Raw genomic sequence first — 42,463 nt, forward strand, 5'->3', positions numbered from 1 at the left:
AAACATAAACTCCCACATAAAGGCGGCACTTTTTGCCTGCAGCTCGGTCAGCGGAAGCGGCTCCTCTGTTTCCACAATGGAACAAATGGTTCCCTGCGGACGAATGCACTCTGCCATCCCTGACCAGTGCTGGGCCGTATCGGTGAAGCAGAGAATATAGTCGACTCCGTCATATCCTGCCTCCTGGAGCTGCTTGAACAGAGGCTGGTGATGGTTAATCACTTTGTCTGCCCCCATCTGTTCGCACCAGGCCGTTGTTTCTTCACGTGAAGCAGTAGCGACTACATTAAGACCGGCCCATTTGGCGAGCTGAATCGCAATGGAGCCGACGCCGCCCGCGCCGTTTAACACGAGTACAGAAGCTCCGCGGTCCCGTTCCGGTACAATTCCAATCCGGTCGAACAGCGCTTCGTACGCAGTAATAGCAGTTAAAGGCATGGCAGCACTTTCGGCCACCGAAAGCTGCGCAGGCCGTCTGCCCACTACCCGCTCATCTACCAGGTGATACTCCTGGTTCGAGCCGGACCGCTGATTACTTCCAGCGTAATACACTTCATCGCCGGGCTGAAACAGCGACGCCTCTTCGCCCGCCGATTCTACGACACCGGCTGCGTCAAAGCCGAGAATCTGCGGCTCTGCTTCTTCCGCTCCTTCATTTCCTCCGCGGATTTTTGTATCCACCGGATTTACGGAAACCGCCTGGACACGCACAAGCAGATCCCGGCCCTTCGGTTCTGATTTTGCCACGTCAAACATTTCAAAGCTTGCTTGTTCTTCAATGGGAAGGTGTTTTTTAAAACCTATTGCTTTCATTAATGGACCCTTCTTTCCTCACTTGGTTAAAGCCATTCTGATTTCTCATACCCGCCCCCTTCCATCCGGCAAACAAATCCGCAGCTATTTATACCTGTTCGAAACTCTGCAGAAAATGAGTTATAATGATGAAACTATTCTTAATGAAAGAAGGCGGCGTATGCAGGATCAAACCCACACGTTTACTAAAAGGGAAGAATTCGCTAACGCAGTCACGCACGGCATCGGTGCTCTGCTGAGCGCTGCTGCGCTTATTATTATGATCGTTTTCGCTTCCATGAACGCTTCAGCCCTCCATGTGGTAAGCGTTTCTATTTTCGGCACATCCATGCTTATCTCCTACATATGCTCCACCCTGCTTCACAGCTTTCCGCCGGGCAGACTCAAGGATTTGTTTGAAGTGTTTGACCACTCTGCCATCTACCTGTTTATCGCAGGCACGTACACACCTTTTTTGTTTCACGCAATCGACGGTACCTTAAGCTGGGTCTTATTCAGCATCGTTTGGGGCATTGCCGCCATCGGGATTATTTTTAAAGCCTTCTTCACTAAACGGTTCCGTATTCTGTCGACCGTTTTTTACATCGGCATGGGGTGGATCATTATTATCGCCTGGCCGGCGCTTGTGAGCGCTCTGCCCTACGGCGGCCTCGTGCTGCTTGTTATTGGAGGCGTATTGTACACCGCCGGCACTATTTTTTACATGTGGCGAAGCTTTCCCTACCATCACGCCGTCTGGCATTTTTTTGTTCTCGCCGGCTCTGCCGCCCATTTCTCTGCCGTGTTTTTCTACGTTATCCCTTTATAGCAGACGAAAGCCCGTACTTTTCAGAGAGCACGGCTTTTTTTACATTGCCCGTTAACAAAGACCTCGGTTTGTGATAAGAATAAAAGTAAATATATACAAAGGATGTTTTTGCTTGCCGACACGTGCGCACACCTATATCAATTACGCTCTCGCTGTTCTGGCTGTCTATGCTGTGCTGCTGACGACCAGGCTGTTTTTTACCTCCAGCGAGCTTCTTACCTATATCACCCATCCGCTCGTTTTAATCATCCCGGTTGGCCTCACGGTCGCAGGCTTGCGGTATTTCATCGTTTATACCGAAGAGAAAAATAAAAAACGCTTCCTCTATTCTTTGATTGCCGGAAGCATCGCCCTGTTTCTTTTGTTTTTACTGTTTTTATATATTATTTCAAGGCTTGTTTCCCTCTGAAGCAATTTACTTCTATTCAAAATTTTGATAAGCTTCAAGATATTTACCAATGGTTTTTAAAGGAGAGAGAGTATGGCACAATCAGCACACTGGCGGACAAAAGCTCCCTACCGGGCAGACCAGGTAGGAAGCCTTTTGCGTACTGCCGCGATTAAAGAAGCACGTGAAAGCTATGCGAATGAATCCATTTCTGCGGATGAACTGCGGCGTGTAGAGGATAAGGAAATCGAACGCATCGTTCAGAAGCAAAAAGAAACGGGGCTTCAGGCTGTCACAGACGGAGAGTTCCGCCGCGCCTGGTGGCATTTTGACTTTCTTGAGGATTTAATTGGTGTGGAGGCCTACGATAAAGACTCCGGCATCCAGTTTGAAGGGGTACAGACAAAGGCCCGCGGCATCAAGGTGACCGGAAAAATTGACTTTAGCGATAAGCACCCAATGCTGGAGGATTTCCGCTACCTTCATCAGATCACCGGCAGCACCGAGGCAAAGTTTACGATACCAAGCCCGAACATGCTGCACCTTCGAAGCGAGATTGAGACCGACCTTTACAGCGGTCCCGGAGACATGATCGACGACCTGGCGAAGGCTTATCAAAAAGCGATTCAGGCGTTTTATGACGCCGGGTGCCGCTACCTGCAGCTCGACGACACATCCTGGGCGTATCTGTGCTCCGAGGAACAGGTCGAGCGTATGAATCAGGAGGGCATCGATCATCGTTCCCTGGTGGAACGCCATGCGCGGGCGGTCAATGAAGCCGTCGCCTACAAGCCGGAGGATATGACAATTACGATGCACATCTGCCGCGGTAACTTCCGCTCTACATGGATCTCCTCTGGCGGCTACGAGCCCGTAGCTGATATTTTGTTTGGCAGTGTCAATGTAGACGGCTTTTTCCTTGAGTATGACAGCGACCGGGCCGGCGATTTCAAACCGCTCCGCTTCATCAACCGCGAGGATGTGCAGGTCGTGCTCGGCCTAATCACCTCTAAAAGCGGAGAGCTTGAAAATGCGGAGGATGTAAAATCAAGAATCATGGAAGCATCCGAGTACGTACCGCTTGAGCAGCTCTGCCTGAGTCCGCAGTGCGGGTTCGCTTCGACTGAGGAAGGCAATGTTCTGACCGAGGACGAACAGTGGAAAAAGCTCGAGCACGTTGTAGCCATCGCAAAAGATGTATGGCAGGGATAATACAGAATAAAAAAGCAGGACCGAAAATTTTTGGTCCTGCTTTTTATCGTATTTAGTTGCTTAACACAGGAGCTTCCCTGGAGAAGTCACTCGTTTCAAGCTGTTCGTACAGAAAATCCACCAGCGTCTGGCGGTAGAGCGTGTTTTTCAGGTCATGCCGGCCGGGATAGCCTGCGGTCGGCGCGTTTTCGCCGGAAGGCTTATCGGAAAGCACCGGCACCCGAACGAGCGTCCAGTCCAGATTTGACTGGCGGATAATATCAGCGGCGTTCGCATTTTCATTCGATCCTTTAAACTTCGCCACTTTCCAGCCGGTGGTGAGCAGGCTGAACCGCTTGGACGTGCCGTCCTGCGGGGTTTTCACATCCGAGCTCGTGACTGCCACAAGACGGCTGATCCCCCGTTCCTGCATCGCGTTTACAATGTGGGACATGCCGGTGCTGAGCGGTGTACCCTTCGCCGCTTCCTTGCGGCCGAGGAGGCTGACTACCGCATCTGCGCCCTTCAGGGAGTCATAGACGTTCTGATAATTCGTAATTTCCCCTTCATGAACAGTCAAATTTTCATTATCAATCAATAATTTTTCCGGGTCGCGGGCGTATACGACTACTTCACTGCCTTCTTTTAATGCTTTACGGACAAAACGTTTTCCCGTATTGCCGGTCGCACCAAATACAACTATTTTCATATCGGTTCCCTCCTGTTTGTTCACACTGCTTCTTCCATTGTACCGGAGATGGAGGGCAAACCCAACCACAGTCGGAAAAACACAAATAAAAGGAGAGCGATTGAGGCCCCGGTTGCTCAATCGCTCTCCTTTATATCCATCGATGTGTCAATCTGCTGCCAAAAGCATCTGTTCGCTTTCTTCTGTAAGCTCCGTGTAAACGACGAGCCGTTCATCATGCGTCCCGTGCTCCTGTTCGAACGTGCCGGCGCAGGTGATCAGATTCAGATTCCGGCTGTCACTGCTTCCGAAAATTTCCTCAATCGGAGCTTCCTCCCGCGGATAGCTCACTACCTGCTGAACTTCAAACATAAGCTCCTGCCCGTCTTCAGTTGTCACCTGGATCTGTTCCCCTGCCTGTACGCTTTCGAGCTCGTAAAATACAGAGGGTCCGTCAATACTATCTACATGGCCTGCCATCACGGCATTGCCTTTCTCTCCAGGCTCCGGACCCGGCTCGAACCAGGCTACTCCGTTTTCGCTCGAGGGTACGCCCATCTGCCCATTGTCCAAAACTCCTACCGGCTCTAAAGGAGCCGAGACATCGATGGATGGAACAGATAATTCCTCAGGATCAGAGAGCGATATATCCTCTTTTTCTGCAGAAGCAGCCATATCCTCCACCCCGTTCACGCTTTCTTTTTCTGCCGGAGCGTTGGTATCTGCTTCTGAAGCTTTTTCCTGCCCCGCCGGTTTCCCCGAAAGCACTTCCGTTTCCGGGGGCGGGGAAAATACAGGAAGGAGAGCGTAGACACCGAAGCCAATTGCGATAGAAATCACAGCAGCTGTAAGCCCCGTTACTATCCACTGCTTCATACCGCCCGCCCCCTTTACCTGCGTGATGCTTTTTTGCAAGAACTACTCAGTTTACGCACGAAGTTTTTGATTGGATCACTTTTATTTAAAAAAATTTAAGAAAAATAAAAAAGCCTTCTTTTGAAGACTTTTTTACATTAAATAATCCCAGGCGTTTTTAGCGATTAAAGCGATGGTTACGATGATAAACAGCATCTTCACGTAGGCCGAGCCTTTTTTTATGGCGACATTTGCACCGACGTATGCGCCGGCAATCATCGCAGCCCCCATCGGCAGACCGTACGCATAATGAATCGAATCAAACCAGATAAACGCGAGCAGCCCGCCAATGTTGCTTGCAAAATTCAGCACCTTGGCATTTCCCGCAGCTTCGACAAAGTTGAAGCCAAGAAAAATAAAGGCAAACAGCAAAAACGATCCCGTCCCCGGGCCGAGAAAGCCATCATAAAATCCGAGGACCACAGCGACAAGCGCACCAACGATCCACACCTTCCGGGTGATGCTCTGAAACGTGGACAGGCTGCCCAAATTTTTGTTCACAAGCGTATAGATCGTCACCACGACAAGCAGAATTAAAATGATCGGCTCCAGAATATCCGGCGGAATCCGCTGCACGACGATTACGCCGAGGACCGATCCTGCAAACGCCAGGGGGAAAAGCGTAAACACGAGACGCTTGTTAATCTGGCCGTGCCGGAGAAACGAGATCATACTCGTCCCCGAGCCCATCGTCCCTGCGAGCTTATTCGTTCCTAGTGCCGTCTGCGGCGACATACCCGTAAAAAGAAGCGCCGGCATGGCAATCAGCCCGCCTCCGCCAACTACCGCATCCACAAATGCGGCGAGAAAACCGATCAAAACTAAAAATAACAATACCGATACCGAGAACTCATCCATATGTATGCAGCCCGCTTTCTGTAAAAACCAAAGATGTCCCTGCTATTTTACCGATTTCCGGCAGTCATTTCCACCCGTTTCCATCCGCCGGCCCACGCCAGCAACCTAAAAAAGCAGCCGGCGCCGGCTGCTTTTTGTTTACGTTCGTTGCTCAGATGTTTTTTCCCGCTCGCCTTCCGGTGTTTCCTCCTCTTTTTCTCCGTCCTGCTCTTCGTTTTCGGCATTTTGACCGCTGTTGGTGATTTCCCCGGCGTCGATACCGTCTTCATGCAGCCATTTGGCAATAAAGATAAACCCGACAACCGCGATAAAGCTCATGGTCCACGAAAGCACCTGCCGCAGAATAATACCTTCGTCGAAGGCTTCCACGCCGTAGCTTTGCACGAGCCAGATTTTAACGAACGCTAGAATAAACTCCCGAAGGGCAAAAAACAGCGTGATCGCCTGAAACACCCATAAGTATTTGCGCACGTAAAACTGTTTTTTCAGCTGCTGGCGGTCCCCGCCCTGCAGCTCCATAAAATCAACGGTAAAAAAGAGCCAGATCGGCCGCATAAAAATGACGGTTAAAATAAAAAACGCACCCATCACAAAATCATAGTAAATATTATTCCACAAAAGCTGCAATCCGCCGCCGGCAATAAGATCGAGGACGGTGCCAATAATCAGGGTGGCGATCATATAGATACCGAACGTATTCACCTTTTTCAGCAGTACGAAGCGGTACACTGTATAAATAATCCCCGGTACCGAGGATATAAGCATCGCTATATAATCACCTGTATAGTCCCGCGCCATATTCCAAATAAAGATTGGAAAGACGACGTAAAAAATAATGTCAAACCACATGATGTGCTTCTGCTGCACGCGCCCCACCTCCTTTATATATCCTATCACAAGTATAGAATATTTCGCGCCCGGGTATAGAAAAGTCAGGACGTATGCAGGAGGGAATACATTTGCTGCCAGAAGCCGAAGTGGAAAAAGCGAAAAAAAGAATGGTGGGACATCGGTGTGAAGGCTTTCTTAACGGGCCAAACCCGGTCGACCCTGTCGTCATGATGATCGGCGAGGCGCCGGGTGAAACGGAAATCACAGGCGGCGGTCCTTACGACGGACGCGCAGGGAAACAATTTCTCTCCTATTTGGAGGTTCTGCCATTTCCGCTGGAGGACATTTACGTCACCCGCACGATCAAAAGCCGTCCGTACCGTTGGGGCAAAACGCCCTCCGGTGTCCCGCGCAAATATAACCGCACACCAAACCAAAAGGAAATTATGGCCCATGCCCCGCTTCTCGATTGGGAGATCCGCTCGGCTTCGCCGAAGATTCTATGTCCGATGGGACGCACCCCGTACTGGCGGCTGTTCGGACGTTCACCTCGTATGCCGGATACCGCCGGCATACAATTTACATCTCCTGTCCGGCAGGTGAATACTACAGCGGAGGAGTACATGTGGAGCGGCGGGCACTATATAATTTACCCGCTGTATCATCCGGCAGCGAGCCTGTATAACCGGTCACTTGAACCTTTGATCCGACAGCATTTCTATGACCTTGCCCGCCTTTGTGCCAGGTTCACATAGACTCCGTCATATTCTGTTTTCTGCTTGTATGTTATAGTGATGAAGCGAAAATAAAGCATTACATATGCATATTATTTTCGCGCGTATTCCCGGCTAAGAAGTTCGGAAAATTCAGGCAATTCAGATACTATGGTGATGATCCACTCCCGCATCCGGTAGCTTTTCACGGCATTATAAAGTTCAGCATTGTCGCTACAGAAATAAATCATGTATCCCTTTTTCTTTAAATAATCCAAATCCGTTTCCCGTCCGACGATGACTTCACTTAGCTTTCTATCGCACCAGTACGCGTATCGAAGCTCCATCTTACCCATCTCCTCCAGAGGTTAGTGGACTAAAAAGCCAGCACCAAGAAAGCTCTTGATACTGGCTGTGAAGAAAAAGCACTCTGTCTTTTCTTATCCGGCCGGTGTATAAACATTTTTGCATTCCTGCTTCTACTTAAAATAAACGTCACGGACCGTTGGCTTCATTTCCACCAGTCATATGATCAATATATTAAAATTATCATATAAATAATGAAATATCTACCTTTTTTATGATAAATATTATAAAATATTAACAATAAAGGAGAATTCCAGTGATTGATATTCAAGCAAAACAAAAGGACATCGCAAGCTACGTTGGACGTCTGCTACGGGACTCTTTCGGAAAAGGACCCCAGGCAGCCTATGTGACTCTTGGGGAGACACACGCCATTATTTTCTTACGCGAATTCATGTCCTCCATCGAGGAGCATCTGCTTGAAGATAAAGGCGCCGAAGCCGTGCATGAGCTCCGGGAAAGCATGATGAAAACGATAATACCCGAAGTCAAACGCTATATTGAAAGCACGACCGGCATTGAATTAAACGAACTGTTTTACGACTGGAACATGGACCATCGTTCCGGCGTCATTATCGGATTAAAACCCGAGTCTTACAGCAATGCCGGACAGACTTCAGAGCCGATTGCAAAAGAGTATCCAAACAAGCAGAAGCTCGAGCAGGTGATCGGGGAAACGAGCAACAAAGCAGAGCGTGTGCCTGACGATGTTTCTTCGGTCCAGGTGAACAACCGGACGACGCTGATTGTCCGTACCGGTATTCTCGTACCTATCGAAAAGCGGCTGATTGCCCTCGGATACGAGGACGTTTTAAAAATTGCCAAACGCGAGCTCGAAAAGGAACTATTCATGGAAGAGGATTTGTTTACCAGCCTTTTAGGAGCAAAAGTGGAAGATATTTTTATCGACTGGAATTTTGAAAAAGACAAAAGCACAGTTATTATCGTAACAGCTCCTGTAAAATAACATTTCTTTATTACACCACTGAAAGGCCTGATATCCGTGATTCCCATTACGTTTCACCATGTGCATACTCCGGGGTCGCTCATCGAAAACCACCGCGATTACCGGCACTACCATTCCATAGAATGGAAGGATCACTTCGACAGCAATTTTATTTCATTTAAACAGATGCCGGACCCTGATTACTTCCAGGAAATCGAAGCTTACTTACGCGATTTTCACAATTCCCGGGGCCAAAAGCATTTGAAATTTCATTTTCCGCCGAACACAGAGCTTCCGCTGGCATTAAATCAGTATCTGCACAGTACCCTGTATGATGTGACCGTCATGGAGCTGTACGCTATCCGACCGGATGACTTTCCGCGAAAAAACGCCCCTGAAGGATGCGATATCCAGCGCGTCGATGTTGAAAACCTGCCCGCTTTTCTCGCGATGCAGCTTGAGCAGGATCTCCCTCTCGGCGAAGCGTACGCAGCTCAAAAACAGCACATGCTCGAACAGCGGTTTTACGATGCTTCGTTTATTCAGCTGATCGCCTATCACCACGGACAACCTGCCGGCTTTGTAGAACTGATTGCCGGCGATCATTCTGTAGAACTGGATAATCTGTTTGTCCACGATGAGCTGCAGCAAAAAGGCATCGGCCACGCCCTGCAGCAGTTTGCCATGAACCTTTTTCCGGATAAAGCAATCTTTCTCGTCGCAGACCAGGAGGATACCCCGCGCGACATGTATCGAAAGCAGAACTATAAACGGCTCGGCTTTCAGTACACCGCTATTTTTCAATAATATGAGTGCACGCAAAAAGACGCCCGGGACAGGCGTCTTTTTTGATCAGTACATGATATGCATAAACAAAGCAATAATAGGAATTGCAATAATCGTGCGTTCAAAAAAGCAGATGACGAGTTCCCAGAGCTTTACCGGCATTCTCGTTGCTTTAATGACAACAATGGATTCAGAAAAGAACACAATCTGTACTAACGAGAGCGTCGTTACAAAATAAATCGCCCCTGCTTCAAGTGCTGCCAGATCTCCTGCAATTAAAAGAACCGGCAGAAACATTTCAGCAATACCTACGGGGATCGACGGCGCGATCATTGCCGCATTAGGCACACCGAGAATATTTAAGAGCGGAATGAACGGCATGCCGAGCCAGTTAAATAACGGCGTATACTCAGCGACAATCAGACCGGTAATACCGATAGAAGCAAGCATTGCCACCACCCGGGGAAGCACACCAAGCGCTCCCGCCACACTCGTCTTCACTTCTGAGCCGAGCGGCCTGGCTGCTTCGGCTCTTTTCGCAGCACGCTGAAAGCCGCGCGGTATAATGCCAAACTCAAACTTCGCCTCTCCCTGTCTTTCTTCTTCTGTCTGCTCCCGTCCGTCAAAATAAACGTCGGGCTGCTTCGACAGGGGCGGAATCCGGATCATAAAGAAAGAAATAATAAACGCAATCAGCATACCGGAAAAGTATACCTGCAGAAAATCCTGGCTTAACTCTGCTGTGTTAATGACAAGCACTGCAAATCCGACACTGACTGCGCTGAAGCTTGTAGCAATTGCTATAGCTTCGCGCTTTGTATAAACATTCATCCGGTACAGGCTGCTTGTAATTAAAATAGCAACAGAAGATGAGCTGACAAAAGAAGAAATAGCGTCTATCGTGCTTTTGCCAGGCACCTTAAACAGTGGACGCATGACCGGCTCCAGGATCGAACCGATAAAATCAAGCGCTCCGTAATTTAACAGCAGCGGCATAAACACAGCGGCCAGCGGAATGATCCAGCCAACGGTAAGTACAATCGATGGGATAATCGTCCCGCCTGTATCCGGCCCCACCATCCATTCCGGTCCAGTGAACCCGGCAAAGCTGTCGTGAAGAGCGTATACTGACATAAAAACCGCGCCCAGCACGTAGAAGAAAATGTGTACCCCTGTATCTCCCCCGTAGTAATCCAGCAGCCGTCCGCTGCGTTCCGGAAACAGCTTTACGTAAATGCTCGTTACGGCGTTAGCAAGCACCATGACCGTAAACAGCCACAAACTAAAAGGCACAGAAAGGTTCAAAAGGAAGTTGTACAAGTAGCCGAACACGACATCAGTTTCCCCGTCCACTACCACCGGAACAAAGAAAACAATCACAGCAATGGAGGTCAGCAGGAATGATTTGATCAATCCATTTCTCAGCTGGCCCCGGCTGATTTTCTGCTTATCCAGTTCCTTCCCTTCGAGCGGTGCTGTGTCTCCAGGATTCTTTTCCATCTGGTCCAAATCCTCATCAGCTATGTTCTTCATTTACATGCTCCTCCCTGCGAAACATTTTGCATAATTGGCTTTTTACGTCGATGATTTAACCGCCTCTGCGTTTTTCCAGCCTTTGAAGGAGCTGATATCTTCTCCTTCAGCACTGCTTTCGCAAATAAAGCCCATCACATTGCGTCCATCGTTCAGCTTGACCGTGCCGATACCTAACGGAGCAGGAATCTTTGCGGCAAACTTCCCCATTTCCCCGATCGGCATCCGCCACAGCTCAACCTCAATTTCTTCTCCCGTCTGCTCCCGTATTAAGCCGGGTTTGGCCGGTTCGCTGTTCAGACGGATCAGTTTATATTCCGGGGCTGTCGAAGCTTCTTCCACGAATTCAGCCCGGTGCTCTTTCATCTGTTTTTCAAGTGGAAAACCTTTCATATGAAGTCCGCATACAGCAATCAGCTTTTCGGCTGGTTCCTCCGGCAAAGAAAGTTCTGTCCGCTGCCAGCTTTCCGCCGCGCCCATCAGCAGACTTTCTGCGTCTGCACGGCTGAACAGTGTTACGCCAAATGGCACATCCGGCGCTGCTTCACCGGCAGGCAGCGCTACCGCACTCATATCAAGCAGATTGCAGTGATTCGTATATTTCCCCATGTCGCTGTTTGTCTGCACCGGGTCTTTTCGGACCTGTTCTCTTGTCCAAGTCCCTCCACATGTCGGAAGCACGAGCACATTATTTTCGAGCCACTGCCCGGTATGGTGCTTGATTTCCTGCAGCCGGTGCATCGCTTCGAACAGCTCTGCGGCCCCGTATGCCTTGCCCTCTCCTTTGGAAAGCACTTTTTCGGTTACCGGAAATACCTCATCGCGATGTTTTTCTACAAATGATCCAAGCGCCGCCCAGCGTTCGGCAATCCAGGGACCGTCGTACAGCACCGATGCCGCTTCACTTAGGATGGACGTATCCACATACGATACTTCCTCTGCTCCTTCTTCAAGCCACTCGACTGTTTTTTTCCATGCTTTTCGGTACTGCTCCTCATATGGTCCGTAAAATTCCGGCTCTTCCTCCGGCAGCAGCCATTTTTTCGGCTTTTGCTTCTTTAAATTACCGAACGGCTTCGACCAGGGATCATTCAGGTCGACACCCCGGGCTGCCTGATCCACCAGGGGAATATCATTTACCTCCCAGGCAAATACCGTCACACAATCCAGACTTTCACATGCCGGCACGACGCCGGCGATCGGCCAGGCGCCGAGGGACGATTTCCACCCAATCAGCCCATGCAGCGCGGCCGGAACCCGCCCGGAGCCTGCAGTATCTGTACCGAGGGAAAAGGCAGCCAGACCGCACGCTACCGCTACGGCAGAGCCTGCACTTGACCCACCGCTGATCAATTCATCCTTCTGTCCGTTGTGTGTTTCTCCGTAAGGACTCCGTGTGCCGACGAGCCCTGTAGCAAACTGGTCCAGATTGGTTTTCCCAACCGGAATGGCGCCGGCGTCCACGAGCCGCTTCACTACGGTGGCGTGCTTTTCCGGAGTGTAGGTGTATGCTTCACAGCCAGCTGTTGTCGGCCATCCCGCTACGTCGATATTATCCTTCACAGCAAACGGTATGCCCCACAGCGGAAGCTCCTCCGGCGAAAACGCAGCCAGCCGGTCAATATAAGGCTGAATCCGCTCTTTAGATGGAGGCAGCACCCAGATGTTTTTGTGCTGATATTCCCCGGCCCTTTCGAGAATGCCGGCTACCACTTCTCCGGGCTCTATACTTTGGCTCCGATAAGCTTTTAACAGCTGCTGTACGTTTAATTGTTCTGTCATGTAACCGACACCCCGCTTTCTTTTTCTGCACGCAGGCCGACGATTAACTGCCCTGCCTGCACTTCGTCTCCGGGCTCCACATGGATGGAAGCTACGTACCCTTCTTCGGGAGCCTGCTGTGGAAATTCCATCTTCATGCTTTCCTCAATGACCAGCACGTCGCCTTTATTTACGTACTGCCCTTCCGTTACTTCGACCTTCCATACACTTCCCGGCATCGAGCAGCGAACAGCTGTCTCGTTTGCCGGCAGCTCTTCTTCAAGCACCGCAGCATTTCCGCTGTCATCCTCGATATGCTCTGCAATACCCTGCTCTTTCCAGCGTTCACGTTCTGCCTGAAAGGCTGCCTGCTGATTTTCTTTAAATGCTGCAGCACTTTCCTGAATCGACTCCTGGAATGCCAGGTATTCACCCAGATCGAAGGTTGTTTCTGTAATATCTGCTTCAAACCGGCCGCGCAGGAAATCCTCCCGCAGTTCCGTCAGTTCTTCATGTGTCACCGGATAATACTGAATTTGGTCGAAAAAGCGGAGAAGCCACGGTTTTCCGGGCTCAAAGCTTTCCGTCGCCTGCAGCCGGTTCCACATCTGGATGGTCCGGCCGACAAACTGATAGCCGCCCGGGCCTTCCATGCCGTACACACACATATATGCCCCGCCGATACCGACCGCATTCTCCGGCGTCCACGTCCGCGCGGGGTTGTATTTGGTTGTCACGAGCCGGTGTCTCGGGTCTGTCGGCGTAGCAAGCGGCGCCCCGAGATACACATCACCAAGTCCGAGCACCAGATAATTTGCATCAAACACAATCTTCTTTACGTCATTAATGCTTTCGAGACCGTTAATACGCCGGATAAATTCCAGATTGTCCGGGCACCACGGAGCATCCGGCCGTACGTTCTGCTGGTAGCGCTCAGTGGCAAGCTGTACAGAGGGGTCGTTCCATGAAAGCGGAAGCCTTACGATCCGGGAAGGAACCTGAATCGACTCCAGCGGCGGAAGGTCTTCGTCAATCCGGAGTACGTGCTGCGAAGCCTCCTGGACCGTCATCTCCAGCGGATCAATATGAATCTGCAAAGAGCGAACTCCCGGAGTCATTTCAATAACTGGCAGCACGCCCTCTTTTTCGACTGCCTCCATGAGCACCTGCACCTGAAAACGAAGCTTCAAATCCAGTTCCATTTCGCCGTATTCCACCAGCAGATACTCATCCCCGCTCATGCGGACCGTAATAGGAAACCGGCGCTCTTCGCGTTCATCAACAAGCAGCGGATATTCCGGATCCAGCACGTCATTTTCATCTGGCAGCACAGCTGCTTCGACCGCCCGTCCTGCTCTTACACCTTCGATCAACCGTTCCTGCGCCTGACGGAGGTTGTTCGCTTCCTCAATAGTCAGCAGCTGAAAATGCACCTTGTCCCCAGGCTGCAGCTGGCCGATTTTCCAAAACTCCGCAGAAGCAGTTGTCACCGGACAGACGAAGCCTCCCAGGCTTGGCCCGTCCGGACCGAGCAGGATCGGCATATCTCCTGTTAAATCAAGCGTGCCCACCGCGTAGGCATTATCATGAATATTGGACGGGTGCAGGCCGGCTTCTCCCCCGTCCTCACGGGTCCAGGCCGGCGCAGGTCCAATCAGTCGCACACCGGTCCGGGAGCTGTTAAAGTGCACTTCCCATTCTGCTTCTGCGAGCTGCCGCAGATATTCAGGCTGCAGAAACTCCTGTGTGCAGTGCGGGCCGGGGATCATGCCGATCGTCCACTCTCTCTTTAATTCCGGACGTGCGTCCAAAGCAAGCGACTGCTGCTTTTCGCTCTCCGCGCTGCCCCGGACACCCAGGACATCCCCCGGGCGCAGGGCTCTTCCGGCATGTCCGCCAAACTCTCCGAGAGTGAACGTAGAGGAGCTTCCAAGCACCTTCGGTTTATCAAACCCACCTTCAATCAGCAGATAGGTTCTCATGCCTTCGGTCGTTTTTCCAAATTTCAGCGTCTGCCCTTTTTTGGCCTGCACCGTTTCATATAAAGCGATGGGTTCATCCTCAAGAGCAGCGCCCATGTCACCGCCGGTAACACAGAACGTAAGATCGTCCCGGAAAACGTAGGATCCTCCCTGCAGTGTCAGCTCCAGCCCGCTTGCATCTTCCGCATTATTCAGCAAGGCATTGCCAAGCCTGAAGGCGAAGGGGTCCATAGGACCGCATGGCGGAACGCCGACGTCCCAGTGGCCGGTTCTTCCCGGCACGTCCTGGACCGTCGTCTGAACGCCTCCGTCCAGCACCTCCAGTGCTTTTTCTGCCGGGTCGAAATCATTCAATAGGCGGGTAAACACTCGGCCTTCCCGTACACGCGGCTCCTGCAGGAGTCCGCGGACGTACTGACGGTTTGTGGTGACTCCGTAAAAACGGGTTTCTCCAAGAGCGTCGTACAGCTTATCGAGAGCAGCCTCCCGGCTGTCGGCATGCACGATGATTTTGCCAAGCATTGGATCATACAGTGTCGTCGTTTCCACGCCGTTTTGGATCCAGGTCTCATTTCTCGCCTTCTCCGACAGCATGACGTGGTCGATGTGACCTGCACTCGGGCGGAAATCGCGGCCGCAGTCTTCAGCGTATACCCGGGCCTGAATGCTGTGCCCTGATGAAGCAGGCACTTTCTCCGCAAGGTTCTCCCAGCTGCCGGCTGCTTCTTTTACCATCCATTCCACGAGGTCGATACCGAGCACTTCCTCTGTTACTCCGTGCTCCACCTGAAGACGCGTATTCACTTCCAGAAAGTAAAACTCGCTTTCGTCCGGATCGTACAAGAATTCGACTGTACCAGCACTTCTGTATCCTGAAGTTTTCGCCAGACGTTCGGCAGCCTGCCACATTTCCTGTCTCGTTTTTTCTGTAATATTTGGCGCCGGCGTTTCTTCCACGACTTTTTGGTTTCTCCGCTGCAGCGAGCAGTCCCGTTCGCCTAATGCCACAACCTCCCCGCTTTGATTGCCAAAGATCTGAACTTCAATATGACGGGCGCTTGGAATGTATTTTTCCAAAAACATGCCACCGTCATTAAAATTTGCTTCCGCCAAATGCTTAACACCTTCATATGCTTCGTGAAGCGACGCTTCATTTTCGCAGATACGCATACCTATTCCACCACCGCCGGCCGTGCTTTTTAAAATGACCGGATAACCGATGTCCGCTGCCTGTGCCACCGCTTCCTCCCGGCCCGACAGAAGATTTGTGCCGGGGAGCAGAGGTACGCCCGCTTCTTCAGCAGAAGCACGGGCCGTATGCTTCAGCCCAAACAGCTCCATCTGTTCCGGCTCCGGTCCGATAAATGTAATGTTCTGCTTCGCACATTCGCGCGCAAAATCAGCATTTTCACTCAGAAAGCCGTACCCGGGATGAATTGCGTCCGCTCCTGTTTCAAGCGCCGTTTCCAGAATCTTTTTTTCATTCAGGTAGCTTTCCTGCGGGGGGCCTTCACCGATATTTACTGCTTCATCGGCGTATGCCACGTGCAGACTGTCACGATCCGCTTTCGTGTATACAGCTACAGACGGAATGTTTAATTTTTTTAATGTTCTTTCAATTCTGACAGCAATCGCTCCACGGTTTGCGATGAGTACCTTTTGAAACATTCAGTCTCTCTCCTTTTAATAATTTATTTATCCCAGATGAGTACACGAAGCGGTGTTGGATTAAAACCGCTGCACGGGTTATTCAGCTGCGGGCAGTTGCTGATGAGTGCAGTCACTGCACATCTGGCTGTCATTTCCACATAATAACCGGGCCCTGAAATGCCATCATCAAAGTCCAGACCGCCTTCGGGCGTAACCGGCACGTTCATAAAAAAGTTAATATTCGGTGCAATATCACGCTTGCTGTACTCATGGCCGTATTTGGCCAGCTGGTACATAAACGTATCGCGGCAGTTGTGCATCGGCTCCCGGTCATGGGCGTAACGGACTGTGTTGCTCTGTGACGAGCAGGCCCCGCCGAGCGTATCGTGCCGGCCGACTGTGTCTGCCGTAATTTCAAGCAAATTCTTTCCGGACTCGGCTTTCAGTACTGAACCTGCCGTTAAATAAATATTGTTTTGCGCATTGATGGTGTTAATCGCACTGTAATGATCCTCCGGGTGCTCCGTATCAAAAAAGAGGGTGTCGGCCGCTTCATTCCCTTCCACGTCTTCAATCCGGAATACCTGGCCAGGCTGCAGCTCCCTGATCCACCCTTCGCCTGCCGGAATCAACTGTTCATATACGGCCGTTTCCGCGGTTCTTTCACTTTGTACCTTTGCGAGCATATTCATGTTAAACTCCCCTTCACACTAGTAATGAATGATATTCCCATGTATTTTCGAACGCCCGTCTGTTTTCCGGCTGATAGTTGACGCAATAGTCCTGTTCGTCTGCTTCCTTTACATTAAATACTTCCATTTTCACCGGAACTGACGGAAAATCCGCTGCCGGATCCTGGGGATTCGGCGTATTGGAGATAATCATTAAGCTGTCCATCTCCAGACGGAGCGTCACCGTGTCTCCCGCTTTGGCGTGCTCCGGGTCAAAATGCATGCTCCCGGCTTCATCGGCATAAATTTTTGAAAATAAATTGATGTTCGGCACCAGGTCTCTTTTCGTTAAGCCGTGACGCATCAGTTCCTTGACGAAATTTTCTTCGCCGCTCCGGTAGTAATCGTTCAACAGCTTTTGAAACGTGGTTTCACCGTACTTGCTGTCGGTCCCTGCTCTTGTCGAATAGCCTCCGATAGGATCATGCCATCCTGAGCTGTCTTCAATAATGCTTGCCATCGCCCGGCCATTATCGGTCATCAGAATGTTTCCTTTTGTAAATTTCGATGTGTGCTGGGCCTTTAACGAGTCGGGCATATTGTAACGATCTGTCGTATTTTTAGCGTTGTACAGCAGAAGTGAAATGTTGGCTCCGTCTTCGAGCGCGGTAAACCGGACGGCCTTTCCTTTCGCCACCACATTCGACCATTTGCTTCCTGCTTCAATTATTTTTTCCATAATGGAGCCTCCCTTAGTAATATAAGCACCTGAAAATAAATAAAAAGCCCGGAAGAGTTTTCACTCTCCCGGGCTTTTGTCCCTCCGTGTATACAGGCATCACTGCCCGTACCGCATTCTCTCGGACCTGACCTTCTTTTTTCAAGAAGCGGAACCCTAGAAAGCATTGGCGTTTCCATCTGCGGAAACCTATATACTGTTTTTGCTGTTGATTTGTAGTCTAAGCAACATTACCGCAGATAACAACTACTATGTAAGCTTATCTAACACATTAATTTTCAGATTTATTTTTTAATTCTGCTTTCGTTTATGAATTATGACCCATCTTTTCTTCTTTTAGTTTATTTTTTCACTGAAAAAGGAAAGCGTTTACTAGTACTCAACTAAAGGAGCGATAGCAATGGCGGAAGATCCAAAAAAAGCAGAACAGTACGTCGATAAGCTGGATCAGGAAGACAAAGACCAGATTATGCAGAACTTTAATACGTTCAAAAACTATCTGGGCGACCAGGTGAAAAAGGGCGAAAGCATTGGTCTCGGAGAAAAAGGACTGGCGAAAGCCACTAAACGTGTCGCCGATCATCTGGCCAAGCACGAAGAGCCTCGCAACCGGGAAGAGAAAGTATTAAACGAGCTCTGGCAGAACGCTGAAAAAGACGAAAAAGATGCTATTGCCAAAGCGCTTGTCCGCATGGTCGACCAAACGAATAAAGACGAAGCCGAAGAATAAAAAAATCCCGCTTTTCAGTTTTTACTGAAAAGCGGGATTTTCATTTATTCACTGTCAGCCGCCCTGTATAGAACGGTAGATGAAATAAGCGATCACGAGTACAATGGCCACCGGCAGGATAAACTTAAAGAAACAGCCAGCCATACGAATAGCCAGAAAAACAAATACGATAAGCAGCAGAATACCTATAATAAATTCCACGGATACGGCCTCCCTTCTGCAACAAAGCTATCTATCAAACATTATTAACTATTTTTCACTTTAATACTGCTAACATATATCTTTCCACCGTGGCCTTTTCATAAACATTATTCAGCTCCTTTCGTTATTATTACACATTTCTTCATGCAAAAAAGCCCTCATACAAGGGCTTTTCAGCTGCCGCTATGCGGCTTTTGGTGTTTGTTGTTCTTTAGGCCCCCGTCCGACTTTTCCTTTCAAAGCTGGAACAAAGCGGTCGAGGCCGATTTTACCGGCATTACCTTTTCCAACCAGGAGAAGGATGGCGAGAATAAGCATGATCGGGTTCGTCGACACTGTACCCGCCAGCAGAAATGCCATATTCATCGTACCGCCGAAGAAGGCGGCAGTGGTTGTAAACAAGCCCACAATTAAGCCGGCGCCTACCAGTACTTCACCCCACATGACGAGAAAACCAAACAGTCCGGCATTCGGAATAGCGACATTTTCCAGGAAGGCTGTGTACCATGGATAAGCAGCTGCCGTGCCTCCGCCCTGCATGACTGGTTCAGCTACCGCCCCCTGCAGGAATCCGCCAGGGTTAAAGCCCTCTGCAATTTTACCAAGCCCAGAAGTGAGCCACGTCCAGCCTAAGTACAAGCGTGCTGCCAAAAACAGTACCGTCGCAATCGTCGATTCCTTCAAAAAACGAATAATCATTATGATTCCTCCTTTTGTGAATGTATTCACATATTTCTTATCTTTAATATATCATATTTTATTTTATTGTGAATACTTTCACATGAATGGTCACAAAGTGTTCATATATGAAAGATGATGAAAATGATAAGCAACTTTTTCGCGAACTTCTTTTGGATCGTGCTATAGTATTTTGGCAGAAGGAGGGCTTAAGCAATGAACGAAAAATATACCCCACTATTTCAACCACTAACATTACCGAATGGAGTTACACTAAGAAACCGCTTTGTACTGGCGCCGTTAACCCACGTGTCCTCCAACGAGGATGGGACTATTTCTGACCGCGAGCTTCCTTACATTGAAAAACGGTCGGAGGATGTCGGATTGGCTATTACGGCAGCAAGCAATGTGACAGCTTTAGGGAAAGCATTCCCCGGCCAGCCGTCGATCGCCAGAGACTCGGATATCGAGGGCCTGCGCCAGCAGGCTGCTGTCATGAAAAAGAACGGTGCAAAAGCCGTCGCCCAGATTCATCACGGCGGAGCCCAGTCGTTGCCTAAATTAACTCCAGGCGGCGACGTGGCAGCGCCAAGTGAAATTGAACTGGCGAGCTTTGGCGAGCCGCAAAAGCATCAGGCTCGTCCGATCACGCATGAAGAAATCAAAGAAACGATTCAGGCGTTCGGGGAAGCTACAAGACGTGCAGCCCAGGCAGGCTTTGACGGCGTGGAAATTCACGGCGCCAACCACTATCTCATTCAGCAGTTTGTTTCTCCGTATTATAATCGCCGGGACGATGAATGGGCTGACCCGTTTAAGTTTCCACTGGCCGTGGTCAACGAGGTAACCGCCTCAGCCAGGGAACACGGCGGCGACGATTTCATCGTGGGATACCGCTTTTCCCCGGAAGAAGCCGAATCTCCGGGCATTACTATGGAGCTGACGAAGGAATTGATTGACCGTCTGGCCGAACACCCGCTGGATTATTTCCATGTGTCGCTGATGGATGTTCATTCCGAAACACGGGAAGGCCAGTACAACGGACAAAAACGTATTCAATTGATCCACGATTGGATTGGCGGCCGTGCTCCGCTGATCGGTATTGGCTCCATTTTCACGGCAGATGACGCACTAAGCGCCCTGGAGACTGGCACAGAACTGGTTTGTCTCGGGCGGGAATTGCTACTCGATCATCAGTTCGTGAGCAAAATCCAGGAAGGCCGCGAACAGGAAATCAATGCCACCTTTGACCCTGAAGAACCGACAAAATACCATCTTCCGGAACCTCTATGGCAGCAGCTCTACAATGGATTTTATCCACTGCCTAGAAATGACGGCTGACACCCTTTCATAGACGAGTTATACGAATTTGTTAAATCATAATAAAAACCCACTCCCAGACACGAGATTTTTCTTATCATGCCGGGGGTGGGTTTTCCTATATCCAACTGCTTTTAAAATCATTAATATACACCTTTATATCTGTGGGCTCTTTCGCTGTTACTTTCTGATAATCATGCGTAATTCCTTTTGCGAATCCCAGCTTCGTGGGAAAGTGAATGCCAATGACCACATTGATAAAATCATCATCTACGTTCATTTTTTTCATAAATTGTTTGAACTCTTTTACCGACGGATCAGCATATTCAATATCAACATCTAAAATATCCGTCATAATGTTTGCTACCTCATAAAAATTGAGAGCTTCCCCGCCTGTGATGACATAGCTTGTATTCCGGTGTTTCGCAGGATGCATTAATGCTTTGACTGATATTTCAGCCAGATCTCTTGTATCCACAAAGCTCGTTTTCCCATTGCCGGCCGGCACAAAAATACGATGCCTTTCTTTAATTTCTTCACACAAAAAATCGTTCAAGTTCTGCATAAAATAACCCGCGCGCACAAATGTATAAGGAATGCCTGATTTTTTTATTAATTTCTCCATTTTATAGTGGTGAATAAATGGCATAAACTGCACATCCTTTAACGATAAATAAGAAATATGCTGAATGCCATGCTTTTTAGCCTGTTCTAAAAAGCTGCCAAATTGCAGATTATCTCCCGGGGGATACATTAAAAATATACGATCCACCTGGCTAAGAGCTCCATCAAATGTATCAGGCTTTGAAAAATCAAGCGTTACAAATTCATAACCATCACCAAATTCCGCTTTAGCTTTTTCGGGATTCCGCACAGCACCCACAAAAGGAATATTATTATTCGTAAGCTTTTGAGCAGCTTCAAATCCAACCTTTCCTGTAAAACCTGTCACTAAAACCTTCATGACCATCCCTTTCCTTTAGACAAGTCATTATCACAGTCACCTACGGTACTTTGAAATCTTTATTTTAAGGCCGTAAGCCTTTTCAAAAACCACAGCCCCGCCACCATCAGTACCCCGTCAGATCAGGATCGGTTTTTCGTTCCACTGATTCGATATTTTGAATAATATCGGATACGACATATGATGCAATCGCGGGAGAGGCAGTTACCCCCGGGGAGTCCAGCCCCGCCAGATGAATCAGCCTCGGATCCTTCTCCGAGGAACGGATGTAAAAATCCGGCTCGGTAATGCTCGAGCGTATACCGGCATAATGGCGCTCCGTGAATTCATAAGGAATGCCTGTTGCAAGCATGTTGACTTCGTTTTGAATCTGCTCCATTCCTTCTTTTGTCGGAAGAGCAAAGCGAAAGCTGTTTTGTTTTATATCTGTCGGACCGAGACGGATTGTTCCGTCCGGCTGGGGAATGATCAGAATACCCTTCGTCCGGCTTGTGGGCGGCGGATAAATGATGTGATTAATAAATCCCGAAGCCTGTTTTCCGAGCACCATATATTCTCCGCGCCTCGGAACCGGCTCAAACGGCACGCGATCCTCAATCATGCCGGCAACGGAAGCAGCGGCGGCTCCGGCAGCATTAATCACAAACCGGCTTTGAAAAACGATTCCCTCTTTCGTTTCCACTTCAAATCCTGTTTCTGTTCTACGCAGATCGATAATCCCGGTATTCGTATGAATTTCCGCCCCGTTAAGGCGGGCATTAGATGCGAGTCTATCCGTGAGCACAGCAGTGTCTGCACTCATGGCTTCGGGCATAAACAGGCCGCCTTTAAGCTCTGGGTGCAGCTTTGGTTCCCGCTCAAGCATTTCTTCCCTGCTTAAAATGGTGATCGTATGAACACCCTCTGCCTCACTCTGCCGCTTCAGCCAATGTAGTTTTCCAAGCTCTTCATCCGTGCGTGCCGTTGCGATCGCTCCGTGTTGAAAAACGGGAACGTCAAAGCGCTCCGCTAATATCCGGTGAAGGCGGCTTCCGTTTCTGCCAAGCTCAGACTTCATTTTTCCTTTGGCAGCGGGCATCATTGCAGGGGGATGGACAAGCGCGCTGTTATGCGTCGACTGGACGCCGGAGAGCGTAAGTCCTTTTTCAAGAACCACCGTTCGTCCCCGGTAATGGGAAAGCTCATGCGCAAGTGCCGTACCAACAATACCGCCACCAATAATCAAAAAATCAATCATCTCCCTCACTCCTCTTCGGGAAGCATATTCACAATGCCGGAAAACGAGTTATACGCTTATTCTATCCACCGCGAAAAACAATTGGCAACTCATCTGTCTTTATAGCAGCAAAAATATGTGTCTAATGAAAAACAAAAGCACGCAGCTTCAAAATTATTACGAATGCAATTTCTCAGTCACTCTTATACTGTTTGCGTAAATTGTTTTCTTCAGAAATGTTCAGCATAAATCCTATTACGATGATTTGATCCCTGCTCCGCAGAGGGGGATAATTACCGTTTCGCTTTCTTCTCTCTGGTACTGAAGATATCCCGCATAGTTAATGGCCGAGGTAACTTCTACATAAAACCCTTTGCTGGCCAGAGCTTTCCTTGCGCTTAATATTTTTTCTTCCGGAATCCGGATGAACGTCCCATCTGTTTGACGAACAGCCTGCAGAATTTGTGCCGAGCGCGCCGGCGCTGCGATGGCAATCCCTTCCGCGAGTGTGGATTTCGCAGCAGTCGGCTCCGCTATTTCAGCTCCCTTTTCATAAGCCTGGACGAGCGGGGCGCAGTTGTCAGCCTGCACTGCCACGATTTTAGGCATCTGATCAATCAGATTATTTGTCAGCAGCTCGTGAAAACCGTAGTAAGCTCCTAAAAGCAGTGTCCCGTTACCTACGGGAACAATCACGGTTTCAGGCGCACGTCCGAGCTGTTCATATATTTCATACGCATATGATTTGGTGCCTTCAAAAAAATACGGGTTATATACATGGCTCGCATAAAATACCTGCTCCTGTTCGACTGCCTGCTGGGCGGCTGCGGCCACCTCTTCCCGAGTCCCCTGGATTTTTCGAATACGGGCTCCGTGTGCACTGATTTGATCGATCTTTTTCGGCGACGTCCCAGCACTTACGTATACGTCACAGGCAATACCTGCCCGGGCGGCATAGGCAGCCATGGCGGTGCCGGCGTTCCCGCTGCTGTCCGCGATTACTTTCTCCGCGCCCAGCTCTTTTGCTTTTGTTATCAACGCCACCGCGCCACGGTCTTTAAACGACAACGTTGGCATCATGTAGTCCACTTTAACGTATACCTCAGGATCTCCGGGTGATAAAGGAAGCAGCGGGGTCTGGCCTTCTCCCATAGACACGGCTTCCCATGGCCGAGTTTCCTTCGAAAACGGCATCGTTTCTGCGTACCTCCAGATGGATAATGGATAGCTTTCCCACACCTCCGAATTTACGGAAGGTGTTTCTCTTAAGAGATCCAGCACTCCTCCGCATACCGGGCATTTCCAGATAGTGAGGGTGATCGGGTGAATCTGTTCACACTCACTGCAAATATATTGGTTCATTCCTATCCCGCCTTTTCGAATGCTTTAATGAAAAATTTAAGCTGCTTTTTCATTACTTTCCCACACTTAAGCGAAAATGCCAATGCCAGCAACAAAAGCTGAAGCCGGAGCACCCGCCCCGGCTTCAGCCAAATTAATAATGCATGATTTTTCTTACAGCTCTTCCCCGTTCGTCTGAATCACGTTTTGATACCAGTAGAAGCTGTCTTTTTTGCTGCGCTTGTTGGAGCCCTTTCCGTAATCGTCCCGGTCTACGTAAACAAAGCCGTAGCGCTTGGACATTTCGGACGTGGAAAAGCTCACAAGGTCAATCGGCCCCCAGGTGGTGTAGCCGATCAGCTCCACCCCGTCTCCAATCGCTTCTTTCATCTGTTCGATGTGGCTTTTTAGGTAATCGATGCGGTACGGATCATGCACCGATCCATCCTCTTCCATCTTGTCGTAGGCCCCCAGGCCGTTTTCCACGATAAACATCGGTGTGTCGTAGCGCTCATACAGCTGGTTCAGCAGCGTCCGAAGGCCGACCGGGTCAATCTGCCAGCCCCAGTCCGACGCTTCAAGATACGGGTTCTTCAGCTTGGTCAGCAGGTTGCCCCCTGCCTTTTCTCCCGTCGTTTCTTCACGCGCGGATACCGCTGACATGTAATAGCTGAACGGCAGAAAATCGATCGTGTTTTCCCGCAGCAGCTCTTCATCTCCGGGCTCCGTCTTCAGCTGGATGTCGTTTTCTGCAAACACCCGTGTCATATAGCCCGGATAGCCGCCCTTCGTAAAGACGTCAGTGAAGAAAAGCGTATTGCGCATGTCCTGGTGGGCGGCGAGCACGTCCTCCGGGTGCGGACTGTTCGGATAGTTGATCATGCCGATTACCATGCAGCCGATACGTGCATCCGGACTGATTCTCCGGCACGCTTCAATGGCCTTTGCGTTCGCCACAAGCTGATGGTGAGCTGTCTGGTAGATCGCTTCAAGCTTCCGGCCTTCCGGGACTACGTCCGGAATCAGCCCGCCGCCGACGTACGGGGCCATCATCAATGAATTAATTTCGTTAAAGGTGATCCAGTATTTCACCTTTCCTTTGTAGCGCTCAAACACGGTTTCGGCGTAGCGGGCAAAATGATCCACTGTTTCTCTTCCGTAAAAGCCGCCGTATTCGGTCGCCAAATGCAGTGGAATTTCATAGTGGGAGAGGGTAACAAGCGGCTCTATGCCGTGCTTGTGCATTTCATCAAACACATTATCATAAAACGCCAGTCCCTCTTCGTTCGGCTCTGTTTCAGTACCGGTCGGAAAAATGCGCGCCCAACCGATCGAAATGCGGAACGTTTTAAACCCGAGTTCCTTTAAAAGGGCAATATCTTCCTTGTACGTATCATAAAAATCGATGCCGAACCGCTTCGGAAAGACCCGGTCTTCTTCGGTTTTCAGCACATGTTCAATCTCCTCCCGGCTCGGATATGGCAGCTTCATGGACGTCCGGTCTTCAGGTTCAATCAGTTCGATAATGTCTGCGGTGGAGAGCCCCTTCCCGTCTCTATTATAGGCTCCTTCAACCTGGTTGGCGGAGATAGCTCCACCCCATAGGAATCCTTCTGGAAATGATGGTTTAAATGTCATAGTGTCCACTCCTTCTCTATTTACTGAATAATTGAAAGCATTGTATCGCCTGGTTCAACGTTGCCGTCATTGTCTCCAATCACATCTAAATAATCGTTTGTGTTGGTAACAATAATCGGCGTGGATAAATCATAGCCTGCTTCACGTATGGCTTTAATATCAAATTCTGCAAGCAGCTGTCCCTTAGTGACCGTATCACCCTGCTGCACGTTCGCCTGGAAATATTGCCCATCCAATTGTACCGTATCGAGCCCGATATGCATAAGCAGCTCCGCCCCTGAATTCATTTTAAGGCCGAAGGCGTGCTTACTCGGGAAGACGGTGGACATTTCGCCGTCTGCCGGAGCATAAAGCTTTCCTTCTATCGGAATCACAGCGATGCCTTTCCCCATGGCTCCAGAGGAAAACGCAGCATCATTTACTTCTTCAAGCGGAATCACAGCGCCCTTAAGCGGGCTCGCAACTGCCTGGTTTTCCTTCGATATGGTTGACGTTGCCGCTACCTCCTTCGCAGTCTGGGCGTCAGTAGTCGTTTCTTCCGGTTGGTCCGGTGCTTTCTCTTCAAGCTCATCCTTATAGCCAAACAGGTAAGTGAGGAGAGCCCCGAGGGAAAACGCGACGATAATCGATACCACAAACAGCCCAAATCCTTCCCCGAAGTATACCGGCAGGGCAGCCAGACTTGGCAGTGCTACCGCAAGCGCAGAGGCATTAGCAATACCTGCAATCGCACCGCCGACACCACCGGCAGCTGCGCCTAAAATAAACGGACGTTTATAGCGAAGCGTCACCCCGTAAATTGCAGGCTCGGTAATACCGAACAATCCGGAAATTGCAGCCGGACCGGCGATCGCTTTTACTTTCCGCTGGCGTGATTTTAAATAAACACCCAACGCTGCTCCGGCCTGTGCAAACACAGCCGGCGCAAGCAGAGCGGAAAACGTATCCTCCCCGTACACGCTTAAGTTGTTGATTCCAATTGGTACGAATCCCCAGTGCAGACCAAAAATAACAAACACCTGCCAGAACACACCCATAAACGCCCCGGCAATCATTGGACTTGCGTCATAAATCGACGTATAGCCATCAGCAAGCCAGCCGCTGATTACCGTACCAACCGGACCGAAAACAATCAATGTTAACGGAACCATAATAACTAGAATAAGAAGCGGCGTGAAAAACATCCGGATGCTTGAATGCAGCCAGCCGTTCAGTACCGCCTGCAGCTTCGACATCACATAAACAGCTAAAATAATGGGAATAACCGACGATGCGTAGTTACCCATCAGCACCGGAATCCCGAGAAATCCAAAGCTGCCACCCTGTTCTTCCCCAAATGCGATTAAATCCGGATACAGAAGAGCTCCGGCGATCAGCACTGCTACGTATGGATCTGCCCCGAATTTACGGGCAGACGTGATGGCTAAAAGCACCGGAAGGAAGTAGAACAAGCTGTCCGAAGCAGCGTTCAGTACCTGGTACGTCCCGCTTGTCTCCGTTAATACGCCCGTGGCCAGCAGCACCGCTACCAGCCCTTTTAGAATACCGGCTCCTGCAAGCGCTCCCAATATTGGAGTGAAAATAGCGGAAATAATATCAATCGCCCGGTTAAATAAATTACCCTCATTTCCCTTGTCCTCCGAAGCTCCTGCATTGGCATCATCGTCGCCAAGCTTTGTGTCCTTCGCGATCGCTTTGTAGACGTCGGATACTTCATTACCGATAACGACCTGAAACTGACCGCCGCTTTCCACGACCTGAATAACTCCTTCAAGCGCCTCCACCTGCTCCTTGTCTGCCTGGCCTCTGTCTTTCAACCGGAATCGAAGTCGTGTGGCACAGTGAACGAGCGACTGTACGTTTTCTTCGCCGCCGACGCCGGCGACGACACTTCTGCCAAGCTCCTGATAATCTTTTTTCATGTCTACACCCCTTTTTATTAGTATTTTAGGCAAAGAAAAAACCTAAACTGAACAGATGACAGAAAGGAAAAATCCCCTTCCACACTCTGCTCAGCTTAGGTTTTGCCTGCTTCATCAGTAACAACCCTACTCTGAGTGGTTTTTATTCAGTTGATGCCGGGATGCGACCCGGTGAATGTGAACCGTTAAATAAATCAGTTCGTCGTTGGATACGCTCCAATCATATTTGTTTTCGACGTATTTTTTAATTTTTTCACTGCACAGAAAGGCTTCTTTGTACTGCTTTTTCACCTGCTGATATAAAAAATCATCATCGGCATCATACTGCAGCCGCTCCTTCCGGACGAGACGCCAGGCAAAAAAGCGCAGATGCGTTAAAAAGCGTTCATAATTCAGCGTATCTTCATCAAGCTCCATTTGAAAGTGGTATTTCACGATACTCAGCATATCGTTAACGATGCCTACAGTTTCTACAACTTCTTCGAGGCCTTCACCGGACATTTGGCTGTTCACGAGATGCAGCGTAATCGAAGCTGCTTCGTGCTCATCAAGCCGGTGGCCGGTTTCTGCTTCAATAATGTTCAGTGCTTTTAAAGCGACAGCAAATTCTTTACGGTAATACTTCCTGATTTCCCAGGCGAGTGTATTCTGCAGCGACATTCCCTGTTCATAGCGGCGGATCGCAAAGCTTAAATGATCCGTCAGTGCCACGTATAAGTAATCATCAAGCTTTACACCAAGATCCTCTTTAGCCAGGGAAATAATCTGTTCTGCAATCGACAGGTAGGTTTCGGGCACATCTGCCAGAAGCTCAGCCAGCTGGTCGGAGACGTTTTCATTTTCAAGCACAAACGTTTTCTCCACCTGCTCCTGATCGACCGTTTCCCCGGCTTTGCGCTGAAACGCCAAACCTTTTCCCATCACTACCATTTCTTTTCCGTGGCGGTTTTCCGTCAGAACTACATTGTTATTGAAGACTTTTTTTATCTGCATATCTCCTCGCCCTTTGCCTGAATAGTCCAATAAAAAAACCTAAACTCACACACACCATTCTACCAGAACGGCGCGGAGTTTAGGTTTTGCCTGCTTCATCAGTAACAATCCTAATTTAAGGGAATATTCTTTTGTAAACGTTTTCTATATATATCTATTTTTATCACAGGCAGTGGCCGGGGTCAATACTTATTTCCTAAATAACAACCGGGACTTTAGATTTTCGTCGCAGCTGGCGGCTATTTTTTAACGAGCTGCACCCCCGCTTCTTTTTCAAGCACGAGATTAAAACCGGCTTTGCCCTTTTTCAGCACTGCCTGTCTCCAGCTTTCCTCGGGCGGGTCGAAGAGCTGATGAAATTCCTTCTGCAGTTCACGGGCATCTGCTTCTTTTTTTGCCCCGTACCAGTAGTACTGGTTTTCGTGCACGACAATATCGAGCGCTCTCATCTGATCCGGCAGCCGGTTGCCGATTGTGCCGAACTCCAGCAGGCAGGAGAAGATATACTTATCCGGATGTCTTCGGCTGTAGACATCCTTCACGTATTCTGCGTCCTCTCCTTTGATTTCCCGCACATCTGTTTTTTGCACATCGTTTACCTCAGGATGCCCAAACTGCTTCTGGAGCTGCTTTTCCTTGCGCGGGTCTGAATGCGGCACCTGCAGCCACAGCTGTTCGGAAGGCCCCAGCCCGGTATGAATGTCAATATGGACGACCGTTTCGTATTCCTTTACCCACTCATCCATACACGACAGGAGCTTTTCCACCGGCTCTTCATAAGCTGCTCCGCCGTAAAAAATACCGGTTGGATACTGGTACTGTCCCATCGTTGCTGCTTTTTCCAGCCCGGATACGCCTCGCTTAAACACCTTTGCCCCGAGAGAGTTTAATAGATTCCACCGCTGTTTTTTCCAGCTTTTCACCGGTCCCTCCGGCACAAAGTGCTTCTTTTCCTTTTCAAATCGCTTGTTCAGTGAAGCAGGAACATTGTTCCAATCCTTCATAAAATTACGGTTCAGGTCCACGTTGTTTTCACTCACCCGCCGCCGGTTTTTCATCCCCCATGGATTTACGGCATGAACGAGACGTATCCCCGTTGTATTCGGATTCAGCTGCGTTATATACTCATCGATAAACAGCTGCAGAAGCGCCGACCCTGCGTAGCCTTCAATTCCGTGCACGCCAGTGGTGACTACAATCAGCGTATTTGAATGATATTTGGCGTCCGCTGCAATAATATCGGTAGTGTTATTGTTTTCCGGCTCTCCGACAGCGTACTGGGTCAGCGAGGCCTCCGGCCAGACTGCTGCCACGTCTGCGCTTCTTTTCCGGAAAGCCCTTCTTGCTTCTTCGTACGTAGGGAAAAAATATTGATCGGACGGTTTCATTTTGCTGCCTCCCTCATCAAAATTGGTCTTACGCTCATTATTCCTCGCCAATTCGGGTACAAACCTATTAGCGGCAAAAGAAACCATAAAAAGGATGATAACTATGCAGCTGCCTTCTTCTTTAGTACAACTCGCCAACGAACGCATTGAACCATTTGCCTGTGAAGGATTTCTGCCGGGCGCCGGACCGGCTGATGCCACAATTATGTTTGTCGGGGAAGCTCCAGGCGAGACCGAAATTCATAACGGCATCCCCTTCAGCGGCAGAGCGGGCGTCATTTTTGACTCGTATCTCGACGACTTGAACATTAAACGGGACGATATTTATGTTACAAGCGCCGTGCGAAGCCGTCCGTTTAAATGGGGACAAACGAAGGCCGGGGTGCGCCGGAAATACAACCGGACGCCAAACCAGAAAGAAATACAGGCCCATGCGCCTGTATTGGATTATGAAATATCCCAGGTACAGCCCGAGTGGCTTGTGCCGATGGGCAAAATCGCCTACCAGCGGCTGCTCGGAAAAAGCCCCAGACTCGGTGATGTGACCGGCAGAATTCAGACGTCTCCAGTACAGCAATGGGATGAAGAGGCCAACTCGTACATTTGGACGAAGAAAAATTACAATATTTTTCCGATCTATCATCCGGCCGCGATTCTGTATAACCGAAGCCTCGAACAGACAATGAAGGACTACCTGAACACACTCGCCGCCCACGCGCTTCGCACCTGAAAAAGCTCCGGAGTACAGATGAATGTCTGTGCTCCAGAGCTTTTTATTAGTAGACTTCGTACGTCTGGCCGGTCTGCTGGCCTTCAACGCTTTTCTGATATGCAAGGGAAACTTTATCTCCCGGCACGGGATCAAAGCCGCGGAAAAAGCCGCCAAGCTTTTCTGCCGATTCGCTCAACAGGTTCGGACTGATATTGTTAATCCGGATGCCTCTCGGCAGTTCAATAGCCGCAGAGGTGACGAAGCCTTTTACGGCACCATTCGCCATCGCAGCGGACGTTCCCTGAGGAATCGGATCGTCCATCATGACGCCGGATGTGAGCGTGAAGCTGCCGCCGTCGTTCACGTATGGAATACCGAGCAGCACCAGGTTGATCTGGCCCTTCATTTTACTGTTGATTGCTGTCTGGTTCTTTTCTGGAGTCAGCTCAGTGAGCGGGGCAAAGCCGGCGCTTCCTGAGGCCGTAATGACTGCATCCACGCGGCCGGTGGACTCATACATCTGTCGGATGCTGTCTTCGTCCGTAATATCCACCTGCACGTCCCGGCCATTTCGCCCGGCACAAAGAATGTCGTGTTCGTCTTTTAAGCGTTCGTATACGGCACTTCCGATCGTACCTGAAGCCCCGACTAACAATATGCGCATGAAAATCTTCCTTTCTGTCTCCAAAGTTTCTCTACGCTTATTGTTCCACTTTTTTCCGTCTTACAAACACAGGACGTTTCATCATTCCCATTGCAGAGACTGAAGCTCCCATGCATCGACATGAAAGACTGCAGGTGTTTCAGCTGAAAATTGGAGCTCCCCTTCTTCCTGCTCCGGGAACAGGCGGGAGGTCGAGACATATTCCCCGTCGTTCACAAACACTTCTGCAGAGGAACGGTCAAACAGGCAGCGAATCGAACGCACGCTGTTTACCCGGCCCGTACGGCGGACCAGAGCGCCCGTCTCCAGGTCCGGCCGTTCAAAGGTAATCGTCTGCTCCCGGGCATTATAGGAAATATGAAAATAACGGCGCCAGGAAACGGTCCAGCTTTTATCCTCCTCCACATCCAGATAAACCTCTGCCACTGCGGCATTCCATGACTGCCATACTACCGCCTCATTATTCACAGCAACGACCGCGGATGCGTGCTCTTCCCGCAGCTGCCGGTACTCTTTAATTGGCTGCTGGTACAGGTGCCCGTTTTTCATTGTCAGCTCCCGGGGGACCGTCAGACAGTGAACCCAGCCATCGACAATCGTCGGCTGCGCCTGTTCCTGCTGGTCCGGCACTCCCATCCAGCCAATCATCAGACGCCGACCCCGTTCATCCAGAAACGTCTGCGGGGCGTAAAATTCAAAACCGAGGTCAATTTCACGAAACCTGCCATGGGAAAACGTGCCCAATTCCGGGGAGAATTCGCCGGCAAAAATACCGGTCTGATACTGATTCTGATACCGATACGCTTCTGCTTCAAGTCCCTGAGGAGAGATGAGCAGTACCCGAGAGCCGTCCAGTTCAAAAAAGTCCGGGCATTCCCACATGTAGCCAAAGGAGGCATCCAACGTAACGCCTTTTCCGGCAAGTGGTCCTAAATATTCCCACTCCCACAGGTCCGCCGAACGGTACAGCAGTATCTGTCCTTCCAGGTCAAGGCGCTGGGCACCGATCACGAGCCACCAAAAATCCGCCTCAAACCATACTTTTGGATCACGGACGTGAGCAGTGTACCCTTCCGGCTGATAAATCACCGGGCCGTGCTTTTCAAACTCCACTCCGTCACTTGAGACTGCAACACACTGATAGCTCGTCCGGTTCCCGTGTTCGTCTTTGACATTTCCTGTATAAAACAAGTATAGAAGGCCCTCATGCGCTACCGCACTGCCGGAATAGCAGCCGTTTTTCTCAAAATCGTGCACTGGTGCAAGTGCCGGGGGCAGAAGCTCCCAATGGACCCAGTCCCGCGTCGCCGCATGCCCCCACCATTTGCTGCCGTGACCGGTGTGAAACGGCATCCACTGGTAAAACACATGGTACACTCCCTGCCACTGCACAAGACCGTTCGGATCATTCATTAATCCTGCTGGAGGCATCAGGTGAAACTGCTGTCGAAAGGGGCCAGCCGCTTCAACTGTTTGTACTATTTGTTCTGCTTCCTTTCGAAGCGCCTGCTCCTCTTTCATTGCTTCCTCCTTATACAGCTTTTTCCTCACTGTCTTTTTCTGTGTTTGTTTTTTCTTTCTTCGGCTGCTGTTCTTCTTCCTGCCAGCCGAGCAGCCATGCCGCGGTAAATGCGCCGCCAACAGCGACCAGTAAACCGATTGCGTAGTTAACCGGATCGTTTGCAATCGCAAACATCGGCAGGCCGGTCACCCCAATGCCATTTGCTGTGACATTGGTAATTGTCACGTACGCGCCGCCAAGAGCACCGCCAATTGCAGCCCCGATAAATGGCCGGCGGTAGCGGAGGTTTACCCCGAAAATGACTGGCTCTGTGATGCCAAGAAAGGCAGCGAATGCTGACGGTCCAGCGATTTCTTTCATTTTTTTGCTCTTCGTTTTCACCCATACGGCAAGCCCGGCTCCGCCCTGAGCTACGTTAGCCATCGCCCATATAGGGAGCAGGTAGTTGAAACCGACCTGGCCGAGAATTTCTGCCTCGATCGCGTGAAAGCTGTGGTGCACACCGGTTAAAACAATCAACGAATACAGGCCGCCAAAAACGAGTCCGGCAAAACCGGCACCCGAATCATACAAAAATGACAGCGACGTAGTTACGCCTTCTCCGAGCAGACGGCCTAGCGGGCCGACGACCATTAGTGCTACAAATCCTGTCGTCATGATCGTTAAAAATGGAGTTACGAGCAAATCCACCATATTAGGTACAAATTTACGGAACAGCTTTTCGAGCCAGCACATGACATACACAGTCAGCAGCACCGGAATAACCGTACCCTGATAGCCGAGCAGTTCGATATTCATGCCGGCGAAATTGAGCATTTCCGGCTCAACGCCGCCCTCCTGCAGCCCCCACGGGTTCAAAAGCGTCGGGTGGGTCATAATCCCGCCGACAACAGCCCCTAAGTACGTATTACCGCCGAATTCACGTGCCGCACTGTAGCCAATTAAAATCGGGAGAATAATAAAGGCAGCCGAGGAGAACATATCAAGCAGAATGTATAACGAGCTGTCGCCGTCCGCCCAGCCGAAGCGGTTCATCAAATTCAAAAGACCCATCAGCATACCGGCGGCTACAATAGCCGGAATGATCGGCACGAAAATATTGGATAGCACCTTCGCAAATCGTGATACCGGATTCATTTTCTTTTTTACAGCTTCATTATGATCCATTTGTTTTTGTTTATGCTCTGCGGATTCGTCATCGAGACCAATTTCCTCTGCAAATGGCTGAAACACCTTATTAACCGTACCTGTGCCAAAAATAATCTGAAACTGTCCGGAGCTTGAAAAAGCTCCCTTTACGCCTTCCAGGTCTTCAATTTCCTGCTTATCGATTTTGCTTTCATCGTCGATGACCAGCCGGAGCCTTGTAGCGCAGTGGCTGGCGCTGATAACATTATCTTTTCCGCCAAGGAGCGGTACAAGTTCTTTTGCTATTTGTTTATGATCCATTCGGACATTCCCTCCCCTAAAGTAACGGAAGCTGTTTTTAAACATAAAAAAGACCCAAAACGAGAAGGGTAAACGTGTGCCTAGGATACACGTTTCCTGTCCTCATTTTGGGTCTTGCCTGCTCGAAGCAGTAACAACTCCCGATATGTGTAATGTACGAAAAGTATACAAAATGAAAAGATTTATGTCAACGCTTTCTTTTCAAATTTATGAAATCGACTGATTCGATAAAATGCGTTGAATATGAAGCGCAATATAGCCGATTTCCGGCAGGGGAAATGGAAGACCTGCCTCCTGTTTAACGTAATCGGCCAGCTCGTACGCGACAGTATAGGCCTTCTCATATTTCGTCTGAATCAGCTCGAGCATCTCGGGGTCCATGTCATCAAACACTTTTCCGTCCTCTGCTCTCGAAAGGGCGAAATTTAAATGAACGACGAGCCGGTGATATGACATACCGCGATCCGCAAGCTCGAGCCCGGCACGGTCTTCCACAATTTGAATCAGCTCCTGGATCAATGAGGTTCTGTGCATCGTCTCCTCCATTGATCCGGTCTGCAGCTTCGCCGTATGCAGATGCAGTGCAATATGGCCTGCCTCGTCCTCCGGCAGCTCGACGCCCAGATCTTTTTTGATCTTCTGAATGGCCCAAACGCCGATGCTGTACTCCTCCTGATAAAGCGCCTTAATTTCATGAAGCAGCTTATTTTCTATTTTAAACCCCTGCTTAATACGTTCGAGCGCAAACGCCAGGTGATCAATGATGGAAATATGGATGTGATCGCTGAGGGGCAGATGCATTTCGCCCTCCGCGTAGCTGATAATTTCTTCCCCGACTTCAATAACTTCAATCGGAAGAGTCTTCAAAAGCTGCTCAAATTTTGGCGTTTCTTCTTCCATGCTGAATATCTTTTCTATTTTCTTCTGGTTAACGGGATCGTTTTTACCTTTTTGAAACCCAATTCCCGCACCAAAAACGATCTTCTCACGGTCTCCGTGATGGACGACTACCGCATTATTGTTCAGTACACGCAGGATCTTCATGCACCGGCCTCCTCTCCTTCGATACTATATCACCCTCCGGCCGAGATTTCACGTGGAGCGTAAACCTGTCTTTCTCCGAAAAGATAACACAAAAAGCCGCCGGTCGTATAACCCGGCGGCTTCATGAACGTGCAGATAAATTTATTTCAGGCCGTGTTCTTTTTTATACGCTTTCGAGTACTGATCAGCTGCCTGCATGGCGCTTACCACGTCGTAAGGAGTCAGCGCAAACGGCATATTATGGCTGCTTTCTCCTTCAGTTAAGGCCGCTTCCGCCACCTTCATCAATTCTTCCTCCGACGCGTCTCCAAGATGAAGATCATCCAGAGTGATCGGCAGCTCCAGGCGGTAATACAGATCCACGTACTTTTCGAATTCCTCTTTCGAGCGGTTCTCAAGTGTCAGCTGGCTCAGCGTGCCAAAGGCTACTTTTTCCCCGTGCGTCATGTGATGCACGTCCCCGTCGAGAACGGTAAATCCGTTATGAATCGCATGAGCAAGCGCAAGGCCGCCACTTTCAAATCCAAGACCGCTCAAAAGCGTATTTGCTTCGACAATCTGTTCAAGGGCATGGGTGACAATCTGTCTTTTGTTGGATTCATAGGCGAGGAGTCCATATTGAAACAGCGTTTCTTCACACTTTTCCGCAATTGCTGCGCCAGCAATCGTGGAAAGTCCGCCGGACATTGCGTTGGCGTTCGCCTGAATAGCCATGCGCGCTTCCACCCATGTGGCCATCGCATCTGCTATCCCGGACGCGAGAAAACGGGGCGGGGCGCCGGCGATGATTTTGGAATCCATGACGATTAAATCTGGATTTTTCGAGTAAAAGCGGTACGATTCGAACACACCCTCGTCCGAATAGATAACGGAAAGGGCGCTCGTCGGGGCGTCTGTGGAAGCCGTCGTCGGAACGATGACGCAGTAGGCATCAGGAATCTGGTCACGTACCCCTTTTGCTGTATCGAGCGTCTTACCGCCTCCTACAGCCACAATCATTTCTGCTCCAGCCGATTGGGCTTCTTCGGTAATCCGGTTAATTTCCCCGGTGGAGGCTTCCCCGTTAAAGGTAATGTTTACGGCTTCTATACTCTGCTGCTTGAGGCTGTCGACTACTCTGTTGCCGGCCAGGTCCCATACAAATTCGTCTGCAATCACAATTGCTTTACTGCCCATTTCTTTAACATAGGCGCCTACCTCATCCACAACGTCGACTCCCTGCACATATTTACTCGGACTGATAAATACTTTGTTTCCCATTTTCATTCCTCCAGGTTCAATTTTCCACTCTTCAACATTATTCCCTTATGTAAGATTTTTACTCATCATTAAAAAGCGAACTTATGTTCGTATAAAGGTTGTCATTTTTAACAGAAGATGCCTTTTATACATATAACATACAAGGAGGAATCCATATTGACCGCGACCTTTCATCAGCAAAAGCTCATTCAGCAATTTTTAGACTTCTCCGACCATCAATACTTCTGGGAACACGGGTATACAGACAAGCTCGATGAGGCCTTCCGCACCTTTTTTCTCGATGTGAAAAAGCGGGTCTTCATGCAAAAAACAATTTACTGGGCAGCGGTTCACTATGATAAGCGGGAAAGAAAGCAACGGGACCGGTTTCCACTTGCTGTTGATACAGGGGAAGAAACGCCTCAGACGCTCCTTCCCGCTGTTTCTTTTGCAGATCAGGCCCGGAGCTTTTCCGTCAAACTTTCCGGACATATTGAAAATCCGGAGCTTTATGAAATTATTCAACAGCGGCCTGAGAAGGAGCAAGCGGTGTTATACGCTTTGTTTGTTGAAGGAGCGACAACGGCGGAGACAGCCCGGACGATGAACGTGTCCCAGCAGGCCGTTTCTAAAATCAAACAAAAATCCCTGCGCATCCTAAAAACACATTTGGAAAACTGCGTGGCATCCATTGATAAGTAATTTATGTTTTTTCTTGTATTCCTTTACAGGAATTCCTTGAAAACAGTGTCCGAGCGCCTCTGAAAAATGTATAATAGATGCAACCTTAATTGAAGGAGGATACATATGGGAAATTGGTTAACAGCTGATACATGGTTTTATAACCTTGTAGGGTCTCTCAGTGACGTGATCTGGAGTTACCTGCTAATCGCACTCTTACTTATTTTAGGCGTTTATTTCACCATCCGCACCGGCTTTGTGCAGTTCAGGCTGCTCAAAGAGATGGTTGTACTTTTATTTAAAGAGGGCACTGATCGCTCAGGCTTTAGGGAACGCAAGGGTACTACAGCGTTTCAGGCATTTGCGATCAGTACCGCTGCCCGTGTCGGTACCGGGAACCTTGCCGGGGTAGCCCTTGCCATCAGTGCCGGCGGTCCTGGTGCAATCTTCTGGATGTGGGTCATCGCTATTATCGGTGCTGCTACCGGGTTTGTGGAAAGTACGCTTGCACAGATGTATAAAGTAAAGGATAAAGACGGCTTCCGCGGCGGCCCGGCCTATTATATGGAGCAGGCATTGAACGCCCGCTGGCTCGGTATTATTTTCGCTGTTTTGATTACCCTTTGTTTTGGTTTTATTTTCAATGGCGTGCAAACCAACACGATCGCCCAGGCGTTCAACGGTGCTTATAATATTCCAACAGTTTATGTCGGGATCGCCATTATGCTTTTAATTGGCGTTATTATTTACGGCGGGGTCCGGCGTATCGCTGTCGTAGCCGAAATTATTGTGCCAATTTTTGCTTCGCTGTATGTAATTGTAGCCGTTATCATTATGATTATTAACATCGCAGACGTACCGCAGGTATTCGGTCTTATTTTCGGTCAGGCCTTCGGAATTCGTGAGGTCGCCGGAGGCACAATTGGCGGTGCTCTCATGCTTGGTATCCAGCGCGGGCTCTTCTCCAACGAAGCCGGTATGGGTAGTGCACCGAACGCGGCCGCAACAACGTATGTAAGCCACCCGGTCAAGCAGGGACTCGTTCAGTCTCTTGGTGTTCTGACGGATACGCTTATTATATGCAGCGCGACAGCGTTCATCATTCTGCTTTCCGGTACGTACGCTGATGCCGGGGCAAATATTGAAGGCATCCAGCTGACCCAGCAGGCACTCGCCTTTCACTTAGGGGACTGGGCACAGACATTTGTGTCTCTTGCCATTTTCTTCTTTGCTTTCAGCTCCCTGCTCGGGAACTATTACTACGGGGAAGTAAACGTGGAATTCATCTCTCCAAAACGCAGATACGTCCAAATTTTCCGTGTCTGCTTCCTGCTGTTCGTTCTTCTTGGAGCAGCCAGCGGCCTCGAGCTTGTGTGGGCGATGGCAGACCTGTTTATGGGCTTAATGGCAGTCGTCAACCTTATAGCGATCGCGCTGCTCGGTCATATAGCTGCCGCTGCCCTCAAAAACTACATGGATCAGCGTAGACAGGGCATTGATCCGGTCTTTTACAATGACAGCATACCGGGACTGAAAAATTTAAAAGTCTGGGGCAAAAAACGGTAATTCTGTTCCATCCAGCCTGCATCTTTTTAGAAGATGCAGGTTTTTTGTGCATTTTTTTCTGTATATACCGTGTTACGTGGTACGATAAAAATATAATGTTATAAACTATACCTCGTGCCGGGCACGGGTTTTGAAAGGGGTACCAATATGCCGGACCGTTCCACCGCCCTTCAGCCTATCGTCTCCTATTCGCCGGAAGAGGGACTTTACACAGCAGAAGACCAGGTTGCCCTGGAAAAGCCGATGACGATTGTCGTAAACGATGAAGAGTTCGCAACACTTGTATGCACCCCCACCCACGTTGAGGAGCTCGTCGTCGGGTTTCTCGCATCTGAAGGAGTCATCTTATTTTACCGGGAGATTGAATCGGTTTCTCTTGACGATGACCTGGGCTTTGCCTACGTTTCCATCAACTCCAACCGGGTAAAGGAAGCTTCTTTTTACTCAAAGCGGGTGATTGGTTCCTGCTGTGGCAAAAGCCGCCAGTTTTATTTTCAAAGCGATGTCCAGACAGCGAAAACAGCTGTTACCAAACGCACGCTCACACCTGAGCAGTGTCTTGGTTTTATGAAGGAAATGCAGGACAACAGCGTCGTGTTTAAGAACACCGGCGGAGTCCATAATGCTGCCATTTGCAATACAGACGGCATTATCGTTGACCGCTCTGACATTGGCCGGCACAACGCGCTCGATAAGCTGTACGGGTACTGTCTGATGAACGGCATCCAGGTACGCGACAAAGTACTTGTTTTCAGCGGGCGCTTAAGCTCCGAGGTGCTGACTAAAGCAGCCAAAATGGGCATGGGCATTATTTTATCCAAATCCGCTCCGACAAACCTTGCAATCCGCCTTGCAGATGATTTAAATATCACGGCTGTCGGGTTTATCCGCGGCTCTACCTTTAACGTTTATGCCCATGCTGAACGAATCAGCGCCGACGTCCCTTCTGCGACAAAATAAGCACTGGCCTTTATGGCTCAGTGCTTATTTTTCAGTTTATCCAGCTTTTTATACAGGGACTTTTTCCATTCTTCTGAAAGAGCGGCACACTCCAGCGCTTCTTCAACTTCGGCCGGATCTTCTGAATGGTAGGTGATCCGGTTCACGCTAGCAACACTTAAGGACGTGGTTCTCGTTTCGAGGTGCAGCGGCTGATTTTTTTCTATGGTTCCTGCCTGGCGCACCCGCATGTAATAGCCGGAATAACTGGTGTCACGAACATAGAGGGGCAGCTTTTTGATGCCGTGGCGTTTCGCAATTTTATAGCAGGGCTCCCGCGGCTGGCTGATTTCCACAACTGCTTCTCCCCAGCGGAAAACGTCGCCGATCATCACATCCTCCTCGACACCGTTCTGAACCGTCAGGTTTTCCCCAAACCCTCCGTGCGGAAGAGCGTCCTCGAGCGTTCTGCTCCAGTACGCGTAATGCTCCCACGGATACACACAAACTGCTTTCTCCGGGCCCCCGTGGCTCTTTTTGTCTGCCTGCTCATCTCCATCCAGGCCGGTCTCCGATAAATACAGGGAATCTTCGGATCGTTTTGTTTTATTAATAGCCGAAAATACTGGCTTTTCTTTTTCGGCTGATATGTCTTCCGGCTTTCCCGTAAACCATTCCATTACCCGTATGTTCATACACTGTACCTCCTCGTGTAGTATATTTAGATTCTTTCTCAGCTTATTATTTAAGACTGACGGTTTAAGGATGCTTTCCCCAGCATTTTGCCGAGCAGCGTATCCCCGTAAACCGTAGCAATAATTGCCACAAAGACGAGCACAATGCCGAAGGTCTGCCAGAGCGTGAAGGAATCACCAAAAACAGCTACACCGATGACGATCGCCACCACCGGCTCGATAATCGAAAGGATGGAAGCCCTTGATGATTCCACATGGGCCAGACCGGCTGTATATGCTACATAAGCTATCGTTGTAGCTGCCACAGCAAGCCCAATGCCGTTCCACCATACACCCGGCTCTGTAAAAGCCTCCGCCTTTTCCCACAGGCGGCTCGCAGGCAGTAAAAACAGGCCGCCGAGGATCATGGAATAGGTCGTGATCGTAAGCGGATGATACCGGCCACTTAAAAACTTTCCAAAAATGCTGTAGAGCGCGTAAAAGAAACCAGAAGCAACACCGAACAAAACGGCCGCTGCGGCGACACTGTCCGACCCAAGAGGGATCAGTCCGACCGCGTACATGCACCCGGTAATCATAATCACAAGCGCCGCTATTTTCCCTGTCGTCAGCGTTTCCTTAAAAACAAACCTGGCAATAACGGCCACAAACAACGGCCCCGTGTAAAGCATCACTACCGCAAGAGAGATGCCGGACACCTCCATCACCGAGAAGAAGAAAAAGTTAAAAAAAGCAATACTGATAATACCAGTGCCGACAAACAGCGGCAGATCCTGCCAACGGATGCGAAGCAGACTTCTCTCCACAATACTCAAAAACAGGGTAATAATAACCGCTGAAAAAATCAGACGGATGCCTACGACCTCCCATGGTGTGAATCCATATGTATATAAGTTTTGCACAAACAGCCCCGTTGTGCCCCACAATGCTGCCCCTGCCAGGACTAGCAGATACGCTAACCGTGCCGGCATGACTCTCTCTCCTTTTATGTTTCGCTGCATTATTTATATGAATTAAGCTTATCATATCCCCCGTCTCAGCTGACAAAATCTGCATAAAAAAAGCAGAAGACCATACAGCCTTCTGCTTCTGTTTACATCGCGTGCTTGATGCCTTTGTCGACGAGCCACCAGTTCACCGGATAGCTGGTTAAAAATCCGATAACCATCGCAATCTGCATCATAAACCAGAATGTTGGGCCGGCCGGGCTTGGCGGAGCCGCAAAGAACACAAAATGAACTAAAGCCATAAAACCAAACATACCGATCTGATAAGCAACAAGCGAGAGTGTATCCGCTTTGGCGGCTTGTTTGATGCCATGGCTTTTGCTCATCTGTTCATTCATCGGCAGGATAGACGCCAGCTGAAAGAAAATCCCGAACGTATAGGCCAGTATAAATTCCACGATATAGTCAGCGAACAGCCTGGTTCCTGCAATCGTCCACCCTAAAGCCACAACGATGGGAATACCTATAATATCTCCAAGCGCACATCCGGCGCCGCAATGACTGGTGGAGGCGACCGTTGACTGCCACATCGGCTTATCACCATGCCCTTTACGTCCGATATAATAATAGAAAAACAGTCCCAGTGGTCCCGAATACAGCACGGTCAGCGGCCATACAATATTCATAACCATCATTGGCTGCGGATTTCTCCGGACATCCACGATCACGATTGCCGTAGAAATAAAGGCAGCTGCCAATGAAACAACAGCAACAATAGAAATCGTATCCATCATATTGCCCCCTTTCTTTTTGTTTCATGGACAATGATACCCCGCATACGTATATTTTACACATCTGCAATACATAAAGAAGGCTTTCCATTTCGGAAAGCCTTCTCCAGATTGTTGAGAAACAAAATAAAAGCGTCATGTTTGTTCGTGGATCGTTCGATCCACGTTCTTTTTTGGCTGGTGC

The 42,463-nt window shown here is 49.5% G+C and carries 40 protein-coding genes and 1 riboswitch (1 of these 41 cut by a window edge); of the genes, 12 read left to right on the top strand and 28 right to left on the bottom strand.

Annotated features, from left to right (window positions below):
* Window positions 1-813, bottom strand: partial view of a zinc-binding alcohol dehydrogenase family protein gene (locus ACTRXH_RS12405; RefSeq protein ID WP_474282370.1) — the 5' portion only. It extends 204 nt beyond the left edge of the window; the window shows 813 of its 1,017 coding nt (coding positions 1-813); its start codon is at window positions 811-813; the stop codon falls past the left edge of the window.
* A gap of 160 nt (window positions 814-973) precedes the next feature.
* On the opposite strand from ACTRXH_RS12405, the gene trhA reads away from it, so the two are divergent.
* The 3 genes from trhA (at window position 974) to ACTRXH_RS12420 (ending at window position 3,221) form a co-directional block, all read left to right on the top strand.
* A complete protein-coding gene (trhA, locus tag ACTRXH_RS12410) occupies window positions 974-1,621 on the top strand; it encodes a PAQR family membrane homeostasis protein TrhA (protein ID WP_474261097.1) in 648 nt (215 codons plus the stop codon).
* 112 nt (window positions 1,622-1,733) lie between these two features.
* The gene (locus ACTRXH_RS12415) at window positions 1,734-2,030 is read left to right on the top strand and encodes a hypothetical protein (RefSeq protein WP_474261096.1); all 297 of its coding nucleotides are present in this window, start codon (window positions 1,734-1,736) and stop codon (window positions 2,028-2,030) included.
* A 72-nt stretch (window positions 2,031-2,102) separates the two neighbouring features.
* A complete protein-coding gene (locus ACTRXH_RS12420; RefSeq protein ID WP_474261095.1) occupies window positions 2,103-3,221 on the top strand; it encodes a 5-methyltetrahydropteroyltriglutamate--homocysteine S-methyltransferase in 1,119 nt (372 codons plus the stop codon).
* Between the two features lie 52 nt (window positions 3,222-3,273).
* On the opposite strand, the gene ACTRXH_RS12425 is transcribed toward ACTRXH_RS12420, so the two are convergent.
* From ACTRXH_RS12425 to ACTRXH_RS12440, 4 genes are all read right to left on the bottom strand, one after another.
* On the bottom strand, window positions 3,274-3,909 hold the full coding sequence (locus ACTRXH_RS12425; RefSeq protein WP_474282372.1) for an NAD(P)-dependent oxidoreductase: 636 nt from the start codon (window positions 3,907-3,909) through the stop codon (window positions 3,274-3,276).
* Window positions 3,910-4,056: 147 nt separating this feature from the next.
* Window positions 4,057-4,764, bottom strand: a complete 708-nt coding sequence (locus ACTRXH_RS12430; RefSeq protein WP_474282374.1) for a class F sortase — start codon at window positions 4,762-4,764, stop codon at window positions 4,057-4,059.
* Between the two features lie 132 nt (window positions 4,765-4,896).
* On the bottom strand, window positions 4,897-5,661 hold the full coding sequence (locus tag ACTRXH_RS12435) for a TSUP family transporter (RefSeq protein WP_474261091.1): 765 nt from the start codon (window positions 5,659-5,661) through the stop codon (window positions 4,897-4,899).
* A 138-nt stretch (window positions 5,662-5,799) separates the two neighbouring features.
* Entirely contained in the window at window positions 5,800-6,528 is a 729-nt protein-coding gene (locus ACTRXH_RS12440) for a VC0807 family protein (protein WP_474282376.1), read from the bottom strand.
* A 92-nt stretch (window positions 6,529-6,620) separates the two neighbouring features.
* On the opposite strand from ACTRXH_RS12440, the gene ACTRXH_RS12445 reads away from it, so the two are divergent.
* Window positions 6,621-7,247 carry a uracil-DNA glycosylase gene (locus ACTRXH_RS12445; RefSeq protein WP_474282378.1) on the top strand — a complete coding sequence of 209 codons (627 nt, stop codon included), beginning with the start codon at window positions 6,621-6,623 and terminating at the stop codon, window positions 7,245-7,247.
* A 71-nt stretch (window positions 7,248-7,318) separates the two neighbouring features.
* Here the strand turns inward: ACTRXH_RS12445 and ACTRXH_RS12450 are convergent, their stop codons facing one another.
* On the bottom strand, window positions 7,319-7,552 hold the full coding sequence (locus tag ACTRXH_RS12450) for a hypothetical protein (RefSeq protein WP_474282380.1): 234 nt from the start codon (window positions 7,550-7,552) through the stop codon (window positions 7,319-7,321).
* A 275-nt stretch (window positions 7,553-7,827) separates the two neighbouring features.
* On the opposite strand from ACTRXH_RS12450, the gene ACTRXH_RS12455 reads away from it, so the two are divergent.
* On the top strand, window positions 7,828-8,538 hold the full coding sequence (locus ACTRXH_RS12455) for a Na-translocating system protein MpsC family protein (protein WP_474261087.1): 711 nt from the start codon (window positions 7,828-7,830) through the stop codon (window positions 8,536-8,538).
* 36 nt (window positions 8,539-8,574) lie between these two features.
* Window positions 8,575-9,324 (top strand): GNAT family N-acetyltransferase, encoded by a 750-nt coding sequence (locus tag ACTRXH_RS12460; RefSeq protein ID WP_474282382.1) that lies wholly within the window; start codon window positions 8,575-8,577, stop codon window positions 9,322-9,324.
* A gap of 45 nt (window positions 9,325-9,369) precedes the next feature.
* Here the strand turns inward: ACTRXH_RS12460 and ACTRXH_RS12465 are convergent, their stop codons facing one another.
* The 5 genes from ACTRXH_RS12465 to ACTRXH_RS12485 are packed head-to-tail and all read right to left on the bottom strand — an operon-like array spanning window position 9,370 to window position 17,639.
* Window positions 9,370-10,836, bottom strand: a complete 1,467-nt coding sequence (locus ACTRXH_RS12465; RefSeq protein ID WP_474282384.1) for a YjiH family protein — start codon at window positions 10,834-10,836, stop codon at window positions 9,370-9,372.
* 42 nt (window positions 10,837-10,878) lie between these two features.
* Complete coding sequence (gene atzF, locus ACTRXH_RS12470; RefSeq protein WP_474282386.1) at window positions 10,879-12,618, bottom strand: allophanate hydrolase; 1,740 nt, start codon at window positions 12,616-12,618, stop codon at window positions 10,879-10,881.
* On the bottom strand, window positions 12,615-16,247 hold the full coding sequence (gene uca / locus ACTRXH_RS12475) for an urea carboxylase (RefSeq protein WP_474282388.1): 3,633 nt from the start codon (window positions 16,245-16,247) through the stop codon (window positions 12,615-12,617). The genes atzF and uca overlap by 4 nt, the downstream gene beginning before the upstream one ends.
* A gap of 23 nt (window positions 16,248-16,270) precedes the next feature.
* Entirely contained in the window at window positions 16,271-16,915 is a 645-nt protein-coding gene (locus tag ACTRXH_RS12480) for an urea amidolyase associated protein UAAP2 (RefSeq protein ID WP_474282422.1), read from the bottom strand.
* 19 nt (window positions 16,916-16,934) lie between these two features.
* Window positions 16,935-17,639: an urea amidolyase associated protein UAAP1 gene (locus tag ACTRXH_RS12485; RefSeq protein ID WP_474282390.1), complete on the bottom strand. Its 705-nt coding sequence runs from the start codon at window positions 17,637-17,639 to the stop codon at window positions 16,935-16,937.
* Between the two features lie 63 nt (window positions 17,640-17,702).
* Window positions 17,703-17,810, bottom strand: a riboswitch (guanidine-I (ykkC/yxkD leader).
* Between the two features lie 229 nt (window positions 17,811-18,039).
* On the opposite strand from ACTRXH_RS12485, the gene ACTRXH_RS12490 reads away from it, so the two are divergent.
* Window positions 18,040-18,369, top strand: a complete 330-nt coding sequence (locus tag ACTRXH_RS12490; RefSeq protein WP_474261081.1) for a DUF3243 family protein — start codon at window positions 18,040-18,042, stop codon at window positions 18,367-18,369.
* Window positions 18,370-18,423: 54 nt separating this feature from the next.
* Here the strand turns inward: ACTRXH_RS12490 and ACTRXH_RS12495 are convergent, their stop codons facing one another.
* Both ACTRXH_RS12495 and ACTRXH_RS12500 read right to left on the bottom strand, forming a co-directional pair.
* Window positions 18,424-18,570 (bottom strand): hypothetical protein, encoded by a 147-nt coding sequence (locus tag ACTRXH_RS12495; protein WP_322526794.1) that lies wholly within the window; start codon window positions 18,568-18,570, stop codon window positions 18,424-18,426.
* Between the two features lie 183 nt (window positions 18,571-18,753).
* Window positions 18,754-19,269, bottom strand: a complete 516-nt coding sequence (locus ACTRXH_RS12500; protein WP_474282392.1) for a DoxX family protein — start codon at window positions 19,267-19,269, stop codon at window positions 18,754-18,756.
* 195 nt (window positions 19,270-19,464) lie between these two features.
* On the opposite strand from ACTRXH_RS12500, the gene ACTRXH_RS12505 reads away from it, so the two are divergent.
* Window positions 19,465-20,589, top strand: a complete 1,125-nt coding sequence (locus tag ACTRXH_RS12505) for an NADH-dependent flavin oxidoreductase (protein ID WP_474282394.1) — start codon at window positions 19,465-19,467, stop codon at window positions 20,587-20,589.
* Window positions 20,590-20,686: 97 nt separating this feature from the next.
* On the opposite strand, the gene ACTRXH_RS12510 is transcribed toward ACTRXH_RS12505, so the two are convergent.
* The 7 genes from ACTRXH_RS12510 to ACTRXH_RS12540 form a co-directional block, all read right to left on the bottom strand.
* Window positions 20,687-21,532 carry an SDR family oxidoreductase gene (locus ACTRXH_RS12510; RefSeq protein WP_474282396.1) on the bottom strand — a complete coding sequence of 282 codons (846 nt, stop codon included), beginning with the start codon at window positions 21,530-21,532 and terminating at the stop codon, window positions 20,687-20,689.
* Window positions 21,533-21,638: 106 nt separating this feature from the next.
* Entirely contained in the window at window positions 21,639-22,769 is a 1,131-nt protein-coding gene (locus tag ACTRXH_RS12515; RefSeq protein ID WP_474282398.1) for an NAD(P)/FAD-dependent oxidoreductase, read from the bottom strand.
* Window positions 22,770-23,003: 234 nt separating this feature from the next.
* Window positions 23,004-24,110 carry a threonine synthase gene (locus ACTRXH_RS12520; RefSeq protein WP_474282400.1) on the bottom strand — a complete coding sequence of 369 codons (1,107 nt, stop codon included), beginning with the start codon at window positions 24,108-24,110 and terminating at the stop codon, window positions 23,004-23,006.
* Window positions 24,111-24,263: 153 nt separating this feature from the next.
* The gene (locus ACTRXH_RS12525; RefSeq protein WP_474282402.1) at window positions 24,264-25,727 is read right to left on the bottom strand and encodes a glycoside hydrolase family 1 protein; all 1,464 of its coding nucleotides are present in this window, start codon (window positions 25,725-25,727) and stop codon (window positions 24,264-24,266) included.
* Window positions 25,728-25,747: 20 nt separating this feature from the next.
* Window positions 25,748-27,649, bottom strand: a complete 1,902-nt coding sequence (locus tag ACTRXH_RS12530) for a beta-glucoside-specific PTS transporter subunit IIABC (RefSeq protein ID WP_474261072.1) — start codon at window positions 27,647-27,649, stop codon at window positions 25,748-25,750.
* 126 nt (window positions 27,650-27,775) lie between these two features.
* A complete protein-coding gene (gene licT / locus ACTRXH_RS12535) occupies window positions 27,776-28,642 on the bottom strand; it encodes a BglG family transcription antiterminator LicT (RefSeq protein WP_474261071.1) in 867 nt (288 codons plus the stop codon).
* A gap of 239 nt (window positions 28,643-28,881) precedes the next feature.
* On the bottom strand, window positions 28,882-30,030 hold the full coding sequence (locus ACTRXH_RS12540; RefSeq protein ID WP_474282404.1) for a M14 family metallopeptidase: 1,149 nt from the start codon (window positions 30,028-30,030) through the stop codon (window positions 28,882-28,884).
* A gap of 103 nt (window positions 30,031-30,133) precedes the next feature.
* On the opposite strand from ACTRXH_RS12540, the gene ACTRXH_RS12545 reads away from it, so the two are divergent.
* The gene (locus ACTRXH_RS12545; RefSeq protein WP_474282406.1) at window positions 30,134-30,760 is read left to right on the top strand and encodes a uracil-DNA glycosylase; all 627 of its coding nucleotides are present in this window, start codon (window positions 30,134-30,136) and stop codon (window positions 30,758-30,760) included.
* A 46-nt stretch (window positions 30,761-30,806) separates the two neighbouring features.
* On the opposite strand, the gene ACTRXH_RS12550 is transcribed toward ACTRXH_RS12545, so the two are convergent.
* From ACTRXH_RS12550 to ACTRXH_RS12570, 5 genes are all read right to left on the bottom strand, one after another.
* Complete coding sequence (locus tag ACTRXH_RS12550; protein WP_474261068.1) at window positions 30,807-31,406, bottom strand: short chain dehydrogenase; 600 nt, start codon at window positions 31,404-31,406, stop codon at window positions 30,807-30,809.
* A gap of 81 nt (window positions 31,407-31,487) precedes the next feature.
* A complete protein-coding gene (locus ACTRXH_RS12555) occupies window positions 31,488-32,927 on the bottom strand; it encodes a glycoside hydrolase family 32 protein (RefSeq protein ID WP_474282408.1) in 1,440 nt (479 codons plus the stop codon).
* 10 nt (window positions 32,928-32,937) lie between these two features.
* The gene (locus ACTRXH_RS12560) at window positions 32,938-34,377 is read right to left on the bottom strand and encodes a sucrose-specific PTS transporter subunit IIBC (RefSeq protein ID WP_474282410.1); all 1,440 of its coding nucleotides are present in this window, start codon (window positions 34,375-34,377) and stop codon (window positions 32,938-32,940) included.
* A gap of 207 nt (window positions 34,378-34,584) precedes the next feature.
* Window positions 34,585-35,421, bottom strand: coding sequence for a PRD domain-containing protein (locus ACTRXH_RS12565; protein ID WP_474261065.1), 837 nt, complete (start codon window positions 35,419-35,421; stop codon window positions 34,585-34,587).
* 141 nt (window positions 35,422-35,562) lie between these two features.
* Window positions 35,563-36,681, bottom strand: a complete 1,119-nt coding sequence (locus ACTRXH_RS12570; RefSeq protein WP_474261064.1) for a glycerol dehydrogenase — start codon at window positions 36,679-36,681, stop codon at window positions 35,563-35,565.
* Window positions 36,682-36,837: 156 nt separating this feature from the next.
* On the opposite strand from ACTRXH_RS12570, the gene ACTRXH_RS12575 reads away from it, so the two are divergent.
* The 3 genes from ACTRXH_RS12575 (at window position 36,838) to fdhD (ending at window position 39,867) form a co-directional block, all read left to right on the top strand.
* Window positions 36,838-37,362: a sigma-70 family RNA polymerase sigma factor gene (locus ACTRXH_RS12575; RefSeq protein WP_474282412.1), complete on the top strand. Its 525-nt coding sequence runs from the start codon at window positions 36,838-36,840 to the stop codon at window positions 37,360-37,362.
* 105 nt (window positions 37,363-37,467) lie between these two features.
* On the top strand, window positions 37,468-38,907 hold the full coding sequence (locus ACTRXH_RS12580) for an alanine/glycine:cation symporter family protein (RefSeq protein WP_474261062.1): 1,440 nt from the start codon (window positions 37,468-37,470) through the stop codon (window positions 38,905-38,907).
* A gap of 147 nt (window positions 38,908-39,054) precedes the next feature.
* The gene (fdhD, locus tag ACTRXH_RS12585) at window positions 39,055-39,867 is read left to right on the top strand and encodes a formate dehydrogenase accessory sulfurtransferase FdhD (protein ID WP_474282414.1); all 813 of its coding nucleotides are present in this window, start codon (window positions 39,055-39,057) and stop codon (window positions 39,865-39,867) included.
* A 17-nt stretch (window positions 39,868-39,884) separates the two neighbouring features.
* Here fdhD and ACTRXH_RS12590 read toward each other — a convergent pair whose 3' ends face one another.
* From ACTRXH_RS12590 to ACTRXH_RS12600, 3 genes are all read right to left on the bottom strand, one after another.
* Window positions 39,885-40,541, bottom strand: a complete 657-nt coding sequence (locus ACTRXH_RS12590) for an MOSC domain-containing protein (protein ID WP_474282416.1) — start codon at window positions 40,539-40,541, stop codon at window positions 39,885-39,887.
* A gap of 50 nt (window positions 40,542-40,591) precedes the next feature.
* The gene (locus tag ACTRXH_RS12595) at window positions 40,592-41,512 is read right to left on the bottom strand and encodes a DMT family transporter (protein WP_474261059.1); all 921 of its coding nucleotides are present in this window, start codon (window positions 41,510-41,512) and stop codon (window positions 40,592-40,594) included.
* A gap of 122 nt (window positions 41,513-41,634) precedes the next feature.
* A complete protein-coding gene (locus tag ACTRXH_RS12600) occupies window positions 41,635-42,279 on the bottom strand; it encodes a DUF4396 domain-containing protein (protein ID WP_474261058.1) in 645 nt (214 codons plus the stop codon).
* Window positions 42,280-42,463: the final 184 nt, after the last annotated feature.

This window comes from Marinococcus sp. LNHM5E3-2.1 (assembly GCF_056034365.1).

What these genes read in the sequence shown, in the direction of transcription:
- ACTRXH_RS12480 (WP_474282422.1), bottom strand. Translation starts at nt 16,915, where the DNA reads ATGCTCGCAAAGGTACAAAGTGAAAGAACCGCGGAAACGGCCGTATAT.
- ACTRXH_RS12590 (WP_474282416.1), bottom strand. Translation starts at nt 40,541, where the DNA reads ATGAACATACGGGTAATGGAATGGTTTACGGGAAAGCCGGAAGACATA.
- ACTRXH_RS12505 (WP_474282394.1), top strand. Translation starts at nt 19,465, where the DNA reads ATGAACGAAAAATATACCCCACTATTTCAACCACTAACATTACCGAAT.
- fdhD (WP_474282414.1), top strand. Translation starts at nt 39,055, where the DNA reads ATGCCGGACCGTTCCACCGCCCTTCAGCCTATCGTCTCCTATTCGCCG.
- ACTRXH_RS12555 (WP_474282408.1), bottom strand. Translation starts at nt 32,927, where the DNA reads ATGAAAGAGGAGCAGGCGCTTCGAAAGGAAGCAGAACAAATAGTACAA.
- ACTRXH_RS12570 (WP_474261064.1), bottom strand. Translation starts at nt 36,681, where the DNA reads ATGGGAAACAAAGTATTTATCAGTCCGAGTAAATATGTGCAGGGAGTC.
- ACTRXH_RS12565 (WP_474261065.1), bottom strand. Translation starts at nt 35,421, where the DNA reads ATGAAGATCCTGCGTGTACTGAACAATAATGCGGTAGTCGTCCATCAC.
- ACTRXH_RS12420 (WP_474261095.1), top strand. Translation starts at nt 2,103, where the DNA reads ATGGCACAATCAGCACACTGGCGGACAAAAGCTCCCTACCGGGCAGAC.
- ACTRXH_RS12425 (WP_474282372.1), bottom strand. Translation starts at nt 3,909, where the DNA reads ATGAAAATAGTTGTATTTGGTGCGACCGGCAATACGGGAAAACGTTTT.
- atzF (WP_474282386.1), bottom strand. Translation starts at nt 12,618, where the DNA reads ATGACAGAACAATTAAACGTACAGCAGCTGTTAAAAGCTTATCGGAGC.
- ACTRXH_RS12595 (WP_474261059.1), bottom strand. Translation starts at nt 41,512, where the DNA reads ATGCCGGCACGGTTAGCGTATCTGCTAGTCCTGGCAGGGGCAGCATTG.
- ACTRXH_RS12580 (WP_474261062.1), top strand. Translation starts at nt 37,468, where the DNA reads ATGGGAAATTGGTTAACAGCTGATACATGGTTTTATAACCTTGTAGGG.
- ACTRXH_RS12430 (WP_474282374.1), bottom strand. Translation starts at nt 4,764, where the DNA reads ATGAAGCAGTGGATAGTAACGGGGCTTACAGCTGCTGTGATTTCTATC.
- ACTRXH_RS12490 (WP_474261081.1), top strand. Translation starts at nt 18,040, where the DNA reads ATGGCGGAAGATCCAAAAAAAGCAGAACAGTACGTCGATAAGCTGGAT.
- ACTRXH_RS12525 (WP_474282402.1), bottom strand. Translation starts at nt 25,727, where the DNA reads ATGACATTTAAACCATCATTTCCAGAAGGATTCCTATGGGGTGGAGCT.
- ACTRXH_RS12540 (WP_474282404.1), bottom strand. Translation starts at nt 30,030, where the DNA reads ATGAAACCGTCCGATCAATATTTTTTCCCTACGTACGAAGAAGCAAGA.
- ACTRXH_RS12560 (WP_474282410.1), bottom strand. Translation starts at nt 34,377, where the DNA reads ATGGATCATAAACAAATAGCAAAAGAACTTGTACCGCTCCTTGGCGGA.
- ACTRXH_RS12510 (WP_474282396.1), bottom strand. Translation starts at nt 21,532, where the DNA reads ATGAAGGTTTTAGTGACAGGTTTTACAGGAAAGGTTGGATTTGAAGCT.
- ACTRXH_RS12515 (WP_474282398.1), bottom strand. Translation starts at nt 22,769, where the DNA reads ATGATTGATTTTTTGATTATTGGTGGCGGTATTGTTGGTACGGCACTT.
- licT (WP_474261071.1), bottom strand. Translation starts at nt 28,642, where the DNA reads ATGCAGATAAAAAAAGTCTTCAATAACAATGTAGTTCTGACGGAAAAC.
- ACTRXH_RS12450 (WP_474282380.1), bottom strand. Translation starts at nt 7,552, where the DNA reads ATGGAGCTTCGATACGCGTACTGGTGCGATAGAAAGCTAAGTGAAGTC.
- ACTRXH_RS12500 (WP_474282392.1), bottom strand. Translation starts at nt 19,269, where the DNA reads ATGATTATTCGTTTTTTGAAGGAATCGACGATTGCGACGGTACTGTTT.
- ACTRXH_RS12465 (WP_474282384.1), bottom strand. Translation starts at nt 10,836, where the DNA reads ATGAAGAACATAGCTGATGAGGATTTGGACCAGATGGAAAAGAATCCT.
- ACTRXH_RS12520 (WP_474282400.1), bottom strand. Translation starts at nt 24,110, where the DNA reads ATGAACCAATATATTTGCAGTGAGTGTGAACAGATTCACCCGATCACC.
- trhA (WP_474261097.1), top strand. Translation starts at nt 974, where the DNA reads ATGCAGGATCAAACCCACACGTTTACTAAAAGGGAAGAATTCGCTAAC.
- ACTRXH_RS12550 (WP_474261068.1), bottom strand. Translation starts at nt 31,406, where the DNA reads ATGCGCATATTGTTAGTCGGGGCTTCAGGTACGATCGGAAGTGCCGTA.
- ACTRXH_RS12435 (WP_474261091.1), bottom strand. Translation starts at nt 5,661, where the DNA reads ATGGATGAGTTCTCGGTATCGGTATTGTTATTTTTAGTTTTGATCGGT.
- uca (WP_474282388.1), bottom strand. Translation starts at nt 16,247, where the DNA reads ATGTTTCAAAAGGTACTCATCGCAAACCGTGGAGCGATTGCTGTCAGA.
- ACTRXH_RS12485 (WP_474282390.1), bottom strand. Translation starts at nt 17,639, where the DNA reads ATGGAAAAAATAATTGAAGCAGGAAGCAAATGGTCGAATGTGGTGGCG.
- ACTRXH_RS12530 (WP_474261072.1), bottom strand. Translation starts at nt 27,649, where the DNA reads ATGAAAAAAGATTATCAGGAGCTTGGCAGAAGTGTCGTCGCCGGCGTC.
- ACTRXH_RS12600 (WP_474261058.1), bottom strand. Translation starts at nt 42,279, where the DNA reads ATGGATACGATTTCTATTGTTGCTGTTGTTTCATTGGCAGCTGCCTTT.
- ACTRXH_RS12545 (WP_474282406.1), top strand. Translation starts at nt 30,134, where the DNA reads ATGCAGCTGCCTTCTTCTTTAGTACAACTCGCCAACGAACGCATTGAA.